Below are 57,671 nucleotides of genomic sequence, written 5' to 3'. Positions count from 1 at the left end.
TGTAGACTATGGAAGTATTACCAGTTTTTCTTCTGCCGATTATGCCATGTTGTTTTCTTATGCCCAAAAAGTGGTGGAAACGGAGGACAAGCTTGTCAGTTTTGGTGTAAATGCAAAAGTAATACACCGCAAAGTAGGCCAGTTTGCTACTGCATGGGGTTTTGGTATAGATGCGGGTGTACAAATGCACGGTAAACAGTGGCACCTGGGCCTTGTAGCCAAAGATTTAACAACCACTTTTAACGCCTGGGCTTTTACTTTTACCGATAAGGAGAAACAGGTTTTATATCTTACTAAAAATGATATTCCCGTTCGTTCAACCGAGCTAACATCGCCGCGTTTAACCCTTGGCGGCGGGTACGATTTTCAATTTAGCCCTTCCTTCAGTTTGTTAGCCGAAGCTAATTTAGACCTTACATTTGATGGTAAGCGAAATACAGTTATCAGCAGCAACCCGGTAAGCGTTGATCCGCACCTTGGCCTGGAAGCTAACATCAAGGGTGTTTTTTTCATCAGGGCCGGGGTTACCAATTTTCAAAAAGCACTATCTGATGGGGACACACTGAATCAAAAAAAAGTGTGGATATACCAGCCAAGTCTGGGCGCTGGCGTAAAAATAAAAAATGTTACGCTGGACTATGCCTACAGCAACCTCGCCAATCAATCCAACCCACTGTACACTCATATATTTTCACTTCGTTTTACACTGGTGAAAAGAGAGAAAGAGTAAAACACATAATATAACCGAACAGCAAAATGAAAAAATTTTTATTGCCAATATTCCTGTTGATTGCATCGGGCACTTATGCGCAGCTTAATAACAGCTGGATAGATTATAGCAAAACATATTTTAAATTTAAAGTGGGTACAACGGGTGTGTGCCGTATTAGCCAGGCTGCTGTTTCAGCGGCGGGTTTGGGCAGCATTCCTGCTGAACAATTTCAGTTATGGCGCAATGGTGAAGAGGTGAGACTTTTTACCTCCGTTCCTTCGGGAACGTTAACAGCCAATGACTATATTGAATTTTTGGGAGTAAAAAATGATGGAAAGCCTGATAAAAATCTTTACCGTGATACGGCTTACCAGTTGTCTGACAGTTTTAGTATCCATACTGATACGTCAACTTATTTTCTCACCGTAAACCCGTCCGGAAACAATTTGCGGTTTCAGGATGCCATCAATAATGTAGCAGGCAATACGCTTTCTCCGGACGCGTATTTTATGCGTAAAGTAGGAGCCTCTTTTAAATCACAATACAATCGTGGCTATGCTGCTATTGTAGGGGAATATGTTTATTCTTCTTCTTACGATATGGGTGAGGGCTATACAAGCGACAATGTTTCACCCTGTAGTGGTTGCGATCTTTACACCACATTTAATAACCTTAATGTGTATACGGCGGGGCCTCCCAACAGCGTGTCCTTTTATATTTCGGCATTTGGTAATGCTTTGTATACAAGAAATTTAAAAGTGAGTTTTTATAATAACATTCTTTTTAATGATGTACCCATGAACTATTTCAGCATCGTTAAAAAGCAGGTGAATAATATACCATTGAGTATTCTTCAAAGCCCTGACAATTTACAGGTAGCTGTTAACGGATACACACCTCCGCCGGGAGTGTCAAATTCCAACGATCACATTGTTGTGGGCGAAATGGTGCTGACTTATCCTGCTAAATTTAATTTTAACAACGAAAAGAATTTTTATTTTGAACTGGCCCCTTCTTCTACCGGCAATTACCTGGTAATCGATAATTTTAATGCCGGCTCTGCGCCGCCGGTTTTGTATAATCTCAATACCGGAGAGCGATACACAGGCGATATTTCCGCGCCGGGCCAGGTTCGCTTTGCCTTACCAGCCTCTAACGAACCAATAAGAAAATTTAACCTGGTAAATGAAGAAGGTAATAATATAACAACCATTGATAACCTTACGGCAAGGTCATTTATTAATTACGCGTTAACAGCCAACCAGGGCGACTACCTGATTATATCTAACCCGGTTCTTTTTAATGACGGCAACGGGGTGAATTACGTGGATGAATATAGAAAATACAGGGCCTCAGCCGCCGGAGGAAGTTTTCATCCTATAGTGCTTACCATTGATGAGCTGAATGATCAGTTTGCTTTTGGAATAAAAAAACATCCGGCCGCAATACGAGATTTTATTCGTTACGCTGATCAGCAATTCAGTAACAAACCCAAATATGTTTTGATCCTGGGCAGAGGTATGAATTCAATTGAATACAAACAAAATGAGAACGATCCTATAACAGAGAAGATAGATTTGGTGCAAAGCTTTGGCTGGCCTGCGTCGGATGTATTGCTGGCATGTCCTCCCGGTCAAAACGTGCCCCTGGTACCTATTGGCAGAATTGCCGCCATTAACGGCACTGAAATTAAATACTACCTTAATAAGGTAAAACAATATGAACAGGTACAGGCTTCAACAAGCCAAACGGTTGCTGATAAAGCATGGATGAAAAATATCATCAATGTTGCCGGCGGTGGAGACAATTCCGAAACTGATCTTTTTGTGAATTACCTGAATGATTACAAAGCACTTGCTGAAGACAGCGCTTTCGGTGGCCATGTGGAAACCTTCATTAAAGCTACCAGTTCCGCGGTTGAACAGGCAAACGGTGACCGCATACAGCAACTGGTAAGTGGGGGCGTAAGCTTAATTCAGTATTTCGGACACTCTTCAGCAAATACACTGGCCTTTAACTTAAACAGTCCGGAAGTATATACCAACGATAGTAAATATCCATTTTTTAATGTAAGCGGCTGTAGTGCGGGTAACTTTTTTATTTTCGATCCAGCCCGTTTGGCAGGTAACTCAACTTTGTCAGAGAAGTGGGTATTGGCAGATCAGCGGGGCAGTATTGGTTTTATAGCCAGTACACATTTGGGCATTCCCCCTTTTCTCAATTTTTTCAACGATAAATTCTATGAGAATTTTGCCCTTGATCTCTACGGAAGTTCTGTCGGTAACCAGTTAAAAAACACGTTACAAATGCTGGGTGGTAATCCGCAGGCGCTTGACTTCTATACCCGCATTCACCTGGAAGAATTGAATTTGCATGGTGATCCTGCCGTTAAAATAAATTCATCTGCCTTACCCGATTTCATTGTAGAAGACCAGTTGATAAAAGTTAGTCCGGCTGTTATTTCCGTTGCGGATAACAATTTTTCTGTGTCAGTTAAAATGATGAATATTGGTAAGGTAACCAACGACTCCATCAGGGTGTCTGTTATAAGAAAGCTGCCCAACGATTCTTCTAAAATTATTTTTAACCAGTTGGTTCCCGCTTTCAAGTACGCTGATTCTTTAACTTTCACAGTGCCGATCAACCCGGCCACAGATAAAGGACTAAATAAAATAATAGTAACACTGGATGTTGATAACAGGGTGCAGGAAGTATCTGAAACAAATAATACTATTACCAAAGAGTTTTATATCCTGGAAGATGAAATCCGGCCGGTATCGCCTTATAATTTTTCCATTGTAAATAAGCAGCAAATAACTTTCAGTGCATCCACAGCCAATCCATTAAGCGGGCAGCGCCAATATGTGATGGAACTGGATACAACTGAGTTGTTTAATTCGCCGTTTAAAAAACAATACACGGCTTCCGGTGTTGGTGGTGCAGTTGAATTTGTGCCCAATAATATAACTTTTACAGACAGCACCGTGTATTACTGGAGAACTTCCATGATACCAATCAACGGGGCGCCGCAAATATGGAATTCTTTCTCTTTTGTTTACCTTCCCAATGGTGGCACGGGTTTTAACCAGTCCCATTATTTTCAGTTCTTAAAAAATACATTCAGCAGTACCATCGGCCTTGACAGTGACAGGGTATTCCGGTACGCTAATAAGCAGAGGATACTTACCATCAGAACAGGTATCTATCCCTTTACAACCTATGAAAGAATAAATGTAAATCTTGATTTTGATCAGCTTGACCTGTTTGGTTGTAAGTACAATTCCCTGCAGTTTTTTGTATACGATCCAAGCACACTGCAGCCCTGGAAAAATGTAAAAGTAACCAACCCTGTTACCGGAGAAGTTACAGGCCGCTTTGGCAGTGTGGTTCCCTGTTTGCGGGATGCAGCTTCAGATGGTTCAAGAAACTTCTTCGAATTTCCATACAATGATTCGCTGAAATACAGAAAAAGGGCAATGGATTTTATTGATAGTATTCCTGCCGGGATGTATGTTTCCATTACAAACCTGGGCATGTTTAGTAATACTAAGTTTATCGACTTCTGGAAGGCAGACCAGGCTATTTTGGGCGCAGGAAACACACTGTATGACAAATTAAAATCAATGGGGCTTAGCAAGATTGACAGCTTTACAAAAAATATTCCTTTTGTATTCTTATTCAGGAAGAATACACCGGTATTTACCCCTCAGCAAATAGTGGGTACACTTGCAAGTGATCAGCTTGAGCCTTCTTTCAGTCTGCCTACAAAATATATATCGGGTACGATAGAGTCACCGCTTTTCGGACCTGCACAAACCTGGTCGTCGTTACACTGGCGTGGAACAACCAACGATGCTACCAATTCAGATACAGTGAGTGTGGCTGTATATGGGGTAACGGCTGCGGGTAACCAAACATTAATGGCTACAGTAAAGCCGGCTACGGATACAACGCTTGCATTTATTAATGCAACCACATACCCTTACCTCAAGTTAAAAATGGCTAACGGTGACCCCTTATACGCAACGCCTAAGCAGTTGTCTTACTGGCGGGTAAATGCTACTTATGTACCTGAAGGATCAATAGCACCCAATATTTTGTATACCATGAAAGATTCGGTGGAACAGGGTGACAAAATTAATTTTTCGCTGGCGTTTAAAAATATAAGTACAGTTGCTTTTGATAGCTTAAAAGTTAAGTTCGTAATTACAGATCGTAATAATTTAGCACATCCGATCGCTATCTCTAAACGCAAAGCACTGATGGCAGGGGATACATTGGTGGTAAGCTACAGTATTGACTCCAAAGATTATCCGGGTAGTAATACGTTGTATATAATGATTAATCCCGACAATGATCAGCCGGAGCAATACCTGTATAATAATTTTCTTTACAAGGTGTTCTATGTAAAAGAAGATAAATTTAATCCATTGCTGGATGTAACTTTTGACGGAGTGCATATTTTAAACAGGGATATCATTGCAGCTAAACCGCATATCTTGGTGAAGCTTAAAGATGAAAGCCATTTCCTTGCCTTGGCTGATACGGCCTTGTTAAAGCTACAGGTGCGTTTTCCTGATGGCAACTTACGCAATTATTTCTTCGGGGATTCAGTGAGGTTCAATCCTGCCAACCTGGCCACCGGCGAAAATACAGCATCGATTGACTTTATGCCTTACTTCCCTGAAGATGGAGACTACCAGTTACTTGTATCGGGTAAAGATGTGGTGGGCAATAAAGCGGGTAAACTGCAGTACCAGGTTACATTTAGTGTAATCAATAAACCGATGATCAGCAACATGCTGAATTATCCGAATCCATTTACTACTTCTACCGCATTTGTTTTTACTGTAACCGGAAGTGAAGTACCGCAAAATATCCGGATACAAATATTAACCATTACCGGTAAGGTAGTACGGGAAATAACCAAAGATGAACTGGGGCCAATAAGAATAGGTAGAAATATTACCGACTTTAAATGGGATGGTACCGATGCTTTTGGGCAAAAGCTGGCCAATGGCGTTTATTTGTACAGGGTGATTACAAATCTGAATGGAAAATCGCTTGATAAATATACCGGTACCAATGCCAATGTTGACTCTAACGGCAAACCTGTAACAGTCACCAGCGGTCTCGGTGGTATTGATAAGTACTTTAACAACGGGTATGGTAAAATGTACCTGATGAGATAGCATCAGATAGATGTGTTCGCAAACAGAAAATAATTAATAAAAAAGCGTGCTATAAAGCACGTTTTTTTATTGCAGTCAGATAATGAATATGGTAAATCTGCTGACGCTACCGCCAAGGTGTTGTTGAAAAAAGCCGGAAGCATATGGATAAACTGGCAGGTAAAGGTTAGCCTGACTCCTTGCGGAAAATGGACTGCGGAAAGCATATTTACAGTCGTTGCTGCAACTTTGTTGTGAGCAGATGACAAAAGTAATTTGATGGAATACAATCAAAAATTACCGGGGCCTGGTGGTTTTGATACTTGATAGTGGTAAGCGAACAACCAGCATGAGTAAGAAAATATTGTACCGGCACTATCAAAAAAGCGTCCCTGTTACAGCACGCTTTTTTATTACATTAATTGATTAGTTAATAATCATTGCTTTTTCCATTCTTTGCCTTATCCGGCTTGGCCCCTTTTTTATTTTTATCATCCAATGGTTTAATTGGAGCAGGCATAACAGCTTTCGGATCTTTTGTTGCTTCTGGTAACTTAGCAGGAGATGGAGGCAATTCAACTTTAGCTTTTGATTTTGAAGCGGTATCTTTTTTGCCGTCGTCGAACTGGCTTTCAACGGGGATTTGTAAGGGCTTTTCTGTAGAAGGATCGCCAATATAATCTCCGGCACCTCCGCTGCCCTGATCGCCTGCAGCATTACTACTGTCGCCACTATTCACGATGTCTTTAAAATTCTGATCCGCATAGATCGGATCTTTTGACATTTGCGCAGGCTCAGCAAATTCTTTTAATTTACCGTAGCCCAGACTTTTATCATCATAAACCTTTTTCATAAAATAGCCCCATTTAGGCAAGGCCATTTCGTTACCACCACTTGTGCCTGAATAAATCCTGATAAAAGGGTCATCGCAACCAACCCAGGTACCAGCCAGCAATTCGGGTGTATATCCCATAAACCAGCCATCCGCATTGTCATTGGTAGTACCGGTCTTACCTGCCTTCTGGGCTGGGATGCCGTAATTGTTTAAAGACCGGCCGGTGCCAATTTCTACAACACCTTCCATTAGTTTTACCATGGTAAAGGCATCCTGCTCACTCATTACCTGTTTGGTATTGACCTGTGTATAATCTTCCAGTAAATTGCCATTTTTATCTTCTATGCGGCTTATGAATACCGGCTCTGTATTAAAACCTTTATTGGGGAACATGGTATATGCCTGCAGCATTTGTAAAAGAGGAATTTCAGCCGAACCAAGGGCAAGCGAAATATATGGAGGTAACGGCACAGTGATACCAACGCTTTTTGCAAATTCAATCACCCTGTTTACACCCAGTAAATTAGTCAATCTTACTGATGCGGTATTCTTTGAGAAAGCAAGACAGTTGGCCAGTGTTCCGCCACCGCCATCAAATGTTCTTGAAATTTTGCCATACTGTACCGGGCCACCTTCAATAACTGTAGAAGGCGTGTAACCGGCATCCTGTACGGCCAATGCATAAATCAATGGTTTTATGGTAGAGCCAACCTGCCGGCTTGCCGTTACATGGTCATATTTAAACCATTTAAAATCGTTACCGCCCACCCAGCATTTTACCTCGCCTGTTTTAGGGTCCATTGCAACAAAGGAGGTTTGCAACAACTGCCGGTGATATTTAATTGAATCCCTTGGGGTCATTACGGTATCCAGTTCTTTCTTGGGATTCCATGCAAATACTTTCATTTTAACTTTAACCAGGAAAGACTTTTTTATATCAGCATCCTTCATCTCCTCTTCCTTCAAGTTCTTCCAGCGTTCACTCGATTTCATGGCCGCTTCAATAATATTTTCGTGCTCCTTCCAAGTTTTATCGCTTGTTGTTCTCAGGTAAGCATTTAATTTTCTTTGAATGATGGGCATTTGCTGTACTACAGACTCCTCTGCATACTGCTGCATTTTAGAATTAATGGTAGTATAAATTCTAAGCCCATCCCTGTATAAGTCATAGTTTTCCCCCGTCTTTGGATTTTTATGTGTTTTGCACCAGTCTTTCATTTTATCAACAACGGCAAAACGGAAATAAGGGGCAATACCTACATTGTCATCTACCTTCTTAAAACTGGTGATGAGTGGCTTTGCCTTGTATTTGAGGGCCTGTGCATCCGTAAGATAATGTTGCTTACACTCTACCATTCTTTCTATAACCGTATTTCTGCGGTTTATGGCTGCACTTGGATGACGGATAGGATCGTAAATAAAACCCTTCAGCATTCCCACGAGCACCGCAGACTCTTCCACATTCAGATCTATTGGTTCTTTTTGAAAATAGGTTCTGGCAGCATTACGGATACCGTAATTGTTACCCCACGGAGCCCTGTTAAGATAAAGCGTGATAATTTCTTCTTTGGTAAAATTGCGTTCCAGTTTCACGGCAATTACCCATTCTTTTATTTTTTGTGTTCCTCTCTTTAGTACATTCCCTTTACCTTGTCCCAGCATCATTTTGGCCAGCTGTTGTGTAATAGGGCTGCCGCCGCCATCTGTACCCAATTTAATTACGGCCCGTGCAACCGCTTTTGCATCTATCCCCGAGTGATCATAAAAATTCTGATCTTCAGTTGCTACCAGGGCATGAATAATATTGGGCGAAATTTCATTATATTTTACTTCGCTGCGGTTTTCGGCGTAGTATTTACCCATTAATTTACCGTCAGATGAATACACTTCGCTGGCAAGATCTGCTTCCGGGTTTTCCAACTCTTTTAAAGATGGCATCTTACCCAACAGGCCAAAATTGGCAGCTGAAAAAATCAAAATTACCAGCAGCAGGCCGCCAAAAAAGACACGCCATAAAATTTTTACAGGTTTTGTCATTATACTATTTTCAAATTTTTGTCTTCAGATTCAAAGCAAATTCTGCCCCGGTTTTAGTGTGGCAAGGTTGCAAGCTATTAAAATTTGCCCGGGAATTGTTTACTAAGCAGGTCTTTATATTCTTTTAAATTTTTATTGTTTTGCAACAACCCAAGATTAGCATCCGAAATAATAAGGAAAGAATATTTTGCAGCCGGCAGCCAGGACACTTCATCGGGCGCAGCTTTTTTTGCCCGGTATAAAAACTGCAGGGCCGCATCAGCATTGGCAAAAGAAGAAAATACCAGCAGGCTGATATCTTTGTCGATCGCGGTTTTTGCAATCGTTATATTCTGATCCCTGAAATTTTCACCTACAAAGCGGGTGAATGCATTTTTAGACTCGTTGATATAGGTTCCATCCACTTTGTCCAATACCATAATTACATTCTGCGGGTTTGCTGTATTGAATGTAAAAGGTCCGTTTGTAATAAGCGGGGCTACGGTTTTTACACTATCTTTTGCAACAGCGGGCTTTGAAGTAACCACAGCCTTGCTACTGTCATAAAAAGGTTTGGGCGATACAATCAGGTTGGAATCATTTCTTATCAATTTTTCCTTTGGTGCCGGTATCACTTCATCTTCTTTCGCCCTGGTAACCTGCAACGCCGTTAAGTAGCTTTCAATTTCTTTCCTGCGTTTTAAAACATCCACCATTTTTACCGCCTTTGCTTTTAGTGGTGCTTTGGGATACAGGCTGATGATGTTATTTAATATTACAATAGCTGCAGTGTCTTCATGTTGTTTGATGTGGTAGACGGCTTCAATATATAACAACTGAGGGCTCCAATAATTGTTGCCATACACGCTGTCTGCTTTTTTCTTTTCGGCAAGCGCTTCATCAAATTTGCCTTCAATAAACAAATTGTAAATGGCTTCGTATTGTTTGGTACCAGCGACGTTTTTCTTTGCAGCATCCCCACCAGCAGGACTGTTTAGTATTTTTTCAGAAGGACTTGATGCAAACTTTGTATTGATAAGATTTTTATAATAGGCTGCCTTTTCCGTATCACCCAGTTTGGTATAACAGTAGTACAGGCCCAGGTAAATATCCCCGTTGTAAAGGGAATCAGGAAAACGTCTCAACGATTCATCATACCCCCTGATTGCCTGCGGATAATCTTCAAGACTGCTTTGGTATAATTTGGCCAGATCGAATAAACTAAGTGCCACCAGGTGATTGCTCTCTGTTAATTTTTCAGGCGTTAAAGGAAGATTAGCCATCAGCCCTTCAAAGGTTTGATCCTGCGGCTGTGCAGTCTTATCATCTGCAGAACTTTTTACACCAGTCTTATCTTTTAAAGTAACCCCTGCGGAGTCGGTTTTGGAAGGTGCTGCGTCCATGTCCCCGCCTCCCATATCAGCAGGGGCTGTATTAACATCTGACTTTTGAACACTTGAAGTGGCATTTTTCCTTCTCCAGTTATCGGTATTGGTTCTTGTGCCCCATTTTCTTTTAAAATCGGCAGAGCCCTTTGATTTCATCGCCGCATTGTCAAAATACCAGTCTCCCTTACTGCCATTTGAAAAAAGGTCAGAAGGTTGATTTTTATTATTATCAAAAGCAATGGGCGTAAATCCATTGTCAGTTTCTTCTTCTTTTCCCCCATTTAATTTACGGTATTGCTTCGCCATTTTTTTTACAAAAGCAGTTCTTTCTGCAAGCGGCATGGCTGCAATTTTTTGTAAACTGTCTTCCCGTTCAACAATGTTTATTTTTTCTACAATCTTAGCCAGTGCATTTTTTCTTTCATCTATTTCATCAAACCTGCTACGCAATGCAGTGTCGCCAGCTTGCAGACTGTCGTACATGGCATAAGCTGTTTTATATTGTTTGCGGTTGTAAGCAATGTCTGCCAGTTGCAGAAAGGCTTTATTTTTAAAAGAAATATTTTGCTCGTTATAGCGTAAACTTTTGTTGTAATAAAATATAGCGGCTGCGCTGTCTGGTAATTGCATGGATAAGTCGCCGGCAGAGTAATAGATGATATCGCGGTAGGATTCAAACTTGTCTTTTTTAGCCATGTGCAACAGGTTGCCGATTCCTTTTTTCAGTTCAACAGAATCTGTGCCTTTCATCATTTTTGCGTTGTTGAGCTGGGCATAAATATCCATCATGGGATCTGTTGTATGCTGCGACGCACGGTTATAATAAAGCGATGCCTTGTCGTACTTATGTGTTGTTTCAAATAACTGCGCCAGCAGAAATTCTGATCTGGCCTGGTCCTGTTTCGAATTGGCATTGCTAAGGGCATCTTCCAAATGCGCAGCTGCACTGTCATAAATATTTTGTTTGTAAAACCAGTATGCATTTACTTCTGCAAGGTCGTCTGCCAGGCGTTTTGGTAAATTGTCATCGTGCTGTAAGGTATTAATGAGTGATGATGCATCCCCCAGTTCATTCTGTTCTATCAGTGTCAGTATCATCCAGATCAACGCATCATTTCTGCTGGGCGGCTGCGCAGTTAATTTTTGAAGTATGTTTCTTTTTTCTTTGTTGGCAATGCTTAACGTGCCACTACTGGAGGCTGATCCGGTACCTACAACCCGGTTATCATCTTCATCTTTTTTACGCGGAAAAAGATTGTAGTTGATGAATTGAAAGGTGGCAGCGGCAGAATCAAAATCTTTTTTAAAAAAATAGGCCTGTCCCATCAACAGGTACATATTATCCACCCAGTCATTACGCAAATCGTGTAGTAAGATACCTGCTGTGGCTTTATAAATTACAGAGTCAAGCTCAATTTTTTGGGCGGCGGTACCTTCCAGGCTATATGGGTAATACGACAGCAGTTTAGTATAGTCATCTTTTTGTTGTGCTTTTGCCCGTTCAATAACTGCATTTATTTTATTATGGGCATTGTAATAGTAATTAAAATGAGTATAGTTATTCTGAAAAATATGGCGCACTTTGGTGAATTTTTTGTCGGCCATTTTTTCGGACCCTAATTTTCGTTCTTCAAATTTGGCCGACCTTTTGGTGGAGTCCAGCAGGTTTATGGTCCATGCAGGCTGTGCAAAAACAACGTTTACATAAGTGAATAAAATAGCCGACAGTAACAGCCTTAAAAAAATCCTTTTCTGCATGAATAATTGTTTGAAATAATGCGGCTAAATATCGGTTATTTTTGCCAATTAGTGGGGCTTAATGCTTTTGGTTTCTTATTTTTAACATCCAATAATGAAATATGGCCCGGGTAGAAGGTAACAGTACATTAAAACGTTTACGCAACAGGTACCTGTTGGTGGTTATGAATGAGGATACTTATGAGGAAGTGGTGAAGTTCCGTTTAAGCAGGCTGAGTGTATATATTATTTTGAGCAGTACATTTGTTTTATTCACAATTTTAACGGTGGCACTCATTGTTTTTACGCCGATTAAATACTATTTGCCAGGTGTTGGGTATGGCGATGCAAGGCAGGTAAGGGAATACAGGCAATTAAAAATAAGAGCCGACTCGATGGAAAATGCAATGAAATTTAAACAGCAATATCTGGATGATTTAAAGAAAGTGTTAGAAGGTAAAACGCCTTCGCTGGATACCAACAAATTAGATTTACCAAAAGAAGATAATACGAACGAGTAGTTAAAACTTATTCACCATTGCATACCATTAATTATATTTCGACGTTGTTTTATTGCTGTTCGTAGAAAGTGTCATGCCGGTAAAGAATTGGATACAGTGAAAGCTCAGAACTTTGCAGGTTAACTATTTTGAATATATTTTTTATCTGATATTTTTTTAAACAGATAAATAAATAATTTTGCATACGATATTTCGACATAACCAATTCCAAACCTAAAAAAATCAATTACAATGTTCAACTCAAAATCTAAATCTGGCGGCAGCGAAGCCCAGGGAGGAAGCACAACAATCATCGGTGCAGGAACAACCATCAATGGTAACATAGAAAGTACAGGCGACATCAGGATTGACGGTACACTGATCGGAAACCTTACATCCAAAGCAAAAGTTTTAGTAGGCGCCGATGGAGTGATTGAAGGTGCTATCAAAGGAAAAAATGCAGACGTACTTGGCAAAGTAACCGGGCAGATGGATATCAAAGAAATACTGCAGTTACGGGGTAAGTGTATTATTGACGGAGATATTTTTGCGGGAAAGCTTGAAGTAGAGCCAACAGCAACCTTCAACGGCCGTTGTCATATGGGTGCGAATGTGGTAGAATTAAATGTAGAGTTGTCCACAGCGGTTAACCAGTAGGCAACTATATCAGTAACAGTAAAAAACAATGAAGGAAAAGAGAAAATTTTTAATACCACTGTTGCTGTTGTTTATTTTTTGTAATGGCTTTTTTATGTCAGCTAAAAACCTGTTGGCAAAATGGGGCGTAGATAATGACGTGCTTATTATTGCCAACTTATTGTTTTGTATACTCACGCTTATCACTTTTTATATTCAGCAAAAGGCACTGCAAAATGCCAACCCCAATGTTTTTGTACGTAGTGTAATGGGCGGTATGATGATTAAAATGTTCGCCTGCATAATTGCCGTTTTTGTTTACTGGTTTACCATGAAGGAAAAATTCAGTAAGCCAACAGTTATTGCAGCCATGGTAATTTACTTTGTTTACCTTGCTACAGAAGTTGGTATGGTTATGAAACTGAATCGTTCAAAAAATGCCTAAGCAGGAAGCGCCGTTACACCAGTTAAAAAATTATTTACCAGAAGGCAGTTTTGAAGGCGTGGTTCACTACCTGCTGCATTACAAAGTACAATTAACCATTACCCGTGAACGAAAGTCGGTACTGGGCGATTACCGCAATTCTCATCTTAATAAAAATCACCGCATCAGTGTAAATGGCAATTTAAATCCCTATGCTTTTTTAATTACCCTGCTGCATGAACTGGCGCATTTATTTACATTTGAACGCTATGGCCACCGCGTTCAGGCACATGGCCAGGAGTGGAAGAATGAATTCAGCAAAGTGCTGGAGCAATTCCTGGCAAAGCAGATTTTTCCCGCAGATATTCAGCATACTTTACTTAAAACGCTTAAAAACCCCGCCGCCAGCAGTTGTGCAGACACTGCGCTACTGAGGGTGTTGTACAAATACGATAAAAAGAGGGAAGGCGTACTACTGATTGAAAGTTTGCCCGCCGGAGCCTTGTTTTCCATCAGGGGAGGCCGTGTTTTCTTAAAGGAGGAACGGGTAAGGAAGCGGTTTAAATGCAAAGAAATTGCCACGGGAAAAATATATTTATTCAGCCCCGTTTATGAAGTGCAGGCAGTAAATACAGCCAATTAATCAGCCCGCGTCTATCATCATTTACGTATGGAATATTAGCAAATGCTTCTGCAACTATTTTTTTTGCCCAAACCGTACCAGGTTTCCATTATTGTCTTTAATACTAAATTCTTTATATCGTCCGGGTTTGTCCTTCAGTACTGTCCTTGGATAAATCAATTCTTTTGCGGAGAAATCTGCATACAGGCATTCAATATCATCCGTTAAAATAAAGCAGCTGCCGGGATGGAATGGCTTATTTATGTCGCACATGGATAAGTGTATTTCAGCATCCTTAAATTTCAGGATCCCATAGTCGCCCTGGTTGATGCCTGTAAAACCGAGTTTTGAACTATAGAAATCAATTGTATCCCTGATGTTAACAGCTGGTAAAACCGGAATAGTTTTTAGGAACATTTTTTTTATTGTAATTGTACAAAAGGTATTTAAAATATCTTTATTTTTAACAACTTAAATTCAAGCTCAATACATTTTTGGAACCCATCAATAAATATAGTGAAGAAGAGCTCGTTGTGTTATTGCAGCGGCAGGATCAGCAGGCATTCTCGTATTTATATGATAATTACGCGGGTGCATTAAACAACATTATTTTCAGATTGGTAGAAGACAGTGCACTGGCAGAAGATATCCTGCAGGAAGCATTTGTAAAGATCTGGCATAATTTCAACCAATATGATCAGTCAAAAGGGCGCCTGTTTACCTGGATGTTAAACCTCACAAGAAATTTAACCATTGATGTGTTGCGCAGCAAGGGGTATAAAAAACAAACAAAAATCTCAGGTGACGAAAATTCCGTAAATAATATACCAGATACCAGCAGCACCCTTCTTAAATTTGACTCTCTAGGCATAAGAAAACAGCTTGCTAACCTGAAACCCGAACAACGTGTTATTATTGATATGGCTTATTTCAGCGGATTCACCCAGGACGAAATCGCAAAGGAACTGGATGTGCCGTTGGGTACCGTAAAAACAAGGATGCGAACCGCAATTTTGGAATTAAGAAAAATGTTACAATACAATTGAAACCGCAGGATATCATATCATCAGGAATTTTGGAGCTTTACGCTGCCGGCCTCGCCTCTGAACAGGAGCAACGGGATGTACAGGCGTACGTTGTACAATACCCTGAGGTTGCTGAAGAACTGGAGCAGATAGAATCGGGAATGGAATTGTACGCCCGGGCTTTTGCGAAGCAACCTTCTGATTCTGTAAAAGAAAAAGTATTTGCACGCATTAACAATGAACAAGTGGAATCTGCACCGGTTGCAACTGCGCCGGTTGAACCAGAAAAAAATATACCGGCGCCAGTAATTGGCATTGCTCCATACTGGAAATACGCCGCGGCAGCTTCCGTAGCCTTACTGATAGGCAGTATAGCCGTAAATATTATGTTGTACAATAAGAGCAACGACATATCCCAGAACCTGCAGCAAACCCAACAGGAACTGGCCAGTTTAAAAGATGAAAACAAAACCATGGAAGGCGATATGGCCGTGGTACAAAATAAATTCAGCAAGCCCGTATCGTTAAAAGGACTTGAAGCAGCACCCGACGCTGCCGCAAAAATTTTCTGGATGGAAAATACAGGGGAAGTATATCTTGATCCAAGCAATTTGCCTGAAGCGCCTGCGGGTAAGCAATACCAGTTATGGGGTATTGTTGACGGAAAACCGGTAAGCGGTGGTATGATTTTAACTTCAAAAAAAGGAGATAAATTTCGTATTCAAAAGATGAAAACTTTTGGTAAGGTGGATGCCTTTGCAATAACACTTGAAAGTGAACCAGACAATACATCCCCGAAAGGGCCCATGTTTGTGATGGGTAAAATGTAATATTTCTTTCCACTTAATTTTTATGGCCGGTCTTTTTTACCGGCATTTTTTTGCGGGTAAGTTTCGATATTTCTTTATTATTATTTGAGTACGGCGATGTACGTTAGCCCGATCTGATATTTCCCACTTCGTGACCGTCAAGATCAATAAACAATTGTTTACAGGGAAGGTTAAGTCCCTGGAATTTTGTCAATAACAATTCGGCACTTCGGCATATTTTCTTTTACAGATTCTTTTTAGCACAGCCCGCTTTTTACTACTGTTTCATCAATGTGATAGTAATCCACCTATTTGTTTAACACCACTTAATAGTTTCAATAAAAAGCAATTTTTTTCGAAAATTATAAATCCATCCTACCGCAAGCCACGTACATCTATCAAATCAATTTAAAAATAATCACACATAAAATTTACAAAATGAAAAAGTTTAAAACAATTTTGGTGGTGGCATGTGCCCTTGTATTAACGCAGGTTGCTTTTGCCCAAACCAGCAACATGTCAAAAGAAAAAACAGTCATGGTAGGCGGTGCGGCTATGTATCCATCCAAAGACATTGTGACCAATGCCGTAAACAGTAAAGATCACACCACCCTGGTAGCAGCAGTTAAAGCCGCTGGGCTGGTAGAAACTTTACAAAGTGCCGGACCATTCACTGTATTTGCTCCAACCAACGCAGCATTTGATTTACTGCCGGCAGGTACCGTTTCCACCTTGCTGAAACCAGAAAACAAATCAATGCTGGCCGGCATATTAACTTACCATGTTGTTGCAGGCAAGGTGAGCGCTGCTGATCTTGTAAAGATGATAAAGGATGGCAACGGAATGGCAACATTAACCACTGTTGCAGGCGGTAAATTAACGGCGATGATGGCAGGCAAAAAAGTGGCCATTAAAGATGAAAAGGGGGGCGTGGCTTATGTAACCATCGCGGATGTAAATCAAAGCAATGGCGTGATACATGTAATCGATCATGTATTACTTCCAAAGTAGGTGTACTTTTCAATATACAATTTAAATAAGGCGGCCCGATTCTTCGGGCCGCATTTTTATAGTAATCTGCAAACATAAAAGAAGGCAGCGATGTTATCGCTGCCCGGTATCAGGGTTGTTATCAGGGGTCTGGTTAAAAATCTTTTAAGCGGTTCCACCAGGTACGTTTCATTACCAAAAATATTACCGCTATCAGGGCCATCACAATCCCCAGCCCGTTCCATTGATTTAAGATAAGGTACATCGGTAACAGCATCAGCAGAATTTGCCCTGTTATACCAAGAACAATATTAAAGATATTGACCGGTAAATTTTTATTGGCCTCGAAAGTCGGATCTTCTGCCACGGCCATTGCGTGGATTGGTTTCCAGAATCCCCATGGCCGTACATTTTTATAAAATGCAAGCAGGGTAGGGGTATCCGTTGGCGGTGCACTATAAGTGCCGATGATGCAGGCAATGAATTGTATTAATATAAACAGAGGGAAAAAATACAGCATTCTTGTGCCATCAAAATAAGTAGTAACGCCCGTTACGCTCAATAATGGCGGAATGGCGCTCACCACAATACCTGCCAGCATACCGTAAAAAAAGCCGTTGGCATTAAAGCGCCACCAGTACCATTTTAAAACATTGGCGCATACAAAACCACCGTATAATCCTGCGGTAATAATATTGAAAATCATGTTGACATCCTTGATGAGCAGCCCGAGGCCAATACCAAAAATTACCATTACGATGCCGCTTAAATAACTCATCGCAATTATCTTCTTACGATCTGCCTGCGGATTAAAGTACTTCAGGTAAATATCATTCACAATGTAGGCCTGACCTGCATTTAAAGTACCACTGAAGTTACTCATAAAGGCACCTAAAAAACCGGCCAGTACCAGCCCGATCAATCCCACCGGTAAAAATTTACTGATAACGGACGGCATGATGTTTTCAAAATTAATCAGGCCATCTGTACCATTGTGCAGGTCAAGATCTTTAAAATACAGGATGCCCATAATACAAAGCCCCATCGTCATAAAATACCTTACCGGCATCAATATCACAGAAATAAATCCACTCATTTTAGCAGCCTCTTCCGGGCTTTTGGTGCTCAGTATTTTCTGGCAATCGTAATTAGGTGCAGGACCAGCCAGGCTCTTCATAATACCGCTGAATAACATCATACCCATGATAGCTGAAAACAACTGGTATCCATCTTTCTCTAATTTTATTTTGGCATCATTTAATTTATTGCTCCAGTCAAGGCCAAGGTCCATACCAAAAAACGGTGAGTCCCAGCCCTTGGGCACTCTTTCCAGCACATTAACGCCAGTTGCACTCAGGTGCCGCATAGCAATAATGCCAACAAATAAGGAGCATACAATCATGATCATGTACTTGATCACATCTGCCAACACTATTCCATGCATGCCACCTAAAATGCTATACAACATGGCTATCAAACAAATGCTGACACCGTAAAACTGGGCAGTACTGTGTTTGGAAATTTCGAGTGCTGCTTTATATTGGTCGGAGCCTGCAGTAAAAGCTGCCTCACCATGATTTAGAAAGGGCAGCGTATCTTTTATCCGTTCATAAGGCAGGAAGATCTGTAGAAATTCGCCTACACCTACAAAGGCGTATGCCATGTATCCAATGCATAAAATAAGCGCAAAAGCAACAACTACTTTATGGCTTTGGCCAACACCACGGTCAGTTAAACCAAAGCGTGTTTTTAACCATTCTGCACCGGTAGTAGCATTGCTCCGGCGCAACCAGCGGCTTAAGAATACCATCAGGAAAACCTGGTTAAAAACCGGCCACATCCAGGGAATAAAGACACTTTTAAATCCATATAAAAAAGCCATGCTGGTGAGCAACATCGTGCCGCTGATGTCGAACATATCGCTGGCATCGCTCAGCCCCAAAGCATACCAGGGTAAGGATTTGCCGGCCATCAAATATGCATCTTTACTTTTTTTTGCCCTGTTTTTCATATAAAAACCAAGAAACACCATCAGGACGAAATAGGCGAGTATTATCAGCAGGTCAATCGTTGAAAGAATATACATTTGTTAGTTTTAGAGGATGTATGAAAGTGCCGGTTGTACGGGCAGATCACATCAATCCATTAAGTAAATCAATATTTTTCATTTAACAATATTTTACAGGCCTGCTGTTGAAATGTGCGCAACAAAAATTAAAAAAGTATCAGTATTATAAACTCCACATGAGTCTATTGAAATATACAGCTTTTACCGGCATAGCTGAAAAAAAATCCGGATTTAGAACCTGCTTTTAATAAGCATGTATAAAAGCAATAACTTGGCAGCTCGTTTAAGTTTTTAATTTTCAGGAGCAACGATTTTTTGAACATTTCATTTATAATTTATGATACAGCAATTTCCGGCCAACTTTATCTGGGGCAGTGCCACTTCTTCTTACCAGGTAGAAGGCGCATGGAAAGCCGATGGAAAAGGACCATCTATTTGGGACGTGTTTTGTTTGATCCCCGGTAAAGTAAAAAATGGCGATACAGGTGAAATAGCCTGTGATCATTATAATCGCATAGCCGCAGACGTTGCGTTAATGAAAGCCATGGGTTTAAAAGCATACCGATTCTCAATAGCATGGTCACGTATATTGCCGGCAGGGCGTGGTGCTGTAAATCAACAGGGCATTGACTTTTATAACAGGCTGATCAATGAACTGCTGGCAGCAGGCATTGAGCCATGGGTAACACTGTATCATTGGGATTTACCTGCTGCGCTGGAATTTGAAATAGATGGCTGGTTGGGTAATGAAATAGCGGCCGTGTTTGCAGACTATGCAGAAGTTTGTTTCACCCATTTTGGCGACCGCGTAAAAAATTGGATCACCATCATCGAAGCATGGGTGGTGGCTATTTTGGGCTATGGTCATGGCGTGTTTGCACCAGGTAAAAAATCAAACGATCTGCCTTATGTAGCAGGCCATAATTTATTGCTGGCGCATGCACAGGCGGTGCATGTATACCGCACTCAATTTCAGCAACAACAACAAGGCTGTATTGGCATAACCAATAACTGCGACTGGCGGGAGCCGCTGACAGATAGCAATGCAGACAAAGCCGCGGCGCAACGAGCGCTGGAGTTTTTTTTAGGCTGGTTTGCAGATCCTGTTTATAAAGGCGATTATCCTGCAGTGATGAAAGAAAGATTGGGTGACCGCCTGCCATCATTTACTGAGGCCGAAAAAAAATCGCTCAAAGGCTCGTCTGATTTTTTTGGATTGAACCATTACACTACTATGTATGCATCTGACGCAACCAACAATAAAGAGGAGGGAAGTGTATACGGTAATGGAGGACTTTCAGAAGACCAGGACGTGAACCTGAGTATAGATGCAGACTGGAAGCTAACAGATATGCAATGGGCCATTGTTCCCTGGGGATGTAAAAAACTGCTGCAATGGATTGCGGAACGGTATAATAACCCTGCTGTTTTTATTACAGAAAACGGGTGTGCCTTTGATGATCAACTGGTGGATGGAAAAGTGGATGATGCGGAAAGAATTGAATTTTTCAAGGGTTATATTACTTCCATTGGTGAAGCCATTGATTTGGGCGTACCCGTAAAAGGATACTTTATCTGGTCGTTGCTGGATAATTTTGAATGGGCCAGCGGTTATTCAAAAAAATTCGGGATACATTATGTGGAGAAAGAAACGCTCAATCGAATACCGAAAGCCTCTGCCTTGTGGTATACCGATGTGATTAAAAACAATGGGTTGTAAGCGTTAAAAGGTTTTCTTGTTAAAGTAGTAATGGTGCCGGAATTTAATAAGAGCATTTCCCGCTGCTGCGGGCCGGGCTTTACGCTGCAAGTCCTCGCATAAACGCATGCGCAAACCCTCAGCTGCGGGCTTTCCGCTTCAATCCCTAATGCATTTTTACCCGCTGGAAGTAAACTATTCGCCCGGATGATATTTTTTTTCTGCGTGCTTCGCTATATCTTCCGGATAAAACAATACTTCTTTAAACTGGCCATGGGTGTACATTTCAGCCTGATCTTTAAAATGTTTGGATGATGGATCGCCACTTTCACCACCAGCCAGTAATGATTTTGCAATTATCTTTTTCCCAAACTCAACAGCACAAATAAAACTGTTACCACTTACACCATACCGCTTTTTATTACGTGCGAAATATTTGCTGTTATAAGATGGTATTTGTCCCCACAATGCCGAGGCAAAACCCATGGGTAAACTGGACAAACTATCGTGGTATTCATCAGGAATATTGTCAGTAATCCGCTGAAAACGGTTGATGGTGCCCCAGGCAATTTGCCAGTTACCAAACTTACCCGTTAATTCATTTACAACAACTGTTAGTGGTGGCAGCAGTTGTGCTGCCGTTGCAACAGCAGCGAAGTGTTTGGTGTTTTGTACCTGGTCTGTTTCACCTTCATCTACATATACTTTCTGTAACAGTTTGTCCAATTTCTGAGCCCACTCAATGGCCAGCGTGGTGGCCACAGATGATTCGCCAGAATGATAATCCCAGGTTTTTAAAATTGCGATGGGTTCTTTCAAATTATTGTAAGTAGTATCCCCGCTCGCAATACTCTTTTCAAATGAATTGATGAGTGCCGGAACCAACACTTCAAATGCTGAAAGATAAGTATTATAACCTGCTGCAATCACTTTATCAACGGTGTATTTATTTTCCAAGCCTAAAATTCTCACCGCATTTACACCACGAAAATTTTCTCCGTCAGGCGCCATGTACGCAGGGTAATTTTCTTTTTTCGGGCTATAATTTCCGGCAACAGAAAAGGGAGTGGAGTTGCAATTTTGCAGCCATCCGTTAGGTGGGTTAAACAGGTGCACAATATCTTGCTGTTCGTGTAAACCTTTCCATTCCGTAGCAGAAGTGGATCCATCTACCGGCAATGCCCAGTTTAACTTTTTATCCCGGATAGGTATAAAATTACCATGCCAGTAAGCGATATTGCCTTTGTCATCCGCATATACGGTATTGTTGCTTGTATTGGCTTTCAGGTCCATTACTTTTTTATAATCGTCAAATCCCTTCGCTTTGGTACGCAGCCAGCTTTGTTTTAAACTAATGGCAGAACGGTTGAAAGATTTCAGGCTGATCCATTTGTTATTGCGCATGGCCATCACTGGCCCGTGCTGCGTAAAAAAGGCGGTAATATTTTTTGTTTTCAACAATCCATTTTCAGCAAACCGCAATACGATTTTCTTTTGCCTTACGGGTTTTAACTGGTGATCGTATTCGTAAAAAAATTGTTTGTTTTTTGTGCTTATTTTTTCTTCGTATAAGTCGGCCACATCCACATTGTTACTGGTATGCATCCAGCCGCAATGCTCATTAAATCCCTGGTAAACAAAAAACTGGCCCCAGGTAACAGCGCCATATGCATTCAACCCTTCCTTACTGGTAACCTGCACTTCGGGCCTGAAATAAAATGTCACATGCGGGTTGATATATAAAATGGCGTTGCCGCTCGCAGTAACAGAAGGACCAAATGCAAAGCCATTGGAACCTGTTTGCTGATCAGGATCTTTTGCCAATGCAACCGCAGGTTTTGCGTCACCGCTATAAAAATTCTTTAACTCAGCGGTGGAAATATCTGCCGTGTTAATAGCACCAATGCTGCCATCAGTCCACAACAGTGGGTACCATGGCTGAAAGCGATGGATCATTAGTGGCTTTACCTGTGGATTTTTATACAGGTAGTAATTAATACCATCCGCATAAGCATTCAATAATTTTTTTAACCACGGGGCGGCTGTATTGTAATCTTTTTTCGCATCCGCAGTGTCAATCAATAATTGCAGCAACAGGTCATCGTACAAAACGGCTTCTCCTTTTATCTCTGCCATCCTGCCCAACTTTTCAATGTAGTTTAGTTCTACTCTTTTAAAATCATCTTCGCACTGCGCATACAATAATCCAAATACAGCATCGGCATCCGTGTTGCCACTGATGTGGGGAATGCCCCAGTTATCTCTTGTAATGGTTACCTGTTTAGCCTGGTGCTGCCAGCGGCTGATTTCTTTACCGGAAAAATTTTGGGCCAATAATTGTATCGGTACCAGCAACAGCAGCAATATTTTTTTTACAGGCATTGTTTTATTTTTTGTAAAGATAAAGAACCACTGCTGGTATAAAGTTGCAAGTGCTTCGTGATGGTAAATAGAAAGGCTTAACAGTTTGTTGTTATAATTGGGTAAAAAATGAAAACAGCCAATTTGTAGATTTAGTTCAACAGTTTTGCCAGTTAATTGTAATAGCAGTTGGGTAATTATCTTTATATACTTTTTAGAAAATAAATATCAACAAATGAAAAAAGTTTTCGTTTACGCAGGGGTCATTGCTGCGATATTTTGTACAACGCAGGCTGGCGCACAAACAAGCGTTAAGCCTGTTTTAAAAATAACAGATGACAACGCAGGCTTGAAATTGCCTGCCAAATTTAAGGCGACGATACTTGCGGAAAATATGGGTAAGGCCCGGCATATTGTTGTAACGCCCCAGGGTGGAATTTATGTACGGCTGGCAAAGCCGGTTAACGGCAAGGGCACTATTTATTTACAGGAAGCCAATGGCAAAGCGGTTGTTAAAAACGGGTTTGGTAATTATGGCGGCACAGGAATATACATTAAAGACGGCTACCTCTACAGTTCCAGCAATGAAGAAGTTTTCAGGTATAAACTTGATGCAAAAAATGAAGTCATCAATCCGGCAGCGCCGGAAAAAATAGTAACCGGATTAATTAACCGCTGGCAGCATGAAACAAAATCACTGGTACTGGATAACGAAGGTAACATCTATGTAAATATTGGGGCCTGGTTAAACAGCTGCCAGGAAAAAGACAGGCAAAAAGGTTCTATGGGCAGAAAAGGTTGCCCGATGCTGGATTCTGCCGGTGGTATCTGGATGTTTAAACATGATAAGCTCAATCAAACCTATGCCGACGGAGTCAGGTATGCAACAGGACTAAGAAATATTGTTGGCCTCGACTGGAACCAGCAGAACAATCAGCTCTTTGTAATGCAACACGGGAGGGATCAGTTGCATGATATATTCCCCGATTTATATACGGTACAGCAATCAGCCCTAAACCCGGCAGAATGTATGTTTGCTTTAAAGAAAGGAGATGATGCAGGCTGGCCCTACCTGTACTATGATTTGGCGCAACACAAAAACATACTTGCGCCCGAATACGGCGGCGATGGAAAGACTGCAGCGGATTCAAAATACCTGGAACCGGCGGCAGCGTATCCTGCCCACATGGCGCCCAACGGATTATTGTTCTATACAGGCAATCAATTTCCGGAAAAATATAAAAATGGTGCTTTCATTGCCTTTCACGGATCATGGAACAGGTCACCCGAACCACAGGCGGGTTACTTTGTGGTGTTTCAGCCTTTTAAAGATGGAAAGCCTGCCGGCGAATGGGAAATATTTGCAGATAATTTTTCGGGCTCTCCTGAAAAAACTGCTTCAGGCCGTGCCGATCATCGTCCATGCGGACTAGCCCAGGGACCTGATGGTTCACTGTATGTAACCGATGATTCAAAAGGATTTCTCTACAAAATAACCTACACTCCTTAAAGAAATATGCGTACGAAAATATTACTCGCAGGTATACAATTACTGCTTGCAACAGCAGGTTTTGCCCAGCAAAAGAAGCCGGTTACCAAATCGCCGGTAGCAGGTCTTAAGGCCTCAATAACGTCCGGAGAAGCAGTCTACACTCAGTTCTGCATTTCCTGCCATTTGCCCGATGGAGGTGGTGTTGAAAATCTGAATCCTCCTTTAATTAAAACTGCTTTTATAAACGGGCCTAAACCCAGGCTGATAACAACCGTACTGAATGGTATGGGCCAGGTAGAAATCAATGGAGAAAGATACAACAACGTAATGCCTTCTTTTAATTATCTCACCGATAAACAGGTGGCAGATGTACTCACCTATGTGCGCAACAGTTTTGGAAATAAAAAGCCCGCAGTAACTACCATGGATGTGAAGATAACAAGGGCGAAAGTGGTTAAATAGTGAGTGGTGAGTTGTGAACAGTGAATGGTGAATTTAGGGTGTGGACAATGCGAACCTTAAGACACAAATATTTAAACGAAAAATGTCCCACTTAAAATGGGACATTTTTCGTTTAATCTATTTTGAATCGACGGCTGTATCAAGTCAAGGCATTCCACCCAAACTGAAAGAAATCAGACATCAAAAATCAGCCATCCGCGATTAAGCAACTGCTTTATTCACCAACGCTGCAGCCTCACTTAAGAGGATGGCGCTTTGAACTTTCAATCCGCTCTCGTCAATTAATGTTTTTGCTACATCAGCATTAGTACCCTGTAAACGTACAATGATTGGAATATCAATATTGCCAATTGACTTGTAGGCATCAATTACACCTTGTGCAACACGGTCACAACGAACGATACCACCAAAAATATTGATGAGGATTGCTTTAACTTTTGGATCTTTTAAAATAATACGAAAGCCGGCCTCTACTGTTTGTGCATTCGCAGTGCCGCCTACGTCCAAAAAGTTGGCAGGTTCACCACCACTTAATTTAATCATATCCATAGTTGCCATGGCAAGACCTGCGCCATTTACCATACAGCCTACGTTACCATCCAGCTTTACAAAATTCAGGTTGAATTTTCCGGCTTCTACTTCTGTAGGATCTTCCTCACTAATATCCCTTAAGCCAGCTACATCTGCATGCCGCATCAAAGAGTTATCGTCTACGTCCATTTTACAATCCACGGCGATTATTTTATCATCACTTGTTTTGAACAATGGATTTATTTCCAGCATGCTGCAATCCAAACCAACATAAGCGTTGTATAAATTGGTCACAAATTTCACGCAGTTTTTAAAAGCAGTACCACTAAGGCCAAGATTAAAAGCAATCTTGCGAGCCTGGAAAGCCTGCAGCAAACCACTTGGGTTTACCCATTCTTTGTATATTTTATCAGGTGTGTTGTGTGCCACATCTTCAATGTTCATACCGCCTTCGGTGCTGTACATAATCACATTCTGGCCTTTTGACCGGTCCATTAAAATAGACAGGTAAAATTCTTTAGTAGGATTAGGACCGTCATAATAAACATCCTGCGCTACCAGTACTTTGTTAACCAGTTTACCGGCAGGGCCTGTCTGGATGGTGACCAATGTACCGCCTATTAAATTTTGTGCTATTTCTTTGATTGCTTCGGCATTCTTACCTACCGCAACTCCACGCTGCTCTTTACCACGGATGGTACCCTTACCACGGCCACCAGCATGTATCTGCGCCTTCACTACAGCAAACTTACTATCGTATAGGGTATGTATCTGGCGGTATGCTTCTTCTGCCTCGGCAGGTGTATTGCAGGCAATGCCTTCCTGCACTGGAACATTGAATTTTTTAAGCAGCTCTTTAGCCTGGTATTCGTGAAGGTTCATGTTTGGAGAAATTTTTTGCGAAGATAAGAAGGGAAGGGGAAATAAGCAGGATATAATTTAACCCTGATCCTACTGCTGGAGAGTCATAGAAAAGTGGCTTATTCGTCACTTGACTGCAGCATAAAAATGGATTATTCATTATAAGAAAGTTTTTAATCGTCAAAAGTTCAAAAACCACGTTTAGCATTCTCCATTTCCCCGTCCCTGGGGAAGAAAGCACGGGTATTTCTTTTTACCATTTTTTTAATTCAACCTTGCTTTTAGTTTCCTTTCTTTGCAAAACCATTTTGATGGTGAGGTGCAGCCTAAAATGGTGGATATAAACAGCTCTTACTACTAAACAAGCAAGCAAAATGATTACAACAATAAATGCGGCAGTTGCGTATATCCAAAGCCGTTATAAAAGCAAGCCCATCGCCGGTATTGTACTGGGAAGCGGGTTAGGTAGTTTTACAGGAGAAATGAAAATAGAAGCAGAAATAGCCTACAGGGATATCCCGCATTTCCCCGTAAGTACAGTAGAAGGCCATGATGGAAAATTAATATTTGGCGAACTGGCAGGAAAAAAAGTGGTGGCTATGATGGGACGTTTTCATTGTTATGAAGGATATACCCCACAGGAAGTTGTTTTTCCAATCAGGGTAATGAAGTTTTTAGGTATCAGCACCCTGCTTATAAGCAATGCTGCGGGAGGTATGAACCTGGATTATAAGGTGGGTGATCTGATGATTATTAAAGATCATGTTAGTCTTTTTGTTATTAATCCTTTGATCGGGAAAAATGAAGAGGTGATGGGACCCCGTTTTCCGGATATGAGTGAACCTTACAGCAAGCGTTTAATCAGCCAGGTAAAAGCAATTGCCGCCAAAGAAAATCTGGATGTTAAGGAAGGCGTTTATTGCGGTGTTACAGGACCAACATTTGAAACAAGGGCTGAATATAAATTACTGCATATTATAGGAGGTGATGCGGTTGGCATGAGTACGGTGCAGGAAGTAATTGCCGCTGTACATATGGGCCTGGATGTTTTTGGAATGAGTGTAATAACTGATCTTGGCATAAGGGAAGAAGAAAATATAATTACGCATGCAGAAGTGTTGCAGGCAGCCAGGGAAGCTGAGCCAAAGCTGACACATATTTTTAAGGAATTGGTCGCCAGCTTGTAAGCATATTGCAGCAAAATTTTACCGGCTGATTTGGGTTTTGAGCCGCATTACATATTGCCGGTGTTGAATAATTTTGAATGATGTATAAAATAGTATTTTCTTTATTGCTGCTGGGGTTTTTTAAAGCAGGTGTTGCGCAACGGGGCCTGCAAACGCTTAGAGGTGCCGCCGGAGGAATGGGCAAAGGCGGAAGCAGCAGCAAAGGCGGCAGCAAAAGTGATAGTTTGGGTTTAGGTTTTGAGCATAGAGATGATTTAAAAGATACCATCACGGTTACTTTCAAATACCTTGATTCTATCCGCAACATCCGCATTGATACCAACCTCAACGATTTTTATAAATATTTTTCTATACCTGCTACCGAACAATACCTGGGTAACAATGGCAACGCCGGCTATTCACTTATTTATGCGCCTCATGCAAAAGCTGGGTGGGATGCAGGGTTCCATGCATTTGATGCTTACAAATACACATTAGAAAACAGTCGCTTTTTTAAAACTACCAAGCCCTATACCCGGATGAATTATGAACTGGGTTCGGGCAAGGAACAGGTGGTAAGTATTATCCATACCCAGAACCCCAAACCCAATTTAAATTTTGGTTTAGAATATAGATTGATCAGTGCGCCGGGCTATTTTTCTTCTCAAAATACCAACCATAAAAGTTACCGGCTTTTTAGTAACTACCAGGGTAAGCGAAAAAGATACGGAGCCTATTTTATGCTGATGGGCAACGTGCTGAAAAGTTCGGAAAGCGGCGGTATTAAAAACGACAGTCTGCTGGTAGATAAAACCTTTAAACTATTTGCCATACCGGTAAATCTCGGTGGCAATAATTCTTCTTTCAATCCTTTCAACACTACTGTTACAACAGGTAATGTGTATAAAGATTTCACCTTCTTTTTAAGACAATCATACGACCTGGGCAAAAAAGATTCCATTGCCATCAACGACAGCACCACTGAATATTTATTTTATTCAAAGCTGCGTTTTCAACACACGTTAAATTACAGCAGTTATAATTACCAATTCAGGGATTTGATATCTGCTGACACCAGCTATTACGTAAACTATTACGATACCACTATGATGGTGGATACTTCCACTTCAACCCGAAAGGATAGCCTGGTAGTTACAGATAAATGGAAAGTAGTGTCGAATGATTTTTCTATTATCACTTATCCTGATACAAAAAATGTTGCACAGTATTTAATGGCAGGCGCCCGCATTGAAAACATCAAAGGCACTTTTGCAACAGGCACCCACAATTTTTACAATATTATGTTACATGGCGAGTACCGCAATAAAACCCGTAACCGGTTGTGGGATATACTGGCCAATGGAGAATTGTATATGGCCGGACTGAATTCCGGTGATTACAGTATCAATGCTTCACTGGCGAGATACCTGAACAAAAAATGGGGAAATGTGCGGCTGGCTTTCAGCAATGTAAACCGAACGCCTTCTTTTATCTTTAACACGCTTTCTTCTTTCAATTTCGGCAATGCCGGTGGCTATAAAAAAGAAAATGTCATTAGCTTAAAAGCTAACGCAGACAACCCTTTTGTAAGTTTATCCGCCGCTAATTATTTAATTACCAACTACGCTTATTTTACAGGATTTTATAAAACTGCGCAATATAGTAAGGTGATTAATTTGCTGCAGTTAAGTGCGGCAAAGAAAATAAAATTAACCAGGCGATGGAATCTGTATGCGGAAGCCACGTTGCAGCAAACGGATGCCGCAGCACCGGTAAAAGTGCCACTGATTTTTACGCGTAACCGCCTGGCATACGAAGGCGTATTTTTTAAAAATCTTAATTTGAGTACAGGATTGGAGTTCAGGTATTACACTCCATACAAAGCTTATAACTACTCGCCGGTTATGGGGCAGTTCTTTGTACCCGATACCAGTTTTACCATCAGGAACCGGCCCGATATAAGTGCTTTTGTACATTTCAGAATAAAATCTTTTACTGCTTTTATAAGGGCAGAGAATTTAAATACCATGGATTTTTCAAACGGGTTTGGGTTTACAAAAAATAATTTCGCAGCCCCTCATTATGCCTATCCGGGCCTGGTGATAAGGTTTGGCATACAGTGGAATTTTGTGAATTGATGTTTACCGGGATATTGTTAAGCCAGCATTTTAACGATTTACTGTAATCCCTGATCGCTATATTTGTATTGCATTAAAACCAGCAATGGTATGGTAATTACAATAAAAAAAATATTAAATTTTATACTCTCTTTATTCAGAAAAAAAGACTGCTGCAAATGAAAAATGTTGTTCTATTAATGATAATGTTGGGTGTTTCCGCCGGCACGAAGGCACAGGTAAAGGTTGAACAGATGGCGCCTGAAATTGCTTTACCCGGGCTAAAAGACAGCACGGTGCATTTATCTTCATTGAAAGGAAAAGTGGTACTAATAGATTTTTGGGCAAGCTGGTGTGGCCCCTGCAGAGCTTCTATCCCCAGTGTAATCAGTCTTTATAACAAATACAAAGCAAAGGGTTTTGAAGTTTTTGGTGTTTCTATCGACAGCAAAAAACGGGACTGGATAAAAGCAGTTGAACAGGATAAAATCAACTACACACAGGTAAATGATAAAGCCGGCTGGTATTCTAAAACAGCAGAGAAATACGGTGTTAACGCCATCCCCAATACTTTTTTACTGGATAAAACAGGTAAAATTGTGGCGATAGATTTGGCTGAAGACCAACTGGAAGCCAAAATTCAGGCGCTGTTGAATTGATAGATCTGTTGCGCTACAAGCCAACTTTAAGCAAATTATTTTGGCAAAAATTGATCAACAATTATTCAATGGTAAACCAGGTATAGCTTTCCGGTTTGATTGTCACCGACAGCTCAATCATATATTTCCGGTCTAATTTCTTTTGTATTTTTTTACCTTCCTGTTCGCTTATAAGCACGGTATCTGTGGCGCCCGTATAATATAATGGCACCTGGATGGTCCTTGTGATTTTTTCCTTTAATGGGTTGTATAACATCAATAATCCTTTTGTTTTTAATGCAGGATTTACATGCAGTATGCCATCCCAATCCCGGCCGTCTGCTCGGCGCAGGTGAATGATATCCGCATTGAGAATAGCACGGTATTTTTTATACCAGTTGATTACATTGATAACTGTTTGTTTGGTTGCATCAGTATCATACAATCTTGGTCCGCGGTAACAAGCCTGCACGCCGGCACCATAGTATTGCATCATTAATTGTTTGTAATCTTTCAGGTGTTCACTTAATGGCTCCAGTACTGCCTCTTCCCCGCCACCCTGGTACCTTGTTAATGGTACAAAGCCCCAACCCATAGAGGGTGTTTTTTCCCAGGTGCCATCATAAATATTCTGGCGGTTCAGTATTTTTTGATTTTCTCTTGGTAAAGAAAAATTTACTTCACGATAGCCTACCGCAATTTTATTTGTACCATCTAAAAAATACCAGTCAGGGGCGTTGATATAAACCCCCTGTTCACTCAGCCAGTGATATAAGTCTTTTTGAATGGCCATTTGTTTCCATTGACTGTCATCTAAACCTGTATGGCCGGGATGTGTTGTGGAGGCACAAACATCGCCTGGGTAAGGCCCGTCGTTTTCCCAGATATCAAAGCCGGTTTGCGAAAAAAAATATTTTATTTTATCCCGGTATGCCAGTCCCCATTTGCTGCCGAAGCAAGGTGCATTGCCAAAAAAGGCGCCGCCTGTTTTACCTGTAACCGGGTTGATTACATCGTCTTCTTCACTAATGCGTCTTGAACTAAATAGTGAATAGCCGCCAATCTTAATATTTTTTTGATGTGCATATGCAGCAAGTGCTTGCCACTTTTTAGTGTTAGAGGCCGAAGAATCTTCCATATTTAGATGGCTACCGAAGCTAAGTATGATGGCTTCGTATCCTGTAGCAGCGCATTGATCAACGGCCCTTTTTACTTCCTGATCATTTTTGCTTACGAGGTGCATAAAAATAGGATTCGCTGTTGTCCATGGTGCAATGGCAGTATACATTTTTCTTACGGCCAATCCTCTTCTTTCCCGGTCATAGCTGTCCATCAATAACTCAAAACTGCGAACGGATGTAAAGGATGTGCCTGGCGATAATTCAATACCAGCAACTTTATCAGGATACACTTCTAAAATGCAGGGTGTATTATAATCATAATTTACCTGCGAAGTGTAGGTAGAATCAATTTTCCAATGGAGGGTTTGATCACTGATTTCGTATCTCATGGCATTGTTGAAGGCATAATTTGTTTCAACGTACAAGCCTTGCTGTTTTTTCATTTTATCCGGGCTGCCCACTACGGCGCTTTCTTCTTCCACTACCGCAAGCAGTTCATTTTTCACACGGCCGATCATTACCGGCGCTGTCCCGGTATTTTCAATTTCAACCCACTTTGAAATCAAAGGAAGGTTATCATAAATAGCATAGTTTACTTTTATCGTTACATTTTTAACAGCAGCCTGCGGATTGTTGAAAAAGAGAGTGAGCACTTTGCCGGAAGGTTGTTTTTTATTGTATGCCCACCACTTGTTTGGTTTCCATTCTACAAAGGGTTTTAATTCACTGATGGTGTAGTTGCTAAACTGGAAATCGTCGTCACCTTTTGTATAGGTTGACAGCCACTCATTGAGCAGGTAGGCTTTTTCCTGTTGCCCCCTTAACCCGCCCACGTTGTAAGCATTGCCGTTAATAGTCACCATGGCTTCCGGTAATACCGCCCGCAATAATTGCTGGCCTGTAACCATATTTTTATAGTCAGTGCAAACCAAATTGGGGGAAAGTAAGAAGGTTCTTTTCACCAGTCCGTTGTATAGTATAATGCTCCTTTTATCGGCACTGCTAAAAACCGCCGCCTTCACTACAGGAGCTTTTATTAACCAATCTGATTCAGACAGCATATCGTTTTTATCAGACCAGGTAATAATACTTTTCTGTTGGGCAATAGCAATTTTACAACAAGGGATAATAAAGATCAGGTAAATAAAACGTGGGATGTTGCGCATTTTGTGGGTGTTATTTTGCGTAGTCTGTATAGAGAATCTGTATCAAGTATCAGGTATCCAGTATCAAGAATTATCCAGTATCCAGCCTCTATTCAGTCGCTTCAACAAAATATCCGAGTACTGGCTTGTTATTGATTAACACGGTTACCGGGTAGGTGATCTCTTCAGCGAACTTATAGCCGAAGCGTAATACACCATCGCTGATGGTATAATCTACCGTCTTGATTTTCTTTTTCTTCTCATCACCAATAGCCAGGGCCACAATATCGATATTTGTATTACCCGATAGCCTGCAACTGAATTGTACTGTTTTACTGGTACTGGTTTTTATATAACCAGTGTTGGGGGAAAAGCTGCCGACACCAAATTCGTACGCCGCATTTTTAACTAACGGCATCGAGAAAAAATCATTTTTGCTTTTTATTCCCGGGCCTAATAACCAGGCATGATTGTCTGGTAAATGCTGATAATTAAAAATGGTTTTATCTGCAAAAAAGTAAGCGTCGTTAAATTCTTTTGTAAACGTTGTTAGCTTATCATCCGTGTAACCACTGCCCAAAGTCGGGTCAACATAAAACCACGATTCCGGACTTGTGCCCAATTGCACCACGTTCCAGGTATGGTTAAAAGTTTCCGGCTTATCCGTAAACTGCTCCACATTGTTTCTTAAATACCCATCTACTGTAAGGCAGCGGATTTTTGCCACACTGCACATATCCTGGAACAGGGCCGCATAACCGGCTGAAGTGGCTTTTCTGAATTTCAGTACGTCTTCTGCAATATTTTTTTCATTGTCATTTTTTTTCGCCGACTTATAATCAAAGGCAATGTTATTGGCTATCCAGTCGAAAATAGCCCTGGCCTTATCTTTATTATCAGGAAATTTTTTGGTAACAATATAGCTGATGGTACCCATATTGAGTGTATCCAAAGTGCCCAGCGATTTTACATATTCATCCACTACTCTGAAATCTTCGTGGCGGTTTTGGGCAATTAATTTTGTGCTGATCAACACAAGTAAAAGAAGTACTATTTTTTTTGTGGCTGGTATCATGCAATAAAATTAAGTATACAAAAGTTAAAACAACGTGATTTTGTTTTTATGAAATATTGCTGAAATTTGCAGCAATAAACAATGATACAATTTACAACAACCATATTAAAATTCGGGGAACAGGGGGAGAAAACCGGCTGGACGTACATTGTAATTCCGGCTGCTTTGGCACAGCAATTATCGCCTGGTAACAAGAAGTCGTTCAGGGTAAAAGGTAAGCTGGATGAGCACCCTATTAGCGGTATGGCATTGATCCCGATGGGAGCGGGAGATTTTATTATGGCTTTGAAAGCCGATCTGCGCAAGGCAATTGGTAAACAAAAAGGGGCCCAACTGCAGGTGCAATTGGCGGTAGATAAAAAGCCTTACGAAGTAAATAAGTGGCTGATGGAATGTTTGCAGGATGAACCTGCAGCCATGCAATATTTTCAATCGCTTCCAAAATCGCACCAGCACTATTTTAGTAAATGGATCGAAAGTGCCAAGACAGAACCCACCAAAACAAAACGCATTGCAATGGCAGTAAATGCCATTAGTAAAAAAATGAACTTTGGCCAGATGCTGCGCTCAGCAAAAGAAGACACTCAACTTTTAAATGGTTGAGAAGACGCCCTTAAAGAATTATGCACTACAAATTACCGACTATGAAAAATTGATAATTACATGAAGCCACTAATGTATTACTTGTGTCAACCTCCTTCATAGTCAGTGTTTTCCAGTAAATTACCTTAATTACAATTCTCCCTTAAAGAATTACCCTTAACAACAAGGCAAAACCAACATCTTTTTTAGGATTGTCTTTTACGGTTACAATATGTAAACCGGCAGGTGTCCATACTTTAAAAATATCTCCTTTTTTATGCGCTGCTATAGCCGCATCCAATTGCTGCAGCATAGCACCGCGTACAAACCAGCCCAGATCCCCGCCATTTGAAGAAGAGCCACGGTCGGCGCTGTAGGTGGCCGCCATATCACTAAAACTACTGGTGCCGGCCTGGATTTTATTGATGATAGAGGTGGACATCGAATCGGCGAAATTCTTTTTAAACAGCGTCGTGTCAAGTAAAATATGGCTTACATGGTAATAGGTGTTGGGTACTTTAGCCAGCACTTTTATCAGGTAGTTGGCGCCTTTCCAGGGGCCATATACTTTGCCTGTTTTTCCTTTATAAGCAAGGCTGTCTGCAAGTCCTAAAAAGGAAGTGCTGCTCATTACAGCAACTGTGTCAATTTTGTATTTTTTCTTCAGCCGATATTTTACATAGCCAATGGGATCGCTGGTCGTATCCAGGACTTTTTTCATTTCAGCAACCGTTTGGCCAAACACATTTGCACCTGCAATAAGCAGTGCAGCAACAAGAATAATTTTTTTCACAGAATTTTTTTAGACTTTTAATTTTTTGGTCACCGACTTTACCAGTTTTTTAAATTCATCCAACTTGCCGGCTTGCTGCTGAATAAAAGAATTGTCTTCCAGGCTTCCTACCACCTTATTCATTTCTTCGGTAGTTTCGTATACCATCTTTCTGAAAGGGTTGGTATAGTCTTTCGCCCTTGACTCATAAATTTCTTTGCACATCCAGGTTTTTGTTTCCACTGCCTGTTGCAATAAATTGATAAAATAATCAGCAGTAAACTGCCTTGGGGTAATAGAACGTATTTCCAAAAGAGAAGTGTAGGCATGATACATTTTATCACGCTGGTAGTTGACACCTTCTGTTAGGTAGAAATGATGTACTTCTTCCCAGCTCTTTACCTTGCCGCTTTTAATATTTCTTTTTAATGTTTCCATCTCTGTTTGCTGAATCAATTGTCCGCCGATGTTTAACCACGTACTGCGTTGTATTTTGGCAGACAGTGTTTTTTTGAATTCATCGAAACTGCGGAATTTATTGGTTAAAAAATGATTCAACAATTGCATAGTGCCATAATACCGGATTAGTTCAGCAAACAAAGTAGTGGCCTGTGGTACCTTTACTATTTCGATTGTACGGCTTGTATTTTCGTATCCATTTGTTGTTGCAATACCTTCTTCATTTGGTTCGAGTGTAGTCAATATTTTAAGTGCATCAAACAATTCGTTAATGGTATCAGGTGCTAAATAATCATATTCAAGTTGTTGAATTTTATCCGTGCGCCGGTCGCGGTCTGCATATTTCCATGCATTGCGTTCCAGCGCATACATGTTGTACATAAACCAGTAGCCCGGCATGATGACCAATACATCCCTGGCCACATCGTTACTTACTAAACTGAAAGGGAAAGGAATATTTAGTTCCGCAGGAAAATCGCCCTTGGCCAGGATATTAAACGAAGCAAATTTTGAATTGTGTTTAAGGCTCACGCACAGCCCGGGCCAAAACCCCCTACCGGCAACAATTTCACCATCAGGGCTGCGGCTGTTGTGGTTGCTGCCAATGGTAGCTCCCGCTGCCATATTGCTCTGCCCCATCAGCAGGGAAGCGCATAAGAAAGAGTTATTATGGTGCTGCTCATGGGCCGGAAATATCAGGGAGTTTAATACTTCGCAACAACTGATCGTAGCATTGTTACCTAAATAAGAGTTAAGCAACCGGGCGCCATATTTTAATTGTGAATGGCTGGCCATTACAAAACGGACTGCCTTAACGCCGTAAAATATCCTGCACCCGTATCCTACAATACCATTCACCAGTTCGCAACCTTCGCCAATTTGCGAGGTGCGTTCTGCATCACTGTTAATGGTGAGGTTTTTTAATTTATTGGCACCTTTTAAATAGGCGTCGGTACCAATCATAACATCCTTAATAATCCTGCAGTTTTTTATTACTGTCCGGTCGCCTATTTTACCATAGTATCCACGACGGCTGTCAAATTTTTGCAGGGTAAAGGTTTTAAATTTATCCAGTAAAGCGTCATCGGTTCTGTACTTGCTCCACATAAATGCATCACCTGGCAGCATGCCGTCAAACGGCAACACTTTTCGCCCGCCATTTTCATTGCATAATTCCATCCAGATTCTCGTCTCCTCTTCTTCTCCTTCAGTAATGATACCGTTGCCAAATTTTGCTTTGTCAGTAGCGGCAATTTCGTTTACATTGGCAATCATTACTTCGTTGCCAATAATGTAATGACTCAAATAATTGACGTTATCAATGCAAATATTGTTACCCAAATCGCAGCTGATTATTGTGCTGTTATACAGACCAACAGGCATGCGCAGGTTATGAAATTCAAGATAAAAAGGCTCCAGGTTACCGATGCGTACCAACCCATAAAATTTACAGTTTCTGACAAGCTCAGCATTGAAGAAAGAAGAGACAAATATCAGGTCCCAGTTATCAGATGTATTGCGGTTGCGAACCAGTGTTTCAATTTCCTGCGAGTTTAATTTTCTATAAACGGTATCAGCCGTATTCTGGATATTGCGCAAATAATATTCATCTTTTCCTGCCGGAATATATTGTGTTTCAACAAAATTATACCCCAGGTTATTTACGGCGTGTTTTTGTATGATGTTCATCCTTAATAATTGATAATTGGATAACGAAAATTGATAATTCCTTCGATGCGAAGTTTGTCCTTTTAATTGCCGGTGAATTCTGACAGTTTTTATGACATATCGAGTTTCACGGGTATCTTTTGAAAAATTATCATTATTCAACGGTCACACTTTTTGCCAGGTTCCTGGGCTTATCTACATCCACACCTTTAGCGATGCCTACATAATACGACAGCAATTGTAATGGAATGCAGCTTAATAATGGCGCCATAATTTCATCGGCAGGCGGTACAAAAAATACGTCGTCTGCCAGGCTCGGAATAACATCATCGCCTTCGGAAATGATGGCGATTACTTTTCCTTTTCTTGCTTTTATTTCCTGGATGTTACTCACAATTTTTTCGTGGTAACTGTCTTTGGTAGCCACAAAAACCACCGGTAAAATTTCTGTTACCAATGCTATCGGGCCGTGTTTCATTTCTGCTGCCGGATAGCCTTCTGCATGTATATAGCTGATCTCTTTCAGTTTTAACGCACCTTCCAGTGCAATCGGAAAATTATAACCACGTCCTAAAAACAAGGCGTCTGCTGCGCCTTTGTATTTTTCAGCAATCGCTTTAATGGCATTGGCTCCTTTTAAAATAGCTTCCACTTTTTCAGGAATGGAATCCAGTTCGAACAATAATTTGCTGTAGCGTTCATCTGTTATCGTGCCTTTTTCTTTGGCAATTTTTAAAGCCATCATTGTCAGCACAGCAAGCTGGCCGGTAAATGCTTTGGTACTGGCAACACCAATCTCCGGCCCAGCGTGCGTATAGGCGCCACCGTTGCTTAACCTTGCAATAGAAGATCCTACTGCGTTTACAATTCCAAAAATAACAGCACCCTGTTCTTTGGCTTTTTCAATGGCCACCAGTGTGTCTGCAGTTTCTCCGCTTTGTGAAATAGCAATAATAATATCGCCTTTATTAATAACCGGGTTGCGGTACCTGAACTCGGAAGCATATTCAACCTCCACTGGAATCCGGCACAATTCTTCAATCACATATTCGGCTACCAGCCCCGCATGCCAGCTGGTACCACAGGCAACAATTATAATGCGCTGTGCCGTTTTAAAAGCTTCTATATTATTTTGTACACCGCTCATGGTAATTGTACCTGCTGTGGCGTCCAAACGACCTCGCAAACAGTCATGAATGGTACTGGGCTGTTCAAAAATCTCCTTCAGCATAAAATGATCGTAACCGCCCATTTCAATAGCGGCCAGGTCCATATCCAGCTTGGTTATAAAAGGGGTAATTTTTTCATTACCCAGGTTTTTGAGAATCAGTTCGTCTGGTTTTACAATCGCCAGTTCATAGTCATTCACGTACACCACTTCTTTGGTATATTCCAGCATCGGGGAAGCATCACTTCCTAAAAAATGTTCTCCTTTGCCTACGCCAATTACCAACGGACTACCTTTGCGTGCGGCGATGATTGTGCCCGGGTCATCTTCGTTGATCAGTAAAATACAGTAAGCACCCGTTACCCTTTTTAGTGCAATACGAATGGCTTCTTCCAGTCCGCAGTTGTTATTCTCTTTAATGTCTTCAATGAAATTCAGCAACACTTCCGTATCCGTATCGCTGGTAAAGTGGTAGCCTTTATTTACAAGGTCTTTTTTAAGCTGCACATAATTTTCAATGATGCCATTGTGTATCATTGCCAGCTTGCCACTTCTGGATGTATGCGGATGCGCATTCCGGTCGCTGGGTTCCCCGTGTGTAGCCCATCTTGTATGCCCGATACCTGTATGTGCGTGCAACTCTTTACCGACTGCATAATCTTCCAGTTCAGCTACACGGCCCTTTTTCTTATAAACTTTAACCGTGCCGTTTAACAGGGCAACACCGGTACTATCATAGCCCCGGTATTCCAGTCTTTTTAATCCTTTAATTACTACAGGGTATGCTTCCCTGGGGCCGGTATATCCTACAATTCCACACATATAAATTTTTTTAGCCCGGCAGCAGATTAACTATTTAGCTTCATTGGCGTCGCACACTTGTACCTAAATGCTTACAGGGAGCTTCCACCAATAGTGCCGGGATGGTTTAATTTGCAAATTAACAAAATGCGGTCAATATAATTTTTTATTCCAGTCCGGGCAGTGCTATTCACAAAGGCTTAACTACATTTGAGCAGTAAAGCAGCTACATGAAATTATATTCAATTTTAGTTATTGTTTTTTTGATGCACTGCTCAGCCCGGGCACAAAACAGGGCACTGGCGAATGGCACGGTGATCTACCTTGTGCGGCATGGAGAAAAAGAAAGCGGTAATGACCCGGTGTTGACAACAGCCGGTAAGCAAAGAGCCGGTGATTTGCTAAAAGTGGTGAAAAGTAAAAAAGTTCAGCATATCTATGTAACACAGTTTCGCCGCACCCAAATGACGGCAGATAGCATGCGTATTCAACAGAATATAGATACAGTGCAGTACCTGGCAGATACAACCGGCATAAGCCTGCTTGAAAAAATGGCTGCCCACAATGATTTTGGAAAAACAATTCTTGTCATCGGCCACAGTAATACGATACCCATTCTTATAAAAAAACTAGGCGTAACGCAACCGGTAAAACCTATTGCAGATAATGAATTTGATAATTTATTTGTGGTGAAATACAGGAAAGGGAAAGCACAACTTAGCACCTTAAAGTATGGCACAAAGCCAGCAAAAGCAACAGGCATCAATACCATGCAGCCCTTACAATAAAATACCTTTTAAAAATAAATAGGCTACGGAAAAATAAATAATCAGGCCAGTCACGTCTACCAAGGTGGCTACAAATGGCGCAGAACTCACCGCAGGATCAGCACCCAATCTTTTTAAAATAAGCGGCAGCATGGATCCTGTAATGGTACCCCACAGTACCACACCAACCAGCGATACGCCCACGCTAATGGCCACGAGTAACCAGTGAATGCCATATAAATCCTGTAAAATGCCATGGCTCATCAGTATGTGCCACAGGCAGATTCTGATAAAACCAATCAGGCCTAAAATGCCTCCCAGTGTAAGGCCGCTAAAAATTTCCCTCCGCATCACACGCCACCAATCTGCCAGTGATACTTCGCCCACGGCCATCGCCTGTATAATGAGGGTGGAGGCCTGCGAACCGCTGTTACCACCACTTGAAGCAATCAATGGCATAAACATTACAAGCACAGTTGCTTTTGAAATTTCATCGTTAAAATAAGCCAGGGCAGTGGCGGTAAGTAATTCTCCAAAAAACAACACAATCAGCCAACCCGCCCTCTTTTTCATCAGTTTGATGAATGGGGTATCCAGGTAAGGCTCGTCCAGGGCCTCTGTACCACCCATCTTCTGCATGTCTTCGCTAAACTCTTCATTGGCTACCCACAGTACGTCATCAATCGTAACAATGCCGAGCAATTTATTACTGCGGCTTACTACCGGCAAAGCCACCCTGTTATTCATTTTAAATGCTTCATTGGCAACCTCCTGGTCGTCTTCAGCATGCAGTGTTATTACCCTGCCATCCATTAATTCATCCACTCTCTTATCTGCCGAAGCCATGATAAAATCCTTGATACGAATATCATCCAGCAACTCTCCTTTATCATTGATCACATAAATAACGTCAATGGTTTCGCTGTTTTTGGCGTATTTACGGATGGTGTTTAATACATCTTCAACCGTATCATGTTCGTATACATAGATGTAATCAGGCGTCATCAGCCTGCCCACGCTGCCTTCCGGATAACCAAGTAAAGCCAGGGTTACACGCCTTTCTTCAGGATTCAATGTCTTGACCAATTCCCTAACTGCGTTGCTTGGCAACAGGCTTAAAAAGGCTGTACGGTCATCCGGCGGCAGTTCATTTAAAAGCTCGGCGGTATTGAATGCTGGCAGGTTTTTAACGATGCGCTTCTGCGTGGAAAGCTCCAGGATTTTAAATACACTGGCGGCACGGTGCAGCGAAAGATGACTGATGATCTGGCTGTCAAAATCTTCGTTTTCATAAATGAGATCAGCCACATCGCTGATGTTCTGATCATTTAAAAATTCTTTTATCCGCAGTTTATCTTCAGAAGCAATTACTTCTTCAAATTGTTGTTGTAACGATATTTCTTCTGTCTCTAACGCCATCTGTTAAGTATGCTTTTGGCCATCAAATTGTTAAGCTATTCATTGCACTGCGTTTTACTATCATTCCCGTAATCTCATTTTAACTTACACTTAAAGCTTAAACAACTTTACCGGAACGTCCTATCACCTTACTGGCAATATTAAATATTAAAATCGCATAAGCAGCTAAGGGGCACATTAGTAAAAATGTAAATTTCCTTTTAACTAACTTGCAAATTACTCCATTTAAGTCTAAAGTGAGGTTATGTTAAAAGCAGAATTATTTATTGATAGCTCAAACGGCAAAGGCAGAGGTGTTTTTACAAATAAAGCGATAAAGGCCGACACCGTTATTGAGGTGGCGCCAGTAATAGTGATGAGTGCGGCAGACAGGTTATTGCTGGACAAGACGTTGCTGCACGATTATATTTTTGAATGGGGAAAGATGAAAGATCAATGTTGTATGGCGCTTGGGCTGGTCTCCATGTACAACCACAGTTATAAAAGCAACTGCGAATACATTATGGATTATGAAACAGAAACAATTGCGGTACAAACAGTCAGAAAAATAAAACCAGGCGAGGAGCTAACCATTAATTACAATGGCGATTGGAATGATCCGGCGAAGCTTTGGTTCGAGGCGGATTAAGCAATATATTTATCCCTGCAGCTAACAATTTCAAAGAACAAATTTCTATACACACAAATTTTCAAATATGCGTATTATCAAAACAGCCCTGCTTTCATATGGCATGTCAGGAAAAATTTTTCATGCACCGTTTATTGCTGCCAACGCCGGGTTTAAATTGTGCGGGTCCTGGGAGCGAAGCAATAAAAATATCCAAAACGATTATCCGGAAGTTACTTCCTACCCAACGCTGGAAGCTATACTGGCAGACGAAGCCATTGAGCTGGTGATTGTAAATACACCCAACGACAGCCATTATGAATACGCTGCCAAAGTATTGGAAGCCGGCAAACATGCCGTAGTAGAAAAAGCTTTTACAACAACCGTAGCACAGGGCGAAGCGTTAAAAAAGCTGGCGCAGCAAAAAGGCAAAATGCTAAGCGTCTACCAAAACCGCCGCTTCGACAGCGATTGCCGTACAGTGAGAAGAGTGATTACAGAGAATTTATTGGGCGATATAGTGGAGGCCGAATTTCACTATGACCGGTATAAGCCGGTGATTGGTCCTAAACTGCACAAGGAAACCCCCAATGCAGGAGCTGGTTTGCTGATGGACCTGGGGCCGCACCTGATTGATGAGGCCCTCCTGATTTTTGGCATGCCGCAGGCTTTGTTCGCTGATATACGCACAACAAGACCCTTTTCAAAAGTGGATGACTGGTTTGATATCCAGTTATATTATCCTGAAATCAGAGTAAGGTTAAAAGCAGGTAACATCGTCCGGGAGCCAATTCCAGCCAATGTGGTACATGGGTTGAAGGGATCATTTATTAAAACCCGGGGCGATGTACAGGAGGCGGATTTGCTGGCAGGCAAAAAGCCGGGCGGCGATCAATGGGGAACCGAACCTACAAGCGAACAGGGATTACTGCATACTGAAAAAGATGGTAAGGAGATCAGGGAAACCATTCCGTCGGACAGGGGTAACTACGGGGATTATTATGCCGGTATCTATGCTGCCATTGCTGAAGGCAAACCTGTTCCGGTAACTGCTGATGAGGGAATTAATATCATCCGGGTTATTGAAGCTGCCATTAAAAGCAGCCAGGAAAGAAAAGTGGTTGAATTATTGCTAGCCTAAGCATTGGATTTAACAATTTGTTAAAAATAAAAAATTCGATGTTTAAACATTAATTATTAACTTGCACTAAAAATAAATAATCATGGCAACAAGATCATGGGCGATAGACCCAACACACAGCGAAGTACATTTTAAAATAAAGCACCTGATGATAACCAATGTTACAGGCAGCTTTAATATCTTCCAGGCATCTGTAACAACAGAAGACGAAGATTTTTCAACGGCAAAAATCAGTTTTACCGCTGATACAAATTCTGTTGATACAGGAAACGAACAAAGGGACGGACATTTAAAAAGTGCAGACTTTTTTGATGCTGAAAAATATCCGCAAATAAAGTTTACGGCTACAAAATCGGAGCCTGTTGATAACGATGGTTCTTACGATATGTACGGCGACCTTACCATTAAAGATGTAACAAAAAATATCAAATTATCGGTTGAGTTTGGCGGAGTTGTGCAGGACGCTTATGGCAATACCAAGGCGGGATTCACGATCAACGGAAAAATAAACCGTAAAGATTTTGGATTAACCTGGAGCGCTGTAACAGAAGCAGGCGGTGTAGTAGTGAGCGATGAGGTTAGAATTATCAGTGAAATACAATTGATTGAGCAGGCCTGATTTAGCTGATTCAAAATATATTGACAAGTGCTGCTTATGAATAAGCGGCACTTTTTTATAGGAATTTCTTTATTAATGAAATATGAGGCAACAAATTGCAAAGGTGGCGCTGCTGGTAAATGATTATGATGAGGCTATCCAATTTTATACACAGCAATTACACTTTACTGTTGTTGAAGATACTTTCCTTCTTGAGGGTAAGCGTTGGGTGGTGCTGGCTCCTGCGGGGGGAGCCGGGTGTAACCTTTTGCTGGCAAAAGCTGTCGGTATGGAGCAGCAAAAGTCAGTGGGCAACCAGGCTGGCGGCAGAGTCTTTCTTTTTTTATACACGGATGATTTCTGGCGAGATTACCAGGAGATGGTAAAAAAGGAAATTAATTTTGTGCGGCTGCCACTTAAAGAATCTTACGGAACAGTAGCGGTTTTTAAAGATCTGTATGGTAATTTATGGGACCTGATTCAACCGCTCTAACTCTCAGCTCATTACCCAGGCGATGCTGTTTGCATTAAAAAACAGCAGGTGTACCTCCAGTTCAACAGGCTCATGTTTTTTGACGTGGCAACGGGCGATGCCGCTTTCTCCATCCAATGTCATGGCTTCAATTTGCAGGTGGTCAATAAAGTCAATTTCTCCATCGCCATACCATTTGTACAATGCCTCCTTAATGCTCCATGTGGCCGTCAGCAAGCTATCCCGAACTATCTGCCCTGATTTCTTTTCAATGGCTGCAATCATTTCCAGCTCTCCCGGTGATAAAAACTTTTGTTTTATTTTTTCCACTTTTTTTGTTACCAGTTCAACATCTACTCCAACTCTTAGTGTACTGCTCACCATCACGGCTGCATAATCACCGCAGTGTGAAATGGAAAAATGGTAAGCCTCATTTTCAAGAAATGGTTTGCGGGTATCTGCAATGCGAATTAACTCATATGGAAAGTCAGGAAACATCTCTTTCAGCAGGTAACGTCCGGCTAAATGCTGCAGCTGTTTCCGGGGATGCGTAATTTGTTGTTGCAGGGGAACCATCCTCAAAAAGAAATCCTTTTCTTCGGCTATATGCCAAACACCTAATTTTGTTGTGGAGTTGATATTTTGTTGATAAACGAGCGGCATAAGAGCAGTTGAATTACCCGATTGGGTTGCGAATATTTTAATTTTACAAAATAACACCTAAACATTTTTATACAACAATTTATTACCACCAATGATCCTGAGCGACACCAGAATTTTAGAAGAGATAGCAAACGGCAGCATAAAAATAGTACCCTACGACCGCGACTGCCTTGGCAGCAACAGTTACGATGTACACCTGGGAAAAAACCTGGCAACTTATGCAGATGATGAACTGGATGCAAAAAAACACAATACCATCGTTCATTTTGAAATTCCGGACGAAGGCATTTTGCTGCTGCCGCATAAATTTTATCTCGGCGTTACAGAGGAATATACCGAAACCCATGCGCATGTACCTTTTCTGGAAGGTAAATCTTCTACGGGCCGGCTTGGCATTGATATCCACGCCACAGCCGGAAAGGGCGACGTTGGATTTTGCGGTAACTGGACGCTTGAAATATCCGTAAAGCAACCTGTAAGGGTCTATAAAGGCATGCCCATCGGGCAATTGATTTATTTTCCGGTAGATGGTGAAATTGAAATAAAATACAACCAGAAAAAAAATGCCAAATACAGTGGGCAACCTAATAAGCCGGTAGAAAGCATGATGTGGAAAAACCAGTTTTAATTCGAGAAAGGGAAATCGTTTTAAAGTGTTCCATATTTTTTATAATAAGCAATCAATAGTCCTGTTACTTCATCATAGCTTAACACACCCGAAGGTTGCTGGTTACTTTGCAAATATTTTCCATACATCCACCGCAATACCGGTTCAAACGGATTTTGATGGCGACGATTAAAATTGCTTAATTCTTTTAAATCAGCTTTTACACCTGGTAATAACTGATGTGCCAGTGATTTGGCGGTTGCGCTGTCAACATTATACAGGTTGCGGCCGGCATACAGAAACAAATCCAGGTAGGCCGAATATAAAAAAGCACTGTCTTTTGAAGCAGTTGCTGATAGATACCCTACAAAATTGGCTTCGTTTTCCTTCGCATAGCCAAGCTGGTGGCCAATTTCATGGCAGGCGATGTAGGGCTGCAAAAATTTGGGCACCGTAGTATTTACCTGGGCTTCGGCAGTGAATGGGTTATAATACCCCGTAAATCCGGCATAATTTCCAAACCAGCCCCATAAAGAAATTTTTATATTTTTTGCCCGGTACTGCAGAAAGGGATATTTTTTATAAACTTCTCCATATGCCTGGGCAGCACCCTCAAAAACTGTTTTACTGGTTAAAACAGTTGTGCCGGATCGCAGGGTGGCAGTTTTGCTTTCATTTATTTTCTGCAGCAATGCAGTGTTCAGATCCCTTAAATCTTCGGTAGAATATTTTGCTACAGTCAGACCCAGTTGAGATGCAATACCCCGGCGGTTGTAATTGATACCCCAAAAAATATTGAACACGATGTAAATAAGGAGCAAAATCAAAATGGCATTAGAAAATTTCTTTAGCGTGACCTGAACCGTAACTTCTTTTTTTACAATGGCTTTTATAGCTCTTACCAATTTATATAACAACCAGGCTCCGGCAGCACCATATAGCAAATCGCCCAGGCTAAAAGGTAACCATCCTGTAAGCGACCTTAAAAAAATGGCTATGTTGGGATATATTCCGGTAGCATACCAGGTTTCTGACCTGAAAGAACTGGCTGAGAAAAGGCGGATGAAAACAACTATTGTTAGTGATACTATCCATAAAATCCACCTTTTTTTATTTTGCATAAGGCTAAAAATAATGAAAAACAGGCTGCCGCTGAATTTTGGAACAATAATTTGATATTTGTGATTCAAATTAACGTAAAAAACTTACCTTTGCCGTCCTTTAAACCGAAGGTAATGGGAAAAAGAAAGGCAATAGAGATAGCTTTTGTGGGTTTAAAGCCCGGCATTCATGAGTTTACTTACAATGTAGATGACTCTTTTTTTGCCGGAGACGAAGTAAGGGAATTTACCAATTGTACGGCTACGGTAAAATTGCAGCTGGATAAAAAAAGTAGTTTTTTACTGCTGAAATTTGAAGTGGGCGGTGTTGCAGATGTGGTTTGTGACCGTTGCGGTAACCAGCTTAAAAAAGATCTTTGGGATGAATTTAATATGCTGGTGAAAATGGTGGACAACCCGGAGCAGATGAACCAGGAGGAAGAAGATCCCGATGTGTTTTATATCTCCAGAACAGAAAGCCATTTATACCTGAACGACTGGATTTATGAATTTGTAAGTTTGAGTGTTCCGGTACAAAAGCTATGCAGCCCGGAAGAATTCGGCGGCCCGAAATGCAATAAGGAAGTGCTGGAAAAATTAAAAGCGATGGAAGCCAGCGAGGATGCCAAAAACGCCAATACGATTTGGAAGGGATTGGAAAAGTTTAAGAAGAATTAAAAAGAGTTTAATAAATAATTTTACAATAACAATTAAAATTTACAGATATGCCAAATCCGAAACGACGCCATTCGCAGCAGCGCAGCGCAAAGAGAAGGACGCATTACAAAGCAAGCGAAACAACGTTGACCGTTGATAAAACTACAGGCGAAACACATGTACGTCACCGTGCACATGTAAGCGAAGGCAAACTATATTACAAAGGACAGGTGGTAGCTGAAAAAGCGCCGCTGAAAGCATAATATTTTTCAAATGCTGAATTCTAAGTTCTACATTCGGTAATCGGATGAAGTACTTAGAATTTTTTATTTAATGAATGTACCATGAATATTGCCCTTGATATGATGGGTGGCGATTATGCACCGCTGGAAGCTGTAAAAGGGATATCACTTTTTTTGTCCGAAGGGCATCAAAATATTTCGCTCACACTTATTGGCGACGAAGCCAAACTGAAGGAGTTGCTGATTGCTTATGCCATTCCTTTTGAAAATATTACACTGGTGCATGCTTCGCAGGTAATTGAAATGCACGAGCATCCTACCAAAGCGCTACGTGAAAAGAAACAATCTTCCATAGCAATTGGCTTTCAATTACTGGCTACGGGCAAAACAGATGCTTTTATCAGCGCTGGCAATACCGGTGCAATGATGGTGGGTGCCTTATTCAGTATCAAGGCAATTGAAGGAGTTTTGCGTCCTACAATCGGGGCCTATATACCAAGGGAAAATGGAACACTGGGTCTGATCGTGGATGCTGGAATTAATGCAGATTGCAAGCCGGAAAACCTGCTGCAGTTCGGCATATTGGGGTCGCTATATGCAGAGCACATATTGGGATATAACAATCCAAAAGTAGGTCTTGTAAATCTTGGAGAAGAAGAAGGCAAAGGCAACTTGCTGGCACAGGCAGCCTACACTTTATTAAAAGAAAGCAAAGACATTCATTTTATTGGCAACATTGAAGGCCGTGACGTTTTACTGGATAAAGCAGACGTAATGGTATGCGACGGCTTTACCGGAAATGTAGTGTTGAAGATGGCAGAAAGTATTTATGATTTAGTTCAACGCAGGGGGATAAAAGATGAACATTTTGACCGCTTTAATTTTGAAATGTATGGTGGTGTGCCGGTGTTGGGTGTTGCCAAGCCTGTCATAATTGGTCATGGTATTTCAAAAGATCTTGCTTTTAAAAACATGATCAGTATTGCGCAGCAGATGCTGGAAAAAGATTTGTTGCAGAAGATGAAAGATGTGTTTGTGCAGCAGGCATAAAAGAAATAAAATAGTTTATTAAAAAGAGGTTGTCGAACGGCAACCTCTTTTTAGTTTAGAAAAAAATAATTTGGAATTAGAAACTATAAGCAGCTCTTAAACCAAGAAATGATATGGTGCTGCCATCTTTGCTTGAACCCTGGTATTTTACCAGCAGGTCCAAATTAGGAGTTACATTAAAGCCAATGCCGGGCGCATAAGTAAATCCATTTGCACTGGATGATCCTTTAGCCGAAAAAAACGACCAGCCTGCCTGTGCACTTCCATAAATCTGTTCTGTAAAATAAATTTTGGCACCAGCCAGTACAGGAATTATGTTTATGGAAGGAACCTTATAAGGACCGTAAACAGGCTGCATTGTAATAGGATCGAAACTTACGGGGATCGAAATAGTTTTTCCGGAAAAAGTAAGGTAGCCGGCACTCAGTGTCACGCCTATATTGTCACTTACTTCAAACTCAGCCTGCGCTGAACCGCCGAATCCAAACTTACTAGTGGTTTTTAAATCACCCATTGGAAGAGCGCCTTCTGCACCAATGCTAATTTTTACTGTTTTGTCTTCGGATCTGCTTTGAGCTTTGGCAGATAACATACCGAGGGTTAAAATGGCTGCACTCAGGATTAATTTTTTCATTGTACGCTGGTTTATTTATTGGGTTAAAAAATGATTGCAAAAGTATCAGTTATTCTTTTATTACATTTTAATTATTGAGGAATTTTTTCCGGGCTATAATTGTGCACACTGATTTGCACAAAAAGACCCGGTATCATTATTACCGGGTCTCCATTAATTTTTTCTGCTTAAAATATATAGGCTATTCTCACACCAAGCGCACCCAGTGTTCCATTTTTTGAATATCCATCATATTTAAAACTGGCATCAACTGCCTTATCAGTTTTGGTTTTAAATTCGTAACCCAATTGAGGTGAGTATGCAAAGGCGGTACCGCCACCATTGTTTAAAAAAGCAACACCAGCCTGTAATGCGCCGTATACGCCGCCGCTAAGGAAATATTTTGCACCGACTCTTAAAGGTAAAAATGTTTCTCCTTTAAATTTTGTTCCAGCCCCTGATGATTTTCCATTGTAGGAAATCAGGCCAAATGTGGCCGTGCCATATAAATGTTCCTGTAATAATACCTCAGTCTGTACCGAAGCTCCGATTCCGAAAGAGTGTGTTTCGGAAAATGCACCGGTTGCTACAGATAATTCCGGTCCGAAACTGAATTTAAATTTTGAATCAGTCTGTGCCATTGCTACAAATGAGGTGCCTAAAGCCACCATCATACATACCATTATTTTTTTCATTGTTTAGTTTTTTGTTATGTAAAGATAAGCCCGTGAAGAGCGTTGGCCAAAGAAGGATATTGTTATTTTTTATTAATCGGTTGATTGCAATGGTTTGTTCATGAGTATTGCTGTGTAGGGTATGGAGCTTTAATTTATCAGCTGGTAGTCTTATGCCATTATCTAAATGATCATCTTCGTTACAATTAAAAGAGACTTGCACATGTATGCAAGTCTCTTTATTCATTTTTTCTGATTGTTGATTACAGTCTGCCACCACCGATGCAAAATCCCATTTTGATACCGGCGTAACCGTTCTTTATTTCGTAGCCATTGTTGCTGGTACCTGATGTTGGCGGAACAATTGTCTTTCCGATAAAATTATACTCAAGGCCCAAACGAAAATGTTTATACTCGAAACCACCTCTTACCATGCCACCAAATTTTGTACTGGAAGCGACAGTAACATCCGTCGTTGTTTGTGTAACCTCTGCGCCGGCAGTTTGATATAAACCGGCACCTGCTCCTAAAAACGGGCGAAAGTCGTTGTTGTTAAAATAAAAATCACCCGTGGCAAGATATGATGCGGCAGCCTTAACAGATGCTGTTGTATTAGCGTCAACGTTTGTAAGATTTGTACCGGACACGGTAGCCGCTATCTCCAGTCGTAAACCAAGGCTTAATTGTGGCATTACAGCATATTTGGGTTCTATTGCGAATAAGGCACCACCCTTAGAACCTGTACCTCCCGCGGGTATAGCATAGCCGACAGAAAGGTCTACTTTAAATGGTTTAAACGAGCCTTCTTCCTGGGCAAATGTTTTTGCACCAAGTGCAAACGTTGAAATAGCTAAAACGAACAATACTTTTTTCATCTGGATTTTTTAGGGTAAAAACATACCAAACGATGAAAATCAGGTAAAAGTATCAGGAAAATAATTCATTCATCAACCGGGTTTATTTATCGTATATCCTTTACCGTTAGTTGCCCCTGATACATACTGAAACTTTTAAAAGTAATGCTGTTATAAATTTTCAAGCATGTCTTTTGTCATAGCCGATAAATCGAAATCTTCTTTCCATCCCCAGTCTTTTCTAGCTACACTGTCATCAATACTTTGCGGCCAGCTGTTGGCAATCTGCTGACGGTAATCCGGCTTGTAGCTGATAATAAATTCAGGTATATGTTTTTTTATTTCAGCTGCAATTTCCTTCGGGGAAAAACTCATACCTGAAATATTGTATGATGTGCGGATGGTTATTTTTTCTGCAGGCGCTTCCATCAGTTCCAGTGTAGCTTTGATGGCATCAGGCATGTACATCATGGGCAGGTAAGTGTCCTCTTGTAAAAAACAGTCGTATTTTTTTTCTTCCAATGCTTCGTGAAATATTTCTACTGCGTAATCCGTAGTGCCACCACCCGGGGCACTTTTATAACTGATGAGACCAGGGTAGCGAATGCTTCTTACGTCAAGTCCCCAACGTTGGTGGTAATAATTACACCAGAATTCGCCTGCATATTTGCTGATACCATACACAGTGATGGGTTCAATAACGGTTTGTTGGGGACAGTCTTTTTTGGGAGAAGTCGGGCCGAAAACAGCGATGGAGCTGGGCCAGTATACCTTATGTATTTTTTCTTCTTTGGCAATGTCCAGCACATTCAGCAGGCTTTGCATATTCAAGCTCCAGGCAAGGTTAGGATTTTTTTCGCCCGTGGCAGAAAGGATGGCGGCGAGTAAATATATCTGCGTAATATTTTGCCGTATCACCTGCACATGCAGCATCTCTTTATTCATCACATCCAGGCTTACATAGGGACCGGTGCCTTTCAGCAGTTCATTCTCTTCCCTCAAATCACTCGCTACCACACTGGCGTTGCCATAAATTTTTCTGAGGGCGAGTGTAAGTTCAACACCTATCTGTCCGCTGGCACCAATTACCAGTATTTTTTCTTTTATCATATTGATCCTTTAGTCTGATTGTCAAAAGTAAACATAAAACCAATGACCTGCTTTCCGCCGGTTGCTAAAAAAACAACGCCAGTTAAAAAAGTCGGCTTGCAGCCCGGTATTGAAAAGGATAGTTTTATTAAAACATTTTTCAGCAAACAAATAGCATGTATGACAAATATTAAACAGCAGTTATCGCTGCTCAGCATCTTTCTCTTAACCAGCGTGCTTGCTATGGCGCAGGCGAGACTCGTCATAAATGGTGGCGTAATAACAATAGATAACAACGCTTCATTAATTGTTGATAACCCCGATAATACAGCCATCACTTTTAATGGTGCAGGATACATCCAAAGCGAGGGCGCCGGCAACCAGCTCATCTGGTCAATAGGTGCCGGAAACGGAGGTAATTATTTAATCCCTTTTGGAAGCAATACCCGGTATTTTCCATTGCAGTTTAATGCTGCTTCCGGAACAGGCAACGGGCAAATTGTTTTCAGCACTTACCCCACCACAAGCTAGAAGAACAGTGATTTGTTACCCACTGGTGTTACGAATGGAAACAACAACGGTATTGATAATTCAGCCAAAATAATTGATCGCTTCTGGCAGATTAATCCGCAGGGTTATGCCATCAAACCAACAATCAATAACCTTGTTTTTACTTACGTTGATGCGGAATAGGGACGTGGCAAAAAGACTGATTGGCCGCCTCGGATTTGTTGACTGCATGATGTGTTTATGGAATGACGACAAGACCAGGATGCTGCAAAAAGCCGGCTTCGGTCCAAAGGGCTCTATCGAAGAAATAAGAAAGCAGCTTTTTGATGTAATGCCGAGGCAGGGTGTATTAGGGCATGTGATGCAAGCGAATGAGCCATTGTTAATATCAGACACGTGTAAAGATGAACTTTACCGGCCTGATGAAATGGAGCGCCTGAGCGAGATTACAGTGCCGGTGATATACAACGATGAACTGATCGGCATTATCGATAGTGAATATCCTGACAAGAATTTTTATACCACCAGGCATTTACAGATATTGGGTACCATTGCGAGACTAATGGGCAATAAATAAAGTCGATGGAAGCAGAGCAGTTATTGCAGCAAACCAATATTGAAATGTGCAGTATCGAAGAATAGTTATTAAAAGCAAAACCGGAAGCGTTAAGGGTGCAGATGAATCCACATTTTACTTTTAATTGCCTTACCTCAATTGATAATCTTATACAAATTGATGAAAAAGAAAAAGCGACGTTATATCTTTCCAAGTTTACAAAATTAAATCGTTCCATTCCAGAAAACGCCACCACAACGTATCGCCCTGCTGTAAGTATATGGAAGCTTTAGAGCTGTATATTGAACTGGAAGAATTGCGGTGGGATAAAAAATTTTCGTACAAGTTTCTGTTTTTTTTATCACGGTTAAGCGCAAAATAATCACGGCTAAAACGCTGAAAGATTTTGAAGACATATTGCCTTCGTCCATGTTCATCCGCATTCATCATAGCTACATCATAAATAAAAACGGAGTAGAGAAATATATCAGAGGGGAGGGTGGGCAGGTGGTAATGAAAAATGGTGTTGTACTTGATGTAGCACGCAGAAAAAAAGAAGAATTTCTTAAAGCTATAGGGCGTTGAGTTTTTTTTTACCTGCTTTTTCTTTACGCTATACAAACATGGTATTTCAAAATATTGATCGCGATGGCTTAATTTCGCAGCATGGAAAAATACCTGCAAGAGCTGTTTGCCAATCAGCAATACGATGAAAACAATTTCTTTTTAATAGCCGGTCCGTGTGTTGTGGAAGATGAGGCACTTGTGATGGAAGTGGCGGATAAAGTATCTACTATTTGCCGCAGATTTGGAATTCCTTATATTTTCAAGGCATCTTACCGTAAGGCCAATCGTACCAGCGCCGGTTCCTTTACGGGTATTGGTGATGAAGCCGCGTTGCAACTGGTAAAGAAAACGGGTGAAAAATTTAATATTCCTACCACGTCAGATATTCATACCGCCCAGGAGGCAGCCATGGCTGCGGGCTATGTTGATATCTTACAAATACCGGCCTTTCTTTGCAGGCAAACAGACCTGCTGATCGCCGCCGGCGAAACAGGGAAAATTGTTAATGTAAAAAAAGGACAGTTTGTCAACGGCCCCTCTATGAAATTTGCTGTGGAGAAAATCAATAATACAGGCAATGGTAAAGTGGGACTTATAGAAAGAGGCAACAGTTTTGGCTACCAGGATTTGGTAGTAGATTACCGGAACATTACGTGGATGAAGCAAATCAACGTGCCTGTAATTATGGATTGTACACACTCCCTGCAACAACCTAATCAAAGTGGTGGCGTAACTGGAGGTAATCCTGAATTAATTGAAACTATTGCCAAAGCGGCCATAGCAACAGGTTCTGACGGATTGTTTATTGAAACACATCCCAATCCCGCAGTAGCAAAAAGCGATGGCGCCAACATGCTGCGATTGGATTTATTGGAACCTTTGCTGGAAAAATTGGTTCGTTTAAGGGCCGCGATTATCTAACCCAATTTTGGCAAGGCATAAAAAAATCCCGATAACATCGGGACGAAAACTTGTAAATTGAAGGTCAGCTGTGGTTTAAATGTAATAGTAACACTATTACAAGTGGATAGGAATTGAAAAAAAACGGGGTTGTAAATACTTAAACTGTGTATTTATCTTCTCAAAGATAACATTGTGTCATTTACACACATGCCCGCATCCGACATAAAAATAACCGCAAAAGTTTTTTTAAGGCGTGGAATTATTCCTTCCCGGGAAGGGTATTGAACTCCTTTTTGTAAGCAATGGTAAAATTACTGAGGTTCTGAAAGCCCAGCTGTCTGCCGGTTTCCTTTACAGAAAATCTGCGTTTGGTAATCAATAGCCTGGCTTTAAACATCCGGGTTTTTTGATAATAGGCATATGGGTTCAGGCCATACAATTTTTTAAAACTGGCCTTTAATTTTGTTTCACTCATCAAGGCAATTTTTGCGAGGTCGCTGATAGAGGGAGGTGCAGTACTGAGATCGTTTACCAAAACAGCTTCAGCCAGCATCAACTTTTTTATATCAGCTTCTTCAACAGCTTTTTCCGAATTTGAGGGTGTCATTTTTACATACAGGCTTCGCAAAAACTTTTCCAGCAACAGCATCACCCGGTTTTGCAAAACTGTTTTGTACATAGGGTGATCTTCCTGCAAAAAAAATATTTCTTCCATCAGCTCCCGGTATTCAATATTCAGTACTTCAAAAGTGTAAGCTGCAGTTTTTAATGAAAGGTATTGAGTAAAAAAGTAGTCGTTCGTTTTAACACCTGAGAACTGGTTGAACCATTCTTCTGTAAAATAAATATTGATGCACCGGTCTTCCAGCCCGGCATTGGTGGTATATTTTAATGTAGCCAGCGAATTGGTTAAAAAAGCGCCGGAATAAAATTCATTTTTTTCTTCCAGTGAATCTTCTCCTATTTCAAGGGTAAGTTTTTTCATATTTCTTACCTGGTCAAACCGGATGGTATAGGCTGCAATGGTTGTTTCTTCCCTTGAAAAACAAATGTCTGTATTGAGCGTGCATTCGTTGATCAGCACCTGTAAACCATTCGCCATCACCACCACTTTTATGTATCCCGAACCTATTGGGGGGGGTAACCAAATAGTATTATTAATTACGGGCACACCCAAAGCGTCAGCAAGGTTTTGCAGGTACACCACATGATCGTTGTATTTGTAAGAAAACTGGAACAAAAACGCTGTTATTTATGGTGCAATATAACTTTTATTGTAAACCGGCCACTTCGCCCGGCGAAATGCCAAACTGTTTTTTAAATGCCATTATAAAATTGCTTGTATTTTGATAGCCAATTGTGGAAGCGGCTTCATTAACCTTGTATTTGCCACTCATCAATAATTCCCGTGCTTTTTGCATACGCACTTTTTGATAGTAAGCATAAATACTGTCGCCATAAATACCCTTAAAACTTTTTTTAAGTTTGGTAGAACTCATGGATACAAGTTTTGAAAATTCGTCAATTGTCGGTGGCGTTTCACCCAGGTTATTGATGAGTAACTGTTCCACCTTTATCAGCCGCTGTACCTCATCATCGGTGAGGCTAAACCGCCCTTCCAGCAAACTACTTTTGTCGTGTAAACGCGTAAAAAAACGTTCTATCAGCAACGTTACCCTATTTTGTAAAAAGATATTTTGTAAAGGATCATGCTGCGGTACCTGAAATATATCATCCATCAGCCGCAAGTATTCAGTATCCAAAGATTCTATATCAAAGCTCTCCGTCTTCAGCGAAAGGTATTTCTCCAATACCGGTTGTTCCGGTGACAGATCCAGGTATTTCTTGAGCCAGCTTTCGCTGAATAAAATTTTGATGGAGCGGATATGCAGTCCGGCAGGCAGCTCTTCTGTATTCACAAACATGTTGCTTGTTAGCCTCGCTACAGCATGTCGGGTGTTGGTCTTCAGTAATGTTTCGCCGTCAACTTTCAATTTTGCAGTGTTGGTAATATTTACGTCATCAAAATGCAATATAAAAAAGCGGCTGTCAGAATATTCCCTGGAAGTGATCAGGGTTTTATTGAAGGTAACGTCTGCTACCAGCACCTGTAATTCATCAAACAGCTTTAATATTTTAATGCATCCTTTGCCGGCTGATTCAGGTAAATCAACATAATCATCTCCAGTAAAGGCAATGCCAAACTCTGCAGCAAGATCCTTTAACAGCAAGGTATAATCTGTATGATTGATGTTGAAGACAATCATGAAAAAGCAAAGTTTAGACAGTAAAAAAGTGGTTCAGCTACAGATACCTTAAAGGATTTCGCCTGGCATTCAGGATGTACCGTTTTATATTCATCCAGAAAGCAACAAACAAATAGATAATTACCGGTGAGCCCATGGTAAGAAACGAAATATAAATAAAATTTTTACGAATGGTGGATGTAGCAATGCCCATTTTTTCGCCGATGGCGCTGCAAACGCCAAATACCTGCCATTCAATAAATTGTTTAAAACGGTTCATACTGCTAATGTAAAATAATAAAATTAAATAAGCCGGATCAATTTGATGGCTTCGCTTACTGTCTTTTTAGTAATTTTGCACCCATCCGGCAAATCTATCATAGCAAAAACTACACCTTACTATGATAAGGAAACGGTATATTTTAAAATAAATTATAAAATTATCAGCATGGCCTTCGACATTGAAATGATCAAAAAACTGTATGCCAATTTTGGCAGCCGTATTGAAGCAGCCCGTAAAGCGGTTGGCAAACCATTAACACTTACTGAGAAAATATTGTACGCTCATCTTTGGCAGGGCGAAGCCACCACAGCGTACGAGCGGGGAAAGAGTTACGTGGATTTTGCGCCAGACCGTGTGGCAATGCAGGATGCAACAGCCCAGATGGCATTGTTACAGTTTATGCAAAGTGGCAGAGCAACAGTGGCAGTGCCTTCTACAGTACATTGCGATCATTTAATTGAAGCAAAGGAAAACAGTAAAACAGATTTGGACAGGGCTGTGCATGAAAGCAGTGAAGTATATGATTTCCTGGCCTCTGTAAGTAATAAATATGGTATCGGTTTCTGGAAACCCGGTGCAGGTATCATTCACCAGGTGGTATTGGAAAATTATGCCTTTCCTGGTGGAATGATGATTGGGACAGACAGTCATACAGTAAATGCAGGCGGTTTGGGAATGATAGCCATTGGTGTAGGTGGTGCGGATGCCTGTGATGTTATGGCGGGTTTGGCATGGGAATTAAAAATGCCTAAGCTTATTGGTATTAAATTAACCGGCAAGCTGAGTGGCTGGGCGGCTCCCAAAGATGTTATCCTAAAAGTGGCAGGTATATTAACCGTTAAAGGTGGTACCGGCGCTGTGGTGGAATATTTTGGCGAAGGCGCTACCAGCATGAGTTGTACAGGAAAAGGTACCATTTGTAACATGGGTGCTGAAGTGGGCGCTACTACTTCATTGTTTGGATACGACCCAAGCATGAGCCGATATCTGAATGCCACCAAC

Annotated in this window: 52 protein-coding genes (1 of these 52 running past the window's edge); 31 read left to right on the top strand and 21 right to left on the bottom strand. The window is 41.1% G+C overall.

Annotated features, from left to right (window positions below; genetic code table 11):
• Together JWR61_RS27580 and JWR61_RS27575 are read left to right on the top strand one after the other, a co-directional pair.
• Positions 1–730 carry the 3' portion of a PorV/PorQ family protein gene (locus JWR61_RS27580; protein WP_301930861.1) on the top strand. It extends 377 nt beyond the left edge of the window, so 730 of the gene's 1,107 nt are visible here — the last part of the coding sequence; the start codon falls outside the window, past its left edge; it ends in the stop codon at positions 728–730.
• A 26-nt stretch (positions 731–756) separates the two neighbouring features.
• Entirely contained in the window at positions 757–5,904 is a 5,148-nt protein-coding gene (locus JWR61_RS27575; protein ID WP_301930860.1) for a C25 family cysteine peptidase, read from the top strand.
• Positions 5,905–6,313: 409 nt separating this feature from the next.
• On the opposite strand, the gene JWR61_RS27570 is transcribed toward JWR61_RS27575, so the two are convergent.
• Positions 6,314–8,755, bottom strand: a complete 2,442-nt coding sequence (locus tag JWR61_RS27570) for a penicillin-binding protein 1A (RefSeq protein ID WP_301930859.1) — start codon at positions 8,753–8,755, stop codon at positions 6,314–6,316.
• A gap of 77 nt (positions 8,756–8,832) precedes the next feature.
• Entirely contained in the window at positions 8,833–11,880 is a 3,048-nt protein-coding gene (locus JWR61_RS27565; RefSeq protein WP_301930858.1) for a hypothetical protein, read from the bottom strand.
• Between the two features lie 101 nt (positions 11,881–11,981).
• Here JWR61_RS27565 and JWR61_RS27560 point away from each other — a divergent pair, with 101 nt between their 5' ends.
• The 4 genes from JWR61_RS27560 to JWR61_RS27545 all read left to right on the top strand — a co-directional run bounded on the left by JWR61_RS27560 (position 11,982) and on the right by JWR61_RS27545 (position 14,062).
• Positions 11,982–12,380 (top strand): hypothetical protein, encoded by a 399-nt coding sequence (locus tag JWR61_RS27560; protein WP_301930857.1) that lies wholly within the window; start codon positions 11,982–11,984, stop codon positions 12,378–12,380.
• 231 nt (positions 12,381–12,611) lie between these two features.
• Positions 12,612–13,016, top strand: coding sequence for a polymer-forming cytoskeletal protein (locus JWR61_RS27555; RefSeq protein WP_301930856.1), 405 nt, complete (start codon positions 12,612–12,614; stop codon positions 13,014–13,016).
• Positions 13,017–13,044: 28 nt separating this feature from the next.
• The gene (locus tag JWR61_RS27550) at positions 13,045–13,440 is read left to right on the top strand and encodes a hypothetical protein (RefSeq protein WP_301930855.1); all 396 of its coding nucleotides are present in this window, start codon (positions 13,045–13,047) and stop codon (positions 13,438–13,440) included.
• Entirely contained in the window at positions 13,433–14,062 is a 630-nt protein-coding gene (locus JWR61_RS27545; RefSeq protein WP_301930854.1) for a SprT-like domain-containing protein, read from the top strand. The genes JWR61_RS27550 and JWR61_RS27545 overlap by 8 nt, the downstream gene beginning before the upstream one ends.
• Before the next feature lie 54 nt (positions 14,063–14,116).
• Here the strand turns inward: JWR61_RS27545 and JWR61_RS27540 are convergent, their stop codons facing one another.
• The gene (locus JWR61_RS27540; RefSeq protein WP_301930853.1) at positions 14,117–14,458 is read right to left on the bottom strand and encodes a hypothetical protein; all 342 of its coding nucleotides are present in this window, start codon (positions 14,456–14,458) and stop codon (positions 14,117–14,119) included.
• A 77-nt stretch (positions 14,459–14,535) separates the two neighbouring features.
• Between JWR61_RS27540 and JWR61_RS27535 the strand changes: the two genes are divergently transcribed.
• From JWR61_RS27535 to JWR61_RS27525, 3 genes are all read left to right on the top strand, one after another.
• A complete protein-coding gene (locus tag JWR61_RS27535) occupies positions 14,536–15,087 on the top strand; it encodes an RNA polymerase sigma factor (protein WP_301930852.1) in 552 nt (183 codons plus the stop codon).
• Positions 15,088–15,116: 29 nt separating this feature from the next.
• Positions 15,117–15,896, top strand: coding sequence for an anti-sigma factor (locus JWR61_RS27530; RefSeq protein WP_301930851.1), 780 nt, complete (start codon positions 15,117–15,119; stop codon positions 15,894–15,896).
• Positions 15,897–16,313: 417 nt separating this feature from the next.
• Positions 16,314–16,886: a fasciclin domain-containing protein gene (locus JWR61_RS27525; protein ID WP_301930850.1), complete on the top strand. Its 573-nt coding sequence runs from the start codon at positions 16,314–16,316 to the stop codon at positions 16,884–16,886.
• Positions 16,887–17,019: 133 nt separating this feature from the next.
• On the opposite strand, the gene JWR61_RS27520 is transcribed toward JWR61_RS27525, so the two are convergent.
• Complete coding sequence (locus JWR61_RS27520; RefSeq protein WP_301930849.1) at positions 17,020–18,951, bottom strand: sodium:solute symporter family protein; 1,932 nt, start codon at positions 18,949–18,951, stop codon at positions 17,020–17,022.
• Positions 18,952–19,270: 319 nt separating this feature from the next.
• Between JWR61_RS27520 and JWR61_RS27515 the strand changes: the two genes are divergently transcribed.
• Complete coding sequence (locus JWR61_RS27515) at positions 19,271–20,653, top strand: GH1 family beta-glucosidase (RefSeq protein ID WP_301930848.1); 1,383 nt, start codon at positions 19,271–19,273, stop codon at positions 20,651–20,653.
• A 174-nt stretch (positions 20,654–20,827) separates the two neighbouring features.
• On the opposite strand, the gene JWR61_RS27510 is transcribed toward JWR61_RS27515, so the two are convergent.
• A complete protein-coding gene (locus JWR61_RS27510) occupies positions 20,828–23,014 on the bottom strand; it encodes a penicillin acylase family protein (RefSeq protein ID WP_301930847.1) in 2,187 nt (728 codons plus the stop codon).
• A gap of 214 nt (positions 23,015–23,228) precedes the next feature.
• On the opposite strand from JWR61_RS27510, the gene JWR61_RS27505 reads away from it, so the two are divergent.
• Together JWR61_RS27505 and JWR61_RS27500 are read left to right on the top strand one after the other, a co-directional pair.
• Positions 23,229–24,503, top strand: a complete 1,275-nt coding sequence (locus JWR61_RS27505; protein WP_301930846.1) for a sorbosone dehydrogenase family protein — start codon at positions 23,229–23,231, stop codon at positions 24,501–24,503.
• Between the two features lie 6 nt (positions 24,504–24,509).
• A complete protein-coding gene (locus JWR61_RS27500; protein WP_301930845.1) occupies positions 24,510–24,947 on the top strand; it encodes a cytochrome c in 438 nt (145 codons plus the stop codon).
• Between the two features lie 201 nt (positions 24,948–25,148).
• On the opposite strand, the gene sucC is transcribed toward JWR61_RS27500, so the two are convergent.
• On the bottom strand, positions 25,149–26,360 hold the full coding sequence (gene sucC / locus JWR61_RS27495) for an ADP-forming succinate--CoA ligase subunit beta (RefSeq protein ID WP_301930844.1): 1,212 nt from the start codon (positions 26,358–26,360) through the stop codon (positions 25,149–25,151).
• Between the two features lie 353 nt (positions 26,361–26,713).
• On the opposite strand from sucC, the gene JWR61_RS27490 reads away from it, so the two are divergent.
• From JWR61_RS27490 to JWR61_RS27480, 3 genes are all read left to right on the top strand, one after another.
• Positions 26,714–27,526, top strand: a complete 813-nt coding sequence (locus tag JWR61_RS27490; RefSeq protein ID WP_290337097.1) for a purine-nucleoside phosphorylase — start codon at positions 26,714–26,716, stop codon at positions 27,524–27,526.
• Positions 27,527–27,603: 77 nt separating this feature from the next.
• Positions 27,604–29,643, top strand: coding sequence for a putative porin (locus JWR61_RS27485; protein ID WP_301930843.1), 2,040 nt, complete (start codon positions 27,604–27,606; stop codon positions 29,641–29,643).
• A gap of 158 nt (positions 29,644–29,801) precedes the next feature.
• Positions 29,802–30,281: a TlpA disulfide reductase family protein gene (locus tag JWR61_RS27480; protein ID WP_301930842.1), complete on the top strand. Its 480-nt coding sequence runs from the start codon at positions 29,802–29,804 to the stop codon at positions 30,279–30,281.
• A gap of 61 nt (positions 30,282–30,342) precedes the next feature.
• On the opposite strand, the gene JWR61_RS27475 is transcribed toward JWR61_RS27480, so the two are convergent.
• Entirely contained in the window at positions 30,343–32,547 is a 2,205-nt protein-coding gene (locus JWR61_RS27475; RefSeq protein ID WP_301930841.1) for an alpha-galactosidase, read from the bottom strand.
• 88 nt (positions 32,548–32,635) lie between these two features.
• Complete coding sequence (locus JWR61_RS27470; RefSeq protein ID WP_301930840.1) at positions 32,636–33,601, bottom strand: transglutaminase domain-containing protein; 966 nt, start codon at positions 33,599–33,601, stop codon at positions 32,636–32,638.
• 81 nt (positions 33,602–33,682) lie between these two features.
• Between JWR61_RS27470 and JWR61_RS27465 the strand changes: the two genes are divergently transcribed.
• Positions 33,683–34,204, top strand: coding sequence for a YdeI/OmpD-associated family protein (locus tag JWR61_RS27465; protein WP_301930839.1), 522 nt, complete (start codon positions 33,683–33,685; stop codon positions 34,202–34,204).
• A 142-nt stretch (positions 34,205–34,346) separates the two neighbouring features.
• On the opposite strand, the gene JWR61_RS27460 is transcribed toward JWR61_RS27465, so the two are convergent.
• The 3 genes from JWR61_RS27460 to glmS all read right to left on the bottom strand — a co-directional run bounded on the left by JWR61_RS27460 (position 34,347) and on the right by glmS (position 39,072).
• Positions 34,347–34,976 (bottom strand): peptidylprolyl isomerase, encoded by a 630-nt coding sequence (locus JWR61_RS27460; RefSeq protein WP_301930838.1) that lies wholly within the window; start codon positions 34,974–34,976, stop codon positions 34,347–34,349.
• A 9-nt stretch (positions 34,977–34,985) separates the two neighbouring features.
• Positions 34,986–37,103, bottom strand: coding sequence for a DUF4954 family protein (locus JWR61_RS27455; protein WP_301930837.1), 2,118 nt, complete (start codon positions 37,101–37,103; stop codon positions 34,986–34,988).
• A gap of 133 nt (positions 37,104–37,236) precedes the next feature.
• A complete protein-coding gene (gene glmS / locus JWR61_RS27450; RefSeq protein ID WP_301930836.1) occupies positions 37,237–39,072 on the bottom strand; it encodes a glutamine--fructose-6-phosphate transaminase (isomerizing) in 1,836 nt (611 codons plus the stop codon).
• A 209-nt stretch (positions 39,073–39,281) separates the two neighbouring features.
• Between glmS and JWR61_RS27445 the strand changes: the two genes are divergently transcribed.
• Positions 39,282–39,839 (top strand): histidine phosphatase family protein, encoded by a 558-nt coding sequence (locus JWR61_RS27445; RefSeq protein WP_301930835.1) that lies wholly within the window; start codon positions 39,282–39,284, stop codon positions 39,837–39,839.
• Here the strand turns inward: JWR61_RS27445 and mgtE are convergent.
• The gene (gene mgtE / locus JWR61_RS27440; RefSeq protein ID WP_301930834.1) at positions 39,831–41,237 is read right to left on the bottom strand and encodes a magnesium transporter; all 1,407 of its coding nucleotides are present in this window, start codon (positions 41,235–41,237) and stop codon (positions 39,831–39,833) included. The two genes, JWR61_RS27445 and mgtE, sit on opposite strands and share 9 nt — an antisense overlap.
• 244 nt (positions 41,238–41,481) lie before the next feature.
• Between mgtE and JWR61_RS27435 the strand changes: the two genes are divergently transcribed.
• The 4 genes from JWR61_RS27435 to JWR61_RS27420 all read left to right on the top strand — a co-directional run bounded on the left by JWR61_RS27435 (position 41,482) and on the right by JWR61_RS27420 (position 44,076).
• On the top strand, positions 41,482–41,865 hold the full coding sequence (locus tag JWR61_RS27435) for an SET domain-containing protein (protein ID WP_301930833.1): 384 nt from the start codon (positions 41,482–41,484) through the stop codon (positions 41,863–41,865).
• Positions 41,866–41,932: 67 nt separating this feature from the next.
• The gene (locus JWR61_RS27430) at positions 41,933–42,985 is read left to right on the top strand and encodes a Gfo/Idh/MocA family oxidoreductase (protein ID WP_301930832.1); all 1,053 of its coding nucleotides are present in this window, start codon (positions 41,933–41,935) and stop codon (positions 42,983–42,985) included.
• An 82-nt stretch (positions 42,986–43,067) separates the two neighbouring features.
• The gene (locus JWR61_RS27425; protein WP_301930831.1) at positions 43,068–43,604 is read left to right on the top strand and encodes a YceI family protein; all 537 of its coding nucleotides are present in this window, start codon (positions 43,068–43,070) and stop codon (positions 43,602–43,604) included.
• A gap of 82 nt (positions 43,605–43,686) precedes the next feature.
• The gene (locus tag JWR61_RS27420; RefSeq protein WP_301930830.1) at positions 43,687–44,076 is read left to right on the top strand and encodes a VOC family protein; all 390 of its coding nucleotides are present in this window, start codon (positions 43,687–43,689) and stop codon (positions 44,074–44,076) included.
• A 3-nt stretch (positions 44,077–44,079) separates the two neighbouring features.
• Here the strand turns inward: JWR61_RS27420 and JWR61_RS27415 are convergent, their stop codons facing one another.
• A complete protein-coding gene (locus JWR61_RS27415; RefSeq protein ID WP_301930829.1) occupies positions 44,080–44,718 on the bottom strand; it encodes a 4'-phosphopantetheinyl transferase superfamily protein in 639 nt (212 codons plus the stop codon).
• A 91-nt stretch (positions 44,719–44,809) separates the two neighbouring features.
• Here JWR61_RS27415 and dcd point away from each other — a divergent pair, with 91 nt between their 5' ends.
• Entirely contained in the window at positions 44,810–45,346 is a 537-nt protein-coding gene (gene dcd, locus JWR61_RS27410) for a dCTP deaminase (RefSeq protein ID WP_301930828.1), read from the top strand.
• Positions 45,347–45,366: 20 nt separating this feature from the next.
• On the opposite strand, the gene JWR61_RS27405 is transcribed toward dcd, so the two are convergent.
• Positions 45,367–46,446 carry a DUF3810 domain-containing protein gene (locus tag JWR61_RS27405; RefSeq protein ID WP_301930827.1) on the bottom strand — a complete coding sequence of 360 codons (1,080 nt, stop codon included), beginning with the start codon at positions 46,444–46,446 and terminating at the stop codon, positions 45,367–45,369.
• Positions 46,447–46,560: 114 nt separating this feature from the next.
• On the opposite strand from JWR61_RS27405, the gene JWR61_RS27400 reads away from it, so the two are divergent.
• The 3 genes from JWR61_RS27400 (at position 46,561) to plsX (ending at position 48,374) form a co-directional block, all read left to right on the top strand.
• The gene (locus JWR61_RS27400; protein WP_290337079.1) at positions 46,561–47,103 is read left to right on the top strand and encodes a DUF177 domain-containing protein; all 543 of its coding nucleotides are present in this window, start codon (positions 46,561–46,563) and stop codon (positions 47,101–47,103) included.
• Positions 47,104–47,150: 47 nt separating this feature from the next.
• Entirely contained in the window at positions 47,151–47,345 is a 195-nt protein-coding gene (rpmF, locus tag JWR61_RS27395) for a 50S ribosomal protein L32 (protein WP_290337078.1), read from the top strand.
• 81 nt (positions 47,346–47,426) lie between these two features.
• Entirely contained in the window at positions 47,427–48,374 is a 948-nt protein-coding gene (gene plsX / locus JWR61_RS27390) for a phosphate acyltransferase PlsX (protein ID WP_301930826.1), read from the top strand.
• 76 nt (positions 48,375–48,450) lie between these two features.
• Here plsX and JWR61_RS27385 read toward each other — a convergent pair whose 3' ends face one another.
• From JWR61_RS27385 to JWR61_RS27370, 4 genes are all read right to left on the bottom strand, one after another.
• Positions 48,451–49,008, bottom strand: a complete 558-nt coding sequence (locus tag JWR61_RS27385) for an outer membrane beta-barrel protein (RefSeq protein ID WP_301930825.1) — start codon at positions 49,006–49,008, stop codon at positions 48,451–48,453.
• 167 nt (positions 49,009–49,175) lie between these two features.
• A complete protein-coding gene (locus JWR61_RS27380; protein WP_301930824.1) occupies positions 49,176–49,682 on the bottom strand; it encodes a hypothetical protein in 507 nt (168 codons plus the stop codon).
• Positions 49,683–49,924: 242 nt separating this feature from the next.
• Positions 49,925–50,536 carry an outer membrane protein gene (locus JWR61_RS27375; protein ID WP_301930823.1) on the bottom strand — a complete coding sequence of 204 codons (612 nt, stop codon included), beginning with the start codon at positions 50,534–50,536 and terminating at the stop codon, positions 49,925–49,927.
• 150 nt (positions 50,537–50,686) lie between these two features.
• Positions 50,687–51,625 (bottom strand): NAD-dependent epimerase/dehydratase family protein, encoded by a 939-nt coding sequence (locus tag JWR61_RS27370; RefSeq protein ID WP_301930822.1) that lies wholly within the window; start codon positions 51,623–51,625, stop codon positions 50,687–50,689.
• Positions 51,626–51,784: 159 nt separating this feature from the next.
• Here JWR61_RS27370 and JWR61_RS27365 point away from each other — a divergent pair, with 159 nt between their 5' ends.
• From JWR61_RS27365 to kdsA, 5 genes are all read left to right on the top strand, one after another.
• Complete coding sequence (locus JWR61_RS27365; RefSeq protein ID WP_301930821.1) at positions 51,785–52,135, top strand: hypothetical protein; 351 nt, start codon at positions 51,785–51,787, stop codon at positions 52,133–52,135.
• 106 nt (positions 52,136–52,241) lie between these two features.
• A complete protein-coding gene (locus JWR61_RS27360) occupies positions 52,242–52,691 on the top strand; it encodes a GAF domain-containing protein (protein WP_301930820.1) in 450 nt (149 codons plus the stop codon).
• 101 nt (positions 52,692–52,792) lie between these two features.
• Entirely contained in the window at positions 52,793–52,963 is a 171-nt protein-coding gene (locus JWR61_RS28355; RefSeq protein WP_367881828.1) for a histidine kinase, read from the top strand.
• A gap of 40 nt (positions 52,964–53,003) precedes the next feature.
• A complete protein-coding gene (locus JWR61_RS28350; protein ID WP_367881829.1) occupies positions 53,004–53,255 on the top strand; it encodes a LytR/AlgR family response regulator transcription factor in 252 nt (83 codons plus the stop codon).
• An 81-nt stretch (positions 53,256–53,336) separates the two neighbouring features.
• Complete coding sequence (kdsA, locus tag JWR61_RS27350; protein WP_301930818.1) at positions 53,337–54,158, top strand: 3-deoxy-8-phosphooctulonate synthase; 822 nt, start codon at positions 53,337–53,339, stop codon at positions 54,156–54,158.
• A 241-nt stretch (positions 54,159–54,399) separates the two neighbouring features.
• On the opposite strand, the gene JWR61_RS27345 is transcribed toward kdsA, so the two are convergent.
• From JWR61_RS27345 to JWR61_RS27335, 3 genes are read right to left on the bottom strand one after another with little or no spacing between them, the layout of a single operon-like run.
• Complete coding sequence (locus JWR61_RS27345; protein WP_301930817.1) at positions 54,400–55,380, bottom strand: helix-turn-helix transcriptional regulator; 981 nt, start codon at positions 55,378–55,380, stop codon at positions 54,400–54,402.
• A 31-nt stretch (positions 55,381–55,411) separates the two neighbouring features.
• The gene (locus tag JWR61_RS27340) at positions 55,412–56,407 is read right to left on the bottom strand and encodes an AraC family transcriptional regulator (protein WP_301930816.1); all 996 of its coding nucleotides are present in this window, start codon (positions 56,405–56,407) and stop codon (positions 55,412–55,414) included.
• Positions 56,408–56,444: 37 nt separating this feature from the next.
• Entirely contained in the window at positions 56,445–56,666 is a 222-nt protein-coding gene (locus tag JWR61_RS27335; protein ID WP_290337068.1) for a PspC domain-containing protein, read from the bottom strand.
• Between the two features lie 45 nt (positions 56,667–56,711).
• Between JWR61_RS27335 and JWR61_RS27330 the strand changes: the two genes are divergently transcribed.
• A partial coding sequence (locus tag JWR61_RS27330; protein ID WP_301930815.1) for an aconitase family protein occupies positions 56,712–57,671 on the top strand: 960 nt, incomplete at its 3' end.

Source organism: Ferruginibacter sp., assembly GCF_028288465.1.
Lineage (GTDB): Bacteria > Bacteroidota > Bacteroidia > Chitinophagales > Chitinophagaceae > Ferruginibacter.
This window is presented reverse-complemented; position numbering and strand designations above follow the sequence as displayed.

What these genes read in the sequence shown, in the direction of transcription:
- JWR61_RS27575 (WP_301930860.1), top strand. Translation starts at nt 757, where the DNA reads ATGAAAAAATTTTTATTGCCAATATTCCTGTTGATTGCATCGGGCACT.
- JWR61_RS27570 (WP_301930859.1), bottom strand. Translation starts at nt 8,755, where the DNA reads ATGACAAAACCTGTAAAAATTTTATGGCGTGTCTTTTTTGGCGGCCTG.
- JWR61_RS27565 (WP_301930858.1), bottom strand. Translation starts at nt 11,880, where the DNA reads ATGCAGAAAAGGATTTTTTTAAGGCTGTTACTGTCGGCTATTTTATTC.
- JWR61_RS27560 (WP_301930857.1), top strand. Translation starts at nt 11,982, where the DNA reads ATGGCCCGGGTAGAAGGTAACAGTACATTAAAACGTTTACGCAACAGG.
- JWR61_RS27555 (WP_301930856.1), top strand. Translation starts at nt 12,612, where the DNA reads ATGTTCAACTCAAAATCTAAATCTGGCGGCAGCGAAGCCCAGGGAGGA.
- JWR61_RS27550 (WP_301930855.1), top strand. Translation starts at nt 13,045, where the DNA reads ATGAAGGAAAAGAGAAAATTTTTAATACCACTGTTGCTGTTGTTTATT.
- JWR61_RS27545 (WP_301930854.1), top strand. Translation starts at nt 13,433, where the DNA reads ATGCCTAAGCAGGAAGCGCCGTTACACCAGTTAAAAAATTATTTACCA.
- JWR61_RS27540 (WP_301930853.1), bottom strand. Translation starts at nt 14,458, where the DNA reads ATGTTCCTAAAAACTATTCCGGTTTTACCAGCTGTTAACATCAGGGAT.
- JWR61_RS27525 (WP_301930850.1), top strand. Translation starts at nt 16,314, where the DNA reads ATGAAAAAGTTTAAAACAATTTTGGTGGTGGCATGTGCCCTTGTATTA.
- JWR61_RS27520 (WP_301930849.1), bottom strand. Translation starts at nt 18,951, where the DNA reads ATGTATATTCTTTCAACGATTGACCTGCTGATAATACTCGCCTATTTC.
- JWR61_RS27515 (WP_301930848.1), top strand. Translation starts at nt 19,271, where the DNA reads ATGATACAGCAATTTCCGGCCAACTTTATCTGGGGCAGTGCCACTTCT.
- JWR61_RS27510 (WP_301930847.1), bottom strand. Translation starts at nt 23,014, where the DNA reads ATGCCTGTAAAAAAAATATTGCTGCTGTTGCTGGTACCGATACAATTA.
- JWR61_RS27505 (WP_301930846.1), top strand. Translation starts at nt 23,229, where the DNA reads ATGAAAAAAGTTTTCGTTTACGCAGGGGTCATTGCTGCGATATTTTGT.
- JWR61_RS27500 (WP_301930845.1), top strand. Translation starts at nt 24,510, where the DNA reads ATGCGTACGAAAATATTACTCGCAGGTATACAATTACTGCTTGCAACA.
- sucC (WP_301930844.1), bottom strand. Translation starts at nt 26,360, where the DNA reads ATGAACCTTCACGAATACCAGGCTAAAGAGCTGCTTAAAAAATTCAAT.
- JWR61_RS27490 (WP_290337097.1), top strand. Translation starts at nt 26,714, where the DNA reads ATGATTACAACAATAAATGCGGCAGTTGCGTATATCCAAAGCCGTTAT.
- JWR61_RS27485 (WP_301930843.1), top strand. Translation starts at nt 27,604, where the DNA reads ATGATGTATAAAATAGTATTTTCTTTATTGCTGCTGGGGTTTTTTAAA.
- JWR61_RS27480 (WP_301930842.1), top strand. Translation starts at nt 29,802, where the DNA reads ATGAAAAATGTTGTTCTATTAATGATAATGTTGGGTGTTTCCGCCGGC.
- JWR61_RS27475 (WP_301930841.1), bottom strand. Translation starts at nt 32,547, where the DNA reads ATGCGCAACATCCCACGTTTTATTTACCTGATCTTTATTATCCCTTGT.
- JWR61_RS27470 (WP_301930840.1), bottom strand. Translation starts at nt 33,601, where the DNA reads ATGATACCAGCCACAAAAAAAATAGTACTTCTTTTACTTGTGTTGATC.
- JWR61_RS27465 (WP_301930839.1), top strand. Translation starts at nt 33,683, where the DNA reads ATGATACAATTTACAACAACCATATTAAAATTCGGGGAACAGGGGGAG.
- JWR61_RS27455 (WP_301930837.1), bottom strand. Translation starts at nt 37,103, where the DNA reads ATGAACATCATACAAAAACACGCCGTAAATAACCTGGGGTATAATTTT.
- glmS (WP_301930836.1), bottom strand. Translation starts at nt 39,072, where the DNA reads ATGTGTGGAATTGTAGGATATACCGGCCCCAGGGAAGCATACCCTGTA.
- JWR61_RS27445 (WP_301930835.1), top strand. Translation starts at nt 39,282, where the DNA reads ATGAAATTATATTCAATTTTAGTTATTGTTTTTTTGATGCACTGCTCA.
- mgtE (WP_301930834.1), bottom strand. Translation starts at nt 41,237, where the DNA reads ATGGCGTTAGAGACAGAAGAAATATCGTTACAACAACAATTTGAAGAA.
- JWR61_RS27435 (WP_301930833.1), top strand. Translation starts at nt 41,482, where the DNA reads ATGTTAAAAGCAGAATTATTTATTGATAGCTCAAACGGCAAAGGCAGA.
- JWR61_RS27430 (WP_301930832.1), top strand. Translation starts at nt 41,933, where the DNA reads ATGCGTATTATCAAAACAGCCCTGCTTTCATATGGCATGTCAGGAAAA.
- JWR61_RS27425 (WP_301930831.1), top strand. Translation starts at nt 43,068, where the DNA reads ATGGCAACAAGATCATGGGCGATAGACCCAACACACAGCGAAGTACAT.
- JWR61_RS27420 (WP_301930830.1), top strand. Translation starts at nt 43,687, where the DNA reads ATGAGGCAACAAATTGCAAAGGTGGCGCTGCTGGTAAATGATTATGAT.
- JWR61_RS27415 (WP_301930829.1), bottom strand. Translation starts at nt 44,718, where the DNA reads ATGCCGCTCGTTTATCAACAAAATATCAACTCCACAACAAAATTAGGT.
- dcd (WP_301930828.1), top strand. Translation starts at nt 44,810, where the DNA reads ATGATCCTGAGCGACACCAGAATTTTAGAAGAGATAGCAAACGGCAGC.
- JWR61_RS27405 (WP_301930827.1), bottom strand. Translation starts at nt 46,446, where the DNA reads ATGCAAAATAAAAAAAGGTGGATTTTATGGATAGTATCACTAACAATA.
- JWR61_RS27400 (WP_290337079.1), top strand. Translation starts at nt 46,561, where the DNA reads ATGGGAAAAAGAAAGGCAATAGAGATAGCTTTTGTGGGTTTAAAGCCC.
- rpmF (WP_290337078.1), top strand. Translation starts at nt 47,151, where the DNA reads ATGCCAAATCCGAAACGACGCCATTCGCAGCAGCGCAGCGCAAAGAGA.
- plsX (WP_301930826.1), top strand. Translation starts at nt 47,427, where the DNA reads ATGAATATTGCCCTTGATATGATGGGTGGCGATTATGCACCGCTGGAA.
- JWR61_RS27385 (WP_301930825.1), bottom strand. Translation starts at nt 49,008, where the DNA reads ATGAAAAAATTAATCCTGAGTGCAGCCATTTTAACCCTCGGTATGTTA.
- JWR61_RS27380 (WP_301930824.1), bottom strand. Translation starts at nt 49,682, where the DNA reads ATGAAAAAAATAATGGTATGTATGATGGTGGCTTTAGGCACCTCATTT.
- JWR61_RS27375 (WP_301930823.1), bottom strand. Translation starts at nt 50,536, where the DNA reads ATGAAAAAAGTATTGTTCGTTTTAGCTATTTCAACGTTTGCACTTGGT.
- JWR61_RS27370 (WP_301930822.1), bottom strand. Translation starts at nt 51,625, where the DNA reads ATGATAAAAGAAAAAATACTGGTAATTGGTGCCAGCGGACAGATAGGT.
- JWR61_RS27365 (WP_301930821.1), top strand. Translation starts at nt 51,785, where the DNA reads ATGACAAATATTAAACAGCAGTTATCGCTGCTCAGCATCTTTCTCTTA.
- JWR61_RS27360 (WP_301930820.1), top strand. Translation starts at nt 52,242, where the DNA reads ATGCCATCAAACCAACAATCAATAACCTTGTTTTTACTTACGTTGATG.
- JWR61_RS28355 (WP_367881828.1), top strand. Translation starts at nt 52,793, where the DNA reads ATGAATCCACATTTTACTTTTAATTGCCTTACCTCAATTGATAATCTT.
- kdsA (WP_301930818.1), top strand. Translation starts at nt 53,337, where the DNA reads ATGGAAAAATACCTGCAAGAGCTGTTTGCCAATCAGCAATACGATGAA.
- JWR61_RS27340 (WP_301930816.1), bottom strand. Translation starts at nt 56,407, where the DNA reads ATGATTGTCTTCAACATCAATCATACAGATTATACCTTGCTGTTAAAG.
- JWR61_RS27335 (WP_290337068.1), bottom strand. Translation starts at nt 56,666, where the DNA reads ATGAACCGTTTTAAACAATTTATTGAATGGCAGGTATTTGGCGTTTGC.